The organism is Arthrobacter sp. Rue61a (assembly GCF_000294695.2).
GTDB classification, from domain to species: domain Bacteria; phylum Actinomycetota; class Actinomycetes; order Actinomycetales; family Micrococcaceae; genus Arthrobacter; species Arthrobacter aurescens_A.
In genome coordinates, this window is sequence record NC_018531.1 from 3,207,241 (window position 1) to 3,262,666 (window position 55,426).

The window sequence follows — 55,426 nt, forward strand, 5'->3', positions numbered from 1 at the left end:
ACAGGTTGCCTGCCCGCTGGATGGAGTGGTCCACACCCGCGGCATCAAGGGCAGAGGAGAGCGCGGCGGAGAGTTCCAGGGATCGGGCATCAACGTAGGCGTAGACCTCAGGAGTTGCGTTCGTCAGCGTTGCGACACCCGCTGCCATGGCCACGGGGTTTCCGGACAGCGTCCCGGCCTGGTAAACCGGGCCGACGGGAGCAAGGTAGTCCATGACGTCGGCACGGCCGCCGAGTGCCGCCGTCGGCATTCCGCCGCCGATGACCTTGCCGAACGTGAGCAGGTCCGGAGCCCAGCCTTCCTGGCGGCCGGTCAGTCCCCAGTAGCCGGCGTAGCCGGTGCGGAAGCCGGTGAGGACTTCGTCGAGGATGAGGAGCGCACCGTGTTCCTTGGTGATGCGGGACAGCCCCGCGTTGAAGCCCTCACCCGGGGTAACGACGCCCATGTTGGCCGGAGCTGCTTCGGTGATAACGGCAGCAATGTTCTTGCCGTGCGCAGCGAATGCAGCCTCGACGGCAGCGAGATCGTTATAGGGCAGGACCAGTGTCTCAGCGGCAGTGGCCTCGGTGACGCCGGCAGAGCCGGGCAGTGCCAACGTGGCGACGCCGGATCCTGCGGCTGCCAGCAATCCGTCAAGGTGCCCGTGGTAGCAGCCGGCGAACTTGATGATCAGGTTGCGGCCGGTGAAACCACGGGCCAGGCGGACGGCAGTCATGGTGGCTTCGGTTCCCGTGGACACCATCCGCAAGCGTTCGACGGCGGACACCCGGTCCTTGACGATCGCAGCCAGGTTGGCTTCATCCGGGGTGGAAGCTCCGAAGGACAAGCCACGGTCCACAGCTGCGTGAACGGCGTCGAGCACGGCGGGGTGGGCGTGGCCCAACAGCGCCGGCCCCCAGGAGCAGACGAGGTCTACGTATTCCTTACCGTCGGCGTCCGTCAGGTAGGCACCCTTGGCGGACACCATGAACTTCGGAGTACCGCCCACTGACCCGAAGGCCCGAACCGGCGAGTTGACGCCGCCGGGCATCAGGGACCGGGCGCGGTCGAACAGCTGGTCGGACACAGGGGTGTTTGACGTCATGGTTCCTATTCTTTCAGTGATTTAAGCTTGGCCGGGCGCAGTCTTATGAGGCGTCGGCCAGCAGCTCAGCAACCCGGGGGGCCACCTCGCTGCCGTAGAGCTCGATGCAGCGCATCATGGATTGATGCGGCAATGTTCCATTGCTGTATTTGAGGTCGAAGCGGTCCACACCAAGGTTCCGCTTGAGCAAGGCGATTTTCCGGGCAACGGTCTCCGGGGAGCCAACGTAGAGCGCACCTTCAGGGCCGCACATGGCATCAAACTCTCCGCGATTCCCTGGACCCCAGCCGCGCTCAGAACCTATCCGGTTGCGCTGCTCCAGCCAATGCGGGAAGAGTTCCTCGCGGGCGGCCTCGTCCGTGTCAGCAATGAACCCCGGTGAGTGCGTTGCGATCTGCCGCATCGGATGGCCGTACTTGGCCATCGCATCACGGTACAGCTTGACCAGCGGCGCGAAGCGGCGGGGTTCTCCCCCAATAATGGCGAAGATGATGGGGTAGCCATATTCGGCACAGCGCAGCACGGACTCGGGTGTACCGCCTACACCGATCCAAGCCGGCAGCAAGTGGTGCTGCAGTTTGGGGTATACCTGCAGCCCGTTGACGTTGGGACGCGTGCGGCCTTCCCAATGAATCGGTTTCTGCGAGCGAACTTTATCGAACAGTTCCAGTTTTTCCTCGAACAGGACTTCGTAGTCCGCCAGGTCCAAACCAAACAGAGGAAACGACTCCACGAACGAACCCCTGCCGAGCATTACCTCCGCCCTGCCGTTGGACAACGCATCCACGGTGGCGAAGCGCTGGAAAACCCGGATGGGGTCATCGGAGCTGAGCACGGTAACGGCCGAGCCAAGGCGAATCCGTGAGGTAACCGCGGCCGCCGCTGCAAGGAAGACTTCAGGTGCGGACACCGCGAAATCGCGCCGGTGATGCTCCCCCACCCCAAAGGCATGAAGTCCGACGGCGTCAGCCAGCTTCGCTTCCTGGAGCAGCTCGCGCAGCACGCGCGCATGTTCCTTCGGGTTTCCATCGGCGTCCACCCCGGCGTCGCCGAAAGTGTTCAGGCCGAGCAGGATCTCATGGGCCGCCACCGGCGCTGTGGGATCGGCAGGAACAGCGGTCATTAGGACTCCTTCAGCCAGCCTGCGAGTTTGGAGGCCCAGTAGGTCAGGACGGTGTCCGCTCCGGCACGCTTGATGCCGAGGACGGATTCGGTGATGGCACCCCGCCTGTCGATCCAGCCATTGGCGGCGGCCGCTTCGATCATGGCGTACTCGCCCGAGATTTGGTAGGCCGACACCGGCACCGGGCTCATGGCTGCGACGTCGGCCAGGATGTCCAAGTAGCTCATGGCAGGCTTGACCATGACCATGTCAGCGCCTTCTTCGAGGTCCAGTTCAACTTCCAGGATGGCTTCCCGACGGTTTGCCGCGTCCATCTGGTAAGTCCGGCGATCACCCTTGAGCTGGGAATCCACGGCCTCACGGAACGGGCCATAGAATGCTGACGCGTACTTGGCTGCATAGGCAAGAACTGCTGTGTTCTTGTGCCCGGACTCCTCCAGCGCTTGACGGATGACTGCGATCTGTCCGTCCATCATTCCCGAGGGCCCCAGCACGTGAGCTCCGGCGTCCGCTTGGGCAACAGCCATCCGGCCGTAGATCTCCAGCGTGGCGTCGTTGTCTACGTAGCCTTCGGAATCGAGGACGCCGCAATGGCCGTGGTCCGTGAACTCATCGAGGCAAACGTCGCCCATAATCACCAGGTCATCGCCGACCTCGGCTTTGACGTCGCGGATGGCCTTGTTCAGGACGCCATCCGGGTCCAATGAAGCGGTGCCTTGCGCGTCGCGCACGGCGGGCACACCGAACAGCATGATGCCGCCCACGCCCAACTCCACGGCTTCTGCGGCCGCCCGTTTCAGGGACTCGGTGGTGTGCTGGACCACTCCCGGCATGGAGCTGATGGGGCTGGGCTCTGTGAGGCCCTCCCTTATGAACGCCGGGAGGATCAGGTCCGCGGGCGCCAGGCGGTTTTCGGCGGTGAGCCTGCGCATTGCGGGAGTGGTGCGCAAGCGGCGGGGACGATGGTTCGGAAAGCTCATTGCGGGTTCCCTTCGTTGGCGAAAACAGATTCCAAGGCGGCCACGATGCCGTCCGGGGTTGGTTCTTTGGCGGTGGCTGCCACGGTGAGGCCGATCCGGGAGGCCTCTGCCGCCGTCGGACGCCCGATGGCGATGAAGCGGCAGGTGCCCAAAGCAGGAAATATGTGGGCGATGCGACGCGCAGCGCTGGGTGAAGCAGCCACCACGGCGTCCAGGCTCCCGACGTCCATTGCGGTCCGTGCCTCGTCCGGGCTGAGAGTCGGCGGCATGTCGCCCCGGGAAACTACGACGCCGGACGGAAGCTCCGCTGTTAGGCGGAGTTCCGGACGGGCTGGGTAATCGACTGTGTTGTAGGCGACAACGGAGGTCACGTCCGCGCCTCTGGCGGTCAAGCCTTCCCGCAGGCCGGGCGACGCGATATCTGCTTGTGGCAGGAAAACCCGTCCACCGGATGACTCCCACACAGCAAGCAGACCTTCGGCCGATTGGACATCGGTAGGCGACAAAGCAACGGTGAGACCAACGGATTCAAGGACCTGCCGGGACGAGGGTCCAATGGTGGCCACCTTTGTTCCCGATGGCACGAGGTCCGCAAGGTCGACGCCGCGCTGCGCAGCTTTGTCCAGGAGAACCCGGACAGTGGTGATGCTGCTGATCACCAGCCAATCGAAATTGCCAGCCACCAAACGGTCCAAGGCTGAATCAAGGGGAGCCTGGTCTCCGGCCCTCTCGAAATCAATGAGCGGCAACACCAGTGGCTCGGCCCCAAAGCTACTGAGGAGCGATGCCAAGGGGCGCGCGCGGTCGGCGCTCCTGGTGATCAGGACGCGCCGACCGGTCAGCCCGTTCGATTCATGCGGCTCAGGACGCGGCAAGGTCCGCGATCTCCGCGGCGCCGGCGGCGAGCAACAGCTCAGCCACTTCGATGCCGAGCAACGTGGCGCCAACCTCCGTGAGGCCGTCGGTGGCCTTCTTCTCGCGGACAGTCTTGGTGCCATCCACTGCGCAGACCACTGCCTCAAGGTGCAGCATGCTGCCCTTACGGAAGGCGTAGGCACCAACGGGGGCCGCGCAACCGGCTTCGAGCCTGGCCAGAACAGCGCGCTCGGCCGTTACGGCGAGGCGGGTGTCGTGGTCGTTCAGTGCAGCAAGGGCCTGTGCCAGCACCCCGTCGGCCCCTTCGGCGGAACCGGCCACGCTGGGGGCGTCTTCAGTGCGGCACTCGATGGCCAATGCTCCCTGCCCGGGGGCGGGAAGCATGACGTCGGATTCGAAGAACTCGCTGACGGTGTCCAACCGGTCCATTCGTTCCAAGCCCGCCGCGGCCAGCACCACGGCGTCAAGGTCGCAGGACTTGCCTTGAACAACCTCATCGGTGGTGTTACCCGGGAGGCCGGGGACGCGTCCAAGGCGTGTGTCCACGTTTCCGCGGATATCGAGTACTTCGATGTCCGGACGTGCAGCCCGAAGCTGCGCGGCACGCCGAGGCGAGCCTGTGCCTACTTTGGCGCCGCCCGGCAGCTGGGCGAGTGTCATACCGTCACGGGCACAGAGCACGTCACGGACATCCACCCGCTTGGGGGTTGCCGCGATGCTCAGGCCAAGTGCGGCACCCGTGGGCAGGTCCTTCAGCGAGTGAACGGCGACATCGCAGGCGTCAGCCAGCAGGGCATCCCGCAGTGCAGCGACGAACACTCCGGTGCCACCCATCTGGGACAGGGATCCGGTTTTCACATCGCCCTCGGTCTTGATGTGCACCAGCTCCACCGGGAAGCCGCCCACGGCAGCCAACTGGTCCGCAGTCTGTTGCGTTTGCGTCAGGGCAAGCTTGCTAGCCCTGGTTCCGATGCGGACTGTCACTTGGCAGCCTCCGAAGCGGGGTAGGCGTCATGGCCGGTCCCGATGCTGGTGCCAACTTCGGCGATGACGGGCTTTGCTCCGCGGAAGTTCTCGCAGCAGTTGGGACGGCAGACGTCGTACCACGGGCCAAGGTCCGTGACGTGGGGACGCTCGGCAATGTTGTTCTCCACCGTGCGTTCGCAGATCAGGTCCACCAGGCCGGACACGAAAGCCGCATGCGTGCCCGGCGTGGGAACGCGGGTGGCCTCGATGCTCAGGTTCTTGCACGTTTCCAAGGCCTCGGTGTCGAGGTCCCAGGCAACTTCCATGTGGTCGCTGACAAAGCCGAGGGGAACGATGACCACGCCGCGCACGCCTTCGGGGGCGATTTCCTCGAGGTGGTCGTTGATGTCAGGTTCAAGCCAAGGGATGTGCGGGGCACCGGAGCGTGACTGGTACACGAGGTCCCAGGCAACGTTCGGTGCCACAGCGTCCATGATGGCCTGGGCGTTGGCAAGGTGCTGGGCTGCGTAGGCGGACCCTTCAGCAAATTCGCGAGGCTCGTCCTGGGACCTGCCTGCGGCTTCAGCATCCCGGGTGGGGATGGAGTGGGTGGCGAACAGAACCCGAATCTTCGAATCCGGGTCAGCTTCGCCGGCAGCGGCCAGCTTGCCGCGAATCTCTTCCAATCCGGCGGCGGTTCCTTCCAGGAAGGGCTGGACTACGCCGGGGTGGTCGAAGTACTGGCGGATCTTGTCCACCTCAAGCTTGCCGTCCAAACCGGTTTCGGTCAGCGCAATGCCGATGTCTTCGCGGTATTGGCGGCAGCTGGAGTAACAGGAGTAGATGCTGGTGGTGAGCATCAGGATCCGGCGGTGTCCGGCGTCGTATGCGTCCTGCAGGACCGGCGCGATGTAGGGATCCCAGTTCCGGTTTCCCCAGAGGACCGGCAGTTCGATGCCACGCCGCGCCAGTTCAGCCTCGATCGCTGCCTTCAGCTCGCGGTTCTGCTGATTGATGGGGCTGATACCGCCGAAAGCGCGATAGTGGTGCGAGACCTCTTCGAGCCGCTCGTCCGGGATGCCGCGGCCACGGGTGACGTTGCGCAGGAAGGGAATGACGTCGTCCTGGCCTTCAGGACCGCCGAAGGATGCGAGCAGTACGGCGTCGTACTGTTTGGCTTCCTGGCGTCCACGCTCAGTGATGGCGTTCGCTTCAGTGGTGATAACAAGCTCGGTCATGCCAGGACCTCGGCAATCTCGGCAGCCGTGACGCGGCGGCCGGTGTAGAAGGGAATCTCTTCGCGGACGTGGTGGCGCGCTTCGGTGGACCGCAGGTGGCGCATCAGGTCCACGAGGTCCACCAGTTCAGGTGCTTCGAGGCCGAGGATCCATTCCCAGTCGCCCAGGGCAAACGAGGACACGGTGTTGGAGATGACCTGCGGGAATTCGCGTCCAAGCAGGCCGTGGTCGCGGAGCATCTTGCCGCGCTCATCCGTGGGAAGCAGATACCACTCGTAGGAGCGCACAAACGGATAGACGCAGAGCCAAGTGCTGGGCTCTACGCCCCGCGCGTAGGCGGGCACGTGGCTCTTGGAGAACTCGGCTTCACGGTGCACGCCCATGGCGGACCAAACGATTTCGGTTCCCGCAAAGAGCTTGCTGCGGCGGATGGAGCGGACAGCGGACTGCAGGTCCTCCGGCTTGGGCCCGTGGAGCCACACCATGATGTCTGCGTCCGAGCGCATGGCCGAGACGTCATAGCTGCCCCGAAGGATCACGCCGCCTTCCGCGAGCTTCTCGGCAAGGGCTTCGAATTCCTGTGCAGCATCGCCGCTGCGCAGGACGTCGGCCGAGCGCTTGAAGACCGTCCACAGTGTGTAGAACTGTTCTTCGGTTTCAGCAGTTTTAGTGACAGATTCGGCAGAAGTGTGGCTCATGGTTCAAGTTTGCCCCGTGTCAGCCGCTAAGTCGAAACGGATCAGTTCTACAAGACGTAGAAGTGATGCAAATCACTCAATGGATGGTCCGTTGGCGCTTACCGCGGCAAGTTGCGCCCGCGTATCAGCCACTACTGCGGCAAGGCCGTTTCCGGCCAACCAGCCGCCCACCATGGTCAGACCGTCCGCAGCGGCGCACACCTTGCGCACTTGCGCCACACGCTGTTTATGACCGACGGCGGCGAACGGCAATGCGCCCGCCCACCGCACCACATCCCAGTCCACGATGTCCGACCGGGATACCCGAACGGTCAACAGCGCGGAAGCGTCTTCCAGGGCGGCGGCCAGGAGAGACCCATCATCCAGTACGAGGTCCGCTCCACCACCCCCCTCTTCGCGCCGACCATAGGAAAGGCGCAGGACATGCGTTCCGGGACCAGCCTCGTCAGCCAACCAATCCCACTTTGCCGTTGCATGCGTCAAGGCTTTGGCCTTGATCCCAGGGGTCTCAGGAGCCACCAGGATCCCTGTCCCCCGCGGCCTGCCATCAAGCTGCGGCAAATCCACAACCATCGTCACCAGGCTCACCAGCGGTCCGGGGGCGGGACGCAGGCTGGACAACTCAGGTAACGACTTCTCCAGCAGCCCAACGGCGGCTGGGCCGTCAAGCGCAACCACCAGCCGGTCGGCGTCGTACGTGTCGTTTCCGGCGGTGACCCGCCAACCGTCTTCCGTCTTGACGACGTCCTCGGCACGCTTGCCGGTCAGCAATGACACCCCGCGCTCCCGCAAGTCCGATACCAGCGCGACCACCAGGGTATTCATCCCACCCTTCAAGCCCGCGACGGCGGAACCCGCCTTCGCCGGGCCGGACGCCGTAGATGCGGTAGCCGTTCTGCGTTGAGCCGCAACAGCGGCAGCGAGGGATCCATGGGCGCGGAGCCCCGCGCGCAGCCCCGGGGCGACCATGTCCACATCCAAGAGGGCAGGGTCGGCAGAGTGAACGCCACCCACCACCGGAGAAACAAGCCGTTCAAGAACCCTTTTGCCCATCCGGGTTCGGACCAAAGAGGAAACGCTGGTGACGTCCGAGGACGTTCCCACAGAGGCCGGGAGCCAACGGTCCAAGGATGCCCTCATTGCTCCCGCGAGCCCCAAGGATCGCCGAACTTCAGGGTCCCAGGGGTTCGCAGGAATCCCGAGCACCCCCGTTTTGGGGAGCTCCTGCGGGCCGTTGGGAAGCTGCACCCAGGCGCCACCCGGATGCGGGGCGACGATGCGGTCCGCCAGTCCAAGCTCACGCGCGAGGTCGGCTACAGCTGTGGACCGGGTGGCGAACGACTCCGCCCCGCTGTCCAGCTGCAGCCCGGCAACAACATGGCTTCCCACGCAGCCGCCCCAAGCGTTGCTTGCTTCGAGGACAGTGACCGCCCAACCGTCCGCTGCCAGTTCACGTGAGGCGATCAGGCCCGAGATGCCTCCGCCAACCACCACGGCTGTTGGCCGTGAATCATGTGCCTCGGGCTTTGTGTGCCCCCTGCGCATGAGTCCTACTCCGCGGGGATGGAGTGAATGAGCTCCACGACGCGGGTCAGGACTGTGGGGTCTGTTTCGGGGGGAACCCCGTGGCCGAGGTTCAGTACGTGGCCCGGGGCGTGGGAACCAGCGGCGATGACTTCGCGGACGTGGGCTTCAAGGACTTCCCACGGGGCAGACAGAAGAGCGGGGTCGATGTTGCCCTGGAGCGGAACAGTGCCACCGAGCCGACGGTTGGCCTCGTCCAAGGGCAGCCGGTAGTCCACGCCCACGACGTCCACTCCGACGTCGCGCATGGCAACCAGCAGTTCGGAGGTGCCGGTGCCGAAGTGGATCAACGGCGCCCCGAGTCCACGTACGTGGTCAAGCGCGCGGGTAGATGCCGGCGCCACGTATTTGGTGTAGTCAGCCAAGCCCAGCGATCCTGCCCACGAGTCAAAGAGCTGCGCGGCCGACGCGCCTGCCTCAAGCTGGGCCTGGAGGAACATTCCGGAGGTATCGGCAGCCCAGTTGGCCAGCGCGGCCCAGGTCTCGGGATCCGCGTGCATCATGGTCCGCGGGCCAAGGTGGTCACGCGAAGGCTTCCCTTCCACCATGTAAGCCGCAAGGGTGAACGGCGCGCCGGCAAAGCCGATCAGCGGCGTCTTACCCAGTTCGGCCACCGTCAGGCGGACAGCTTCCCGGATGGGCTCCAGGGCTTCCCACGTCAGCGTGGGAAGGGCGGCAACATCAGCTGCTGTCCGGACCGGCTTGTCCAAAACGGGTCCCACGCCGGGGACGATGTCCACGCCGACACCCGCGAGCTTCAAAGGAATGACGATGTCGGAGAAGAAGATGGCGGCGTCAACATCGTGGCGTCGAACGGGTTGAAGGGTAATCTCGGCAGCGAGCTCCGGGCGAAGGCAGGAGTCCAACATGGCAACGCCCTCGCGCACCTTCAGGTATTCAGGCAGGGAACGGCCGGCCTGGCGCATGAACCAGACGGGCCTGCGGGACGGCGTGCCACCGCGGTAGGCCGTGATCAGCGGCGAGTCCGAGGTGCGACCGTCCTTCAGCGGGTGGTTGTCGCCGAGGGTTCCCGCCGGGGCGTTGGAGGCCGTACTGTTGGATGCTGCCGCGCTAGAAGTCATGCCTTCGATTGTGCCGAAAATCCGGGGCAAAAGATAACGACAAGCTGTCACGTCGCGCCCCGCCCGGGCCGTTGTGGCCGGGATCACTCACTTGCGTGTGGATCACCACGGCGCCACATTGTTCTACCGGGCTACGAAAAAGCTATGATTGGGGTGCTGTGGTTCTTTTCTCATTGGTGGCTACACACGCCGACATCGACCTCGAAACTGTCGCTCAGTTGAGCAACGGTTCCTCTGAGCTTGCCTCGGCAGCCCTGACGGACTCCTCAGTAGTCTCCGGTGCAGTGGTCCTGGCCACCTGCAACCGCTACGAGGTTTACGGCGAAACTGCCAACGGGGCTGACCTTGAGGCGGCCCGTTCCGCCCTTGTTTCGCAGATCAGCGAACTCAGCGGCCTTAACGAGCAACTCGTCTCCCGCTCCTTTGCTACCCACACGGGCCCGGATGTCACCCGGCACCTCTTCGCAGTCAGCGCCGGGCTGGACTCGGCCGTGGTGGGTGAGCGTGAAATCGCCGGCCAGGTTCGTCGGGCCCTGATCACCGCCCAGCAGGAAGGCACCGCCAGCTCCGGCCTGGTGCGTCTCTTCCAGGCAGCGTCCAAGACCGCCAAGGATGTAGGCGCGCAGACCGCCCTCGGCTCGCGCGGGCTTTCCATTGTTTCCGTCGCACTGGACCTCGCCACCGATCTCGCCGAGAACGACGATTGGACCACCAAGAAAGTTGTGGTCTTCGGAACCGGGGCCTATGCCGGCGCTACCATGTCACTTCTCCGTGAGCGCGGCTGCACCGATATTTCCGTTTACTCTTCATCCGGACGCGCCGAAGGCTTCGTAGCCACCCGCGGCGGTACGGCGCTCGACGCCGACACTCTTCCCGCTGCTGTTGCCGCGGCTGACGTCATGATCGGCTGCAGCGGATCCGACAACCGGGTTGAGGCCGCAGACCTTGCCCGTGTCCGGGCGAATTCGGGCAAACCGTTGATCGCGATCGACCTCGCCCTCACCCATGACTTCGACCCCGCCGTGGGAGAACTCGACGGCGTTGAACTTCTGACGCTTGAATCCGTACGGCTCGCTGCTCCCCAGGAACAGGCAGAGTCACTCTCGCAGGCCAGCGCAATCGTCAACGGCGCTGCCACGTCATTCGAGTCCGAACGCGAAGCCCGTTCCGTGGACACCGCCATCGTGGCGCTCCGCCGTCACACCATGAACGTCCTGGACGCGGAAATGGAAAAAGTCCGCGCCCGCCACGGTTGTACCGCTGCTGCCGAAGAGGTGGAGTTCGCCCTGCGCCGGATGGTCAAGCAGCTCCTGCACATCCCGACGGTCCGGGCCCGCGAACTCGCAGCCAACGGCCAGCAGGATGACTACGTTGCAGCGCTCGAGGCCCTCTACGGCATCCAGGTGGAACAGCCCCAGGCTGCAGCCCCCGCCTCGGAGTGCCCGGTGGATCACGAGCAACTGCGCTCCGAAAGCGCCTAACTGTTTTTGAGGCCGCCCCTCCCTGGAAGGCTGGGCGGCCCGACCCCTACGTTTAGTAGACGGGCTTCTGCGGCTCCACGTCCCGCACCCAGGCGAGAATACCGCCGTCGAGATGCCTGACGCGCGTGTACCCCGCCTTCTGTGCCGCCTCAAGGACAGCAGCCGAGCGTGTCCCGGCCTTGCAGTGGAACACGATGTCCTTATCCTGCGGCAGCTCCACCCACGCCTCGCCGGAGAGAATGCGGCCCTGCGGAATGAGGACCGAGCCATCGATGCTCACGATGCTGTGCTCGCCGGATTCACGGACGTCCACGAGTTCGAAGTCCCGCTCCCCCGACTCCCGTTCGGCCAGCATTCCTGCGAGGTCTTTGGCGGACACAGTGTGCTCCTCGTCCGTGGCCGCGAGTGGCGTCACGCCGCAGAAAGCCTCGTAGTCGGTCAGTTCCGTGATGGGTTCGGCTTCAGGGTCCTTGGAGACCTTGATCTCGCGCCAGCTCCCGCCCAAAGCGTCAAAGAGCGCCACACGGCCCAGCAATGAACGCCCGACGCCGGTGATCAGCTTTACGGCCTCGGTCACCATGAGCGATCCAACCGCCGCGCACAGCATGCCGAACACGCCGCCCTCACCACAGGACGGCACGGAGCCGGCGGGAGGCGCCTCAGGGTAGAGATCCCTGTACGTGGGCCCGTGTTCGGCCCAGAAGACGCTTACTTGGCCGTCGAAGCGGAAGATGGAGCCCCAAACATAGGGCTTACCGAGAATGGCAGCGGCATCATTGACGAGATAACGGGTAGCGAAGTTGTCCGCACCGTCGAGGATGAGGTCATATTTCGCAAACAACTCCAGCGCGTTGGACGCGTCGAGCCGGATGTCATGCAGGACAACGTCCACCAAGGGGTTGAGCTCGGCGATCGCGCTTCGGGCCGATTCGATCTTGGGCGAACCCACGTCCCGTACGCCATGGATGACCTGGCGCTGCAGGTTGCTGAGGTCCACCACGTCGTCATCCACAATGCCGAGCGTTCCCACGCCGGCGGCGGCCAGGTACAACAAAGCAGGCGAACCAAGTCCTCCGGCACCTATGACGAGGACTTTGGCATTTTTAAGCCTGCGTTGGCCCAGGGCGCCGATTTCGGGAATGATGAGATGCCGGGAGTACCGCTCCACCTCGGCCGGCGTGAGTTCGGCGGCCGGTTCAACGAGGGGTGGAAGGACAGCGGGCGCAGCGGAGTGGGCAGCAACTATTGAGGCCATACCTCAATGTATGCCTGCAGATGCCGCCCGGTCATATTACCCACCGGTAGAGTAGTCATAACTGCAAAGGAAAGGCGGCAGACTGTGGCTGACGGCACACGGGCAAGCGATGGGGCACCAGCCAAGCAGGAACGGGCAGGTTCTACGCGTTCACCAAGGTTGCCGCGGGATGAGCGCCGCGCACAGTTGCTGAACGCGGCATTGGAAGTTTTCGTCTCCAACGGCTTCCATGGGGCAGCCATGGACGAAATCGCAGAAGCAGCGCACGTGAGCAAACCAGTGCTGTACCAGCACTTCCCGTCCAAGCGCGAGCTCTATATGGCCCTCTTGGACAGCCACCTGGCTACCCTGACGCAGCTGATGCTCAATGCCTTGAACTCCACCACGGACAACAAGGAACGCGTCAAGGCCGTCATGCGCGCCTATTACAGGTTCATCGCGGACGACGACCAAGCCCATCGCCTGGTCTTCGAGTCGGACCTGATTAATGATCCCGACGTCAGCTCGCGTTTGGAGACTTTCAACAAGACGTTTGCGGACGCCGTGGCCCACGTCATAGCCGAAGACACCAAACTGCCCCCTCTTGAAGCGCAGCTTCTCGGGCGTGGTTTGGCCGGAATGGCGCAGGTCAGCGCGCGGTATTGGCTTGAAACGGACGGAAACCTGGACCTCGATGTGGCCAGCGATCTGATCTATCGTTTAGCTTGGCGCGGAATCAGTCGATTCCCCAAAGAGTCCTAGGCTACAAATAGAGGACTGACTTAACACTTGATTGGCTTGGAGGCCTTGCTGTGGAAGTAAAGATCGGCATTCAGAACGTTGGCCGTGAGATCGTGCTCGAATCCGCCTTGGATGCTGACGCCGTTGCCAAAATTGTGGCCGAGGCCGTCACCAAGGGCTCCGAACTCCGTCTTACTGACGAAAAAGGCCGCCAGATCATCGTTCCCGGCAACGTCCTGGGCTATGTGGAGATCGGCGCCGAGGAAGTTCGCCGCGTAGGTTTCGGCGCCCTCTAAGGTTTCCCACGTCTCGTCCGTCCGCTAAGGAGTTTTCATGCTTTCTCTCGTCGTGGTGGTTCTGGCCACCATTGCCACCGGTTTCATTGTGTGGGCCAACGACAAGCGGCACGGCAAGTACGGGATCGCGTTGCCGGCCGGCGTCTCAGCAGCTGTGGGCACCCTGAGCTGGATCGCCTTCATCAGCGCAGGTTTGGGCTACCAGCCGGGCGCAACCTGGATTCCGTGGGTCCTGCCTATTGTGCTCGGCACTGCTGCGGCGGTTGCCGTGGTGCTCTTCCTCGGCCGGACCCGGACCCAACACGACACTGCGGCGCTCACCAAGGCGCTGCGGCTTTAGAGCCTTAAGCAGTAGTGACCGTCACCTACGGGGTGACGGTCACTACTGTTTTAAGCCACTGTCACTACTGATTTAACCCACTTTGCGACGCCGGATAGCGCTCAGGCTGTGCGGTGGCACCCAAGACCGCTGCTGCTTCGCTCACCGCGGCGGCCGCGGCAATGTCACGTTTGGTCACCTGCGCACCGGCATCGTGGGACACATAGCGAAGGAAGACCCTGTTGTAGCGCCATTCCAGATCCGGATGATGATGTTGTTCCTCGGCGAGCTGTCCGATAGCCGCAATGAGCGCAAGCGCGTCCGCCGCCGTCGAAGTTTTGTAGACGGTCACCAGGCCCTCCTGATACTTCCAGTCCGGAAGGTCTCCGAGGGCAGCATTGATGGCTGCCTCAGCCAGTTGCTCATCCTTGGCTGCCATGACTGCCCCTTCTATTTCGGAGAACCCAGGTCAGAGGAACTCTGCCCGGCCCTCCATCGCCGAGGATGCGAGCGCATGCTCCCGCCGAGGAATCCGCCCTGCCTGCTTGGCCAGCCTACCGGCGATCACAGCGTGTTTGAAGGCTTCCCCCATCTGTACCGGGTTCTGAGCCCGGGTTACAGCAGTGGCCAGCAGGACGGCGTCGCAGCCCAACTCCATGGCCAACGCGGCATCGGAGGCGGTTCCGATTCCCGCGTCGAGGACCACGGGTACGGAGGCCCGGGACACGATGAGTTCAATGTTGTGCGGGTTCAGGATGCCGAGGCCTGTTCCAATGGGTGATCCCAGGGGCATGACAGCGGTGGCACCCAGGTTTTCGAGCCTGAGCGCGAGCACGGGATCGTCATTTGTGTAGGCGAAAACCTTGAAGCCACGGTTCACCAGTTGTTCCGTTGCATCCACCAGTTCCACGGCGTCGGGCAGGAGCGTGTGTTCGTCGGCGATGACTTCCAGCTTCACCCAATCGGTCTCCAGGGCTTCCCGTGCCAGTTCAGCAGTCATCACGGCGTCCTTGGCAGTAAAGCAGCCCGCAGTGTTGGGAAGGACCCGGATGTTGTGGTTCACCAGGAGCTGGAACAGCGATCCCGTTTCGGCTGGGGAATAGCGGCGCATGGCCACGGTGGTGAGCTCGGTCCCCGACGCCAGGAGCGCTGATCCCAGGCCATCGAGGCTCGGCGCGCCTCCGGTACCCATGATGAGCCGGGAACCGAATTCGACACCGTCGATCACCAGCGCGTCAGTGGAATGAACGTCAGTGGTGCGAACGTCAATGTTTGCTGTTGTCATGGTTCAGCCTCCTTGGACTGCTGTTACGAGTTCGAGTTCGTCTCCGTCGGCCAGCGCCGTCACGGCCCATTGGCTGCGGGGCACCACCTCGGAGTTACGTGCGACCGCGACTCCCAGCTTGCCGCCGTCGGCCGCTTGTCCGCGAGGGTCCAAGGCGCGGCCGGTGATCGCTGTGACCAGGGTGCTGACGGATGCGTCATCGGAGACTGCGTGATCGGTTCCGTTGAGTTTGATGTTCATGCTGTTTCCTTGGTGGGAGCGTGTGCTGCTGGTGTAAGAACTTGGGGAACTGAAGCGTTGCCCGCGAAGCGATCAGGCAGGAACGGAGTCCATCGAGGGTCCGTTGTGCCGCTGATGAGTTCGCCCACGATTCTGGCGGCCACGGGAGTCAGGAGCACACCGTGGCGGAAGAAACCTGTGGCGATCACCAAGCCGTCAGTGTCACCGTGGGGACCGCTGACCCGTCCGAGCAGGGGGGCGTTGTCCGGGGTTCCAGGGCGGGCGCGGGCGGTTGCTTCAAGGAGTTCCAATTCCGCAACTGCGGGGACCAGGGCTTGGGCATCCCTCAGCAGCTGGTAGACGCCGCCGGCAGAGACCGCGTTGGAAGACGCTGACAATCCGTCTTCGCGTTGCGTCGCCCCAATCACCACGGTTCCGTCATCGCGGGGAACTATGTAGACGGGAACGCCTCGAACCATCCCCCGAACAGTGGACGTGACCAAGGGCCGGAGGTTGTCGGGGACGCGAAGCCGGAGGATGTCGCCATAGACCGGCCTCACCGGAAGGTTCAGTCCCTCAGGGAGCCCCGACAGTTGGGATGCCCCCAGCCCGTTGGCCACCACAGTCTCCGCGGCGCGGACCACGACTCCGGATTCGAGTTCCACTCCGGTGACCCGCCCGTCATCCCTCAGCACACCGCGTGCCGGGGAAGGAACGGCGAATCCGTCATCGGCCCCGGACACCCAGGAACCGTCGTCAGGTGAATGGTTTGCTAATCCAGCCAGGAGGCATGCGGCGAGCTTTCGCGGATCCACTTGGTGGTCGGCGGGAATATCGAAAGCGCAGGAAATCTGTGGGCTGAGGAGCGGCTCGCGTTGCCTCGCGTCCCGCAGGGCCAGAGGTTCAACTCCCAATCCAGCTGCGAGCTGTACGGACCTCAGGTCTGCGAGCGCCCTGCGGTCGGCTGCGTCGGCACCCACGGCGAGGGTCGGCGTCGTGCGGTATCCGCTGCCCTCTCCACCCACGTGCAGTCCGTCCACGAAGGAAGGCCACAGCCGCGAAGATTCGACCATCAATTCCAGGAGGTCTCCCTCCTGATAATGCAGTTCGCTGACGGGTGCAAGCATTCCGGCGGCGGCGAACGTTGCACCCGAGGCCGGGACGGGATCGATCAGCGCCACTGAACGGCCAAGTCGCCGGGCTTCATGAGCGATGCCAAGGCCTATGATGCCGCCGCCAATGACGGCCACGTCTGTCTGGATGGGGGTATGGCGGGGACCTGCCATTCGTTTCCTTCCCTACGCCGGTACTAGCCGGATCAGGTCAAGCGGTCGGCGCTGAAGCCCTCTCAGCCGGACAGTCATATGACGAATGTCGCGGCTCCCGCAGTACGTGCCCAGTTTAGAGGAACTACTCTGGTTTCCATGACCCAGCCTGACGCCCTCGCCTCCGCCCGCCTCTATCTGTGCACTGATGCCCGTCAACGGCAGGGCGATTTCGAAGACTTTGTGGACGCCGCATTCGCTGGAGGCGTTGACATCATCCAGCTCCGCGACAAGACTCTGGAAGCTGCCGAGGAGCTTGAATTGCTGGCCGTTTTGCGGAGCGTCGCACAACGGCACGGACGGCTTTGGGCTGTCAACGACCGGGCCGATGTTGCCAGTATTTCCGGGGCTCCTGTATTCCACATCGGTCAAAAGGACCTGCCCCTGACGGCAGCGCGAACCCTCTTGCCGAACGTGACCGGCATCGGTCTTTCCACCCACACACAGGAACAAATCGATGCGGCAGTCGCCACCTCCCAGGGCCCCCTGGGACTGGACTATTTCTGCGTGGGTCCGGTCTGGGCAACGCCTACCAAACCCGGCCGCTCGGCGGTGGGGCTGGACTTGGTCACATATGCCGCAGAAGCGGAAAAGCGTTCGGGCAATGCTGTGACACTTCCTTGGTTCGCCATTGGTGGCATCGACCTCAGCAACGTCGAACAGGTAGTGGAAGCGGGAGCCAGCCGGATCGTCGTGGTCCGTGCCATCACCGAGGCAACGGACCCGACGGCGGCAGCCAAGTCGCTGCTGCAAGCACTGGACACCGTGTAGTTTCCCGCCGAATTCAAGCGGTCTTAGCCGCTACGCGGTCAGGCCAAGGCCTGTCATCCGGCGCCCGTGTTTATCGGCGAGTTCCGTCGTTAAGCTCCTGACCGCTGCACGCGCATCCCCGCCGCCTTTCAGCAATGGTCCCAGCAGGGGGTGTTCCATGCCGACGCGCTGCGCCTGCGTCAAAGCCTCCCCCACCAAGCGGCGACCCCACAATGCAAGGCGCGAGGCCAGGCGCGGGTCGTCAGCCAAGGCCCGCCTGATCAGGACGCGAAGGACTTCCGTGGCCTGGTCAGGGGAAGCGACGCGTTCAACGAAATGCCGCGTTGTTGGGTCGAGGAACATCGATACGGCCCTGTAGAAGTCCGATGACACCGTATCGATGACGTACGCCTTCATGACAGATTCGAACCAGTCCCCCGGTTTGGTGCGCTCATGGAAATGATCGAAGGAGCGCTGGAACGGCAGCATGGCTTGTTCCGGATCGACGCCCATCTCCGACAACCGGTCATTGAGGAGCGCAAAGTTGCCGTAGGCGCCCACGGCGATCTTCGCGAACACAGACCTGTCATGGAGGGTGGGGGCATAGCGCGAATCCAGGGAGAGGCGCCCGAAAGCGGATAGCTCGCCATATGCCATGGCTCCAAGCAACTCCGCGGAGAGTTGCCCGGCAGAGGCTGCAGCGTCCGGGGAGATGCCCATGGATCAAGACTATCCCTGGTGGGCCATCCGGCTCCCGGGGATTCCGTTCCTGCTTCGAGCTCCATTCCTACTAGGCTGACTTGAAGTGAGTTGACTGCCCTCTTGCCCTGCATAGCGCATGTCCTCCTCCTCGCACCCACTTCACTGAAGGATTTTCAATGAGTCACCCCAGTTACCCACCCGCGCCTCAAAACGACGCCAAGTCAGGAGTTCCGCAGGTGCCTGCCGCACCCTACGCTTACGGCGGCCAGTTCCAGGGTGGGGCACAGCCGGGCTACCAGCCCGGACCGGATTCAGGCCCCTACGGAACCCCGGTGGGAGCTCCGGCGAAGTCCTTCATGACCACATGGATCCTGGCCCTGCTCCTGGGTAGCTTCGGTGTGGACCGCTTCTATCTGGGCAAGATCGGTACCGGAATCGCGAAGCTGCTCACAGCCGGAGGCTTCGGTATCTGGTCCATCGTTGACCTCATCATCACGCTGACGGGAAACGCCCGGGACAAGCAGGGCCGTCCGCTTGCGGGTTACCCGGAGAACAAGAAGAAGGCATGGATCATCACCATTGTCGTCTGGTTCGCGGGCCTGATTGTCGGAATCGTGTCCACGGTGTTGTCGTTGACCTTTGTTGCTGCTGCAGTCCAGGGTGCAGGCACCGATGCCCCGGTCCTGCCGTCGGCCTCCCAGGAGGCACCGGCACCGTCGTCGGGCACTGCCTCTGATGACGGTTCCTTAACCGTCACCATGTCCGAGGGCAACACCGTGAAGGTCAGCCTCCTGAACTCCGGTTACACCACCGAAATTCCCGGGATGTCCTACATGAAACCGACCAAGGGAGGCTTCCTCCTCTTGGAGGTTTCCTGGGAGGCCACAGCTGGAAGCAGTTACGCCTCACCCTCGAACTTCGAGGCCTTCGACGCGGACGGCGCCAAGGGCGAGGAGATCTACGTGGAGGAAGGTCTGGGAGGACTGCCTTCCGGGGATGTTGCCGCCGGAGAGATGCAGCGGGGAGTCATTGCCTTCGACATCAAGAACGGCCCCACCACAGTGGTCATCAGCGATGACTTCGGCGACAAGGCAGCTACTTTCACCCTGACGCCGGCAAACTAAACAGCCGGCCCGGTCCATACCGCCGCACGGAAAGCCCGTTGCCCCCTTGGGGTAGCGGGCTTTTTGGGTGGGACATCCAAGACTATCCGCCGGTTTCGGGCTACCCTGATTTTCGTGTCACATCATCGGATAGCGCCCAACGTCGACGACTCCTCGGACCAGCTCGCCGCGGCGCTTGCCGCTCTCAGGACAGAGCTGGAACTCCCTGGCGAATACCCGGCAGAAGCTGTGGAAGAAGCACGGCAAGCCGTCGCGGACCTTGAGTTGCCGGGTCAGGACCTGCGGCACGTACCATTCGTGACCATTGATCCGGCGACGTCCACGGACTTGGACCAGGCCCTGTTCATTGACCGTGCCGGCGACGGCTACAAGGTCCTCTACGCAATCGCCGATGTCCCGTCTTTCGTGGAACCGGGTGGGGCACTGGACCACGAAACCCGTCACCGCGGGCAGACCTTCTATGCTCCTGACGGGCGGATCCCGCTGCATCCGGAGGTCATCAGCGAGAACGCCGGCAGCCTCTTGGCCGATCAGGACTGCAGTGCGTTCGTGTGGGACTTCGACTTGGACGCGGAAGCTGAAGTGTTGGCTGTCACCGTTGCCCGCGCCGCCGTTCGCAGCAGGGCCAAACTCAGCTATAAGGGCGCTCAGCAGCAGATTGACGACGGTACGGCCCCGCCCGTACTTCAGCTCCTCAAAGAAGTGGGAATCAAGCGTGTTGAACTGGAACGGCGGCGCGGCGGCGCAAGCCTCAACATGCCGGAACAGGAAATCGTCCAAGCAACCGACGGCGGCGGATACAGGATCGCGGCTGCCCCCTCCCTCCCGGTTGAGGACTGGAACGCGCAGATCTCGCTCATGACCGGCATGGCCGCCGCGCAGATGATGCTCGACGGAAAAGTGGGCATCCTGCGCACCATGCCCGCTCCTGATGACCGGTCACTGCTCCATTTCAAGCGCCAGACCTCCGCTCTGGGCAAGCCCTGGGACGGCCAAGTCACCTACGGCGAGTACCTGAGGACCTTGGACGCATCCGATCCCCAACAGCTGGCCATCCTTCACTCTGCCGGTATGTTGTTCCGGGGCGCCGGTTACACCCCCTTTGACGGGGAGCTGCCGGCAATCGTGACCCAAGCAGCCATCGGGGCTCCGTATGCACACGCCACGGCACCCCTGCGCCGGCTCATCGATCGCTTTGTCCTGGTGATCTGCGAGGCGCTCAGCAACAACCACGACATCCCGCAGTGGGCTCGGGAGGCACTCCCTTCATTGCCGGAGATCATGGCGGCCTCCGACCAATTGGCCGGACGCCTCGAACGTGCGGCGCTGGACACTGTGGAAGCAGCCCTCGTAGCCAACCACGTGGGCCAGGAATTCGACGCTGTAGTCATTTCGGGGTCCAAGCCCTCCAATGGGGCCGGTTTCAAAGCTGCCAACGGCAATGGCAGTAACAACGGCGGCAGCAACGGCAACGGGCCCTTTGGCGTCATACAAATATCAGACCCTGCTGTAACGGCCCGGTGCGACGGCGAAATGGAATCCGGAACCGAGGTTCGTGTGCGGTTGCTGAAGGCCGATATCGCCAGCCGGGAGATCAGGTTCGAGCTGCTGCCCTGACGCCGTTCTGCCGACGATCCGGGCTTTCCGGCCCCCAGAGGATAGACTGGGCTTGTAGTAATGGATGCCCGGTCGTTGATTCAGTTAATTTTTGAACTCAACAAGCCCGCCCCTACGCGATCTTGAGATGTACCAACTGGTCACCAGTGCCAGTACTTAGATAGCCCGCGATCGGCTTCCACTGGACTTGCTTGCGCGCCCGTTCGTGCTCCGGTACGGCTCCGCCGCCGCCGTTGAGCATGCAGCGCCAATGCCCAAATGAATAAGGAAACTCCCTGTGAGTGAATTGCATACCCACGAAGTCCTGACGGACTCCACCGGAACCGAATCCATCGAACCCGAGGAAACGATCATCTCGGATGAGACGCCCCACGAGATCGAAGAGAAGTCGTTCGCTGACTTCAACGTCCGCGCCGACATCGTTGAGTCTTTGGCCGACGCCGGAATCACGCACCCGTTCCCCATCCAGGCAATGACCCTGCCGGTCGCCTTGAGCGGCCACGACATCATCGGCCAAGCCAAAACCGGTACCGGAAAAACGCTTGGCTTCGGCATCCCCGCCCTCCAGCGCGTCGCCGGAAGGGATGATGCAGGTTACGCCAAGCTCGCTGTCCCGGGCGCACCGCAGGCACTGGTCATCGTCCCCACGCGTGAGCTTGCCGTGCAGGTAGCCAACGACCTCCAGGCCGCGTCACGCAAGCGCAACGCCCGCATCGCCACCATCTACGGCGGCCGCGCCTACGAACCCCAGATTGATGCCCTGCAGAAGGGCGTCGAAATCGTAGTGGGCACCCCTGGCCGGCTGATCGATCTCTACAAGCAGAAGCACCTGAGCCTCAAGAACGTCAAGATGGTGATCCTTGACGAAGCCGACGAAATGCTGGACCTTGGCTTCCTCCCCGACGTCGAGACCCTGATCGCCGGCACCCCCGCGGTTCGGCAAACGCTCCTCTTCTCGGCAACCATGCCCGGCCCCGTCATCGCTATGGCTCGCCGCTACATGACGCAGCCCACCCACATCCGGGCAGCCGACCCGAATGATGAAGGCCTGACCAAGCGCGACATCCGCCAACTCATCTACCGTGCACACAGCATGGACAAGACCGAGGTTGTGGCCCGCATCCTGCAGGCCCGCGGACGTGGCCGCACCATCATCTTCACCAAGACCAAGCGCACCGCCGCGAAAGTTGCCGAGGAACTCGTTGACCGCGGCTTCGCGGCTGCAGCCATTCACGGCGACCTCGGCCAGGGCGCCCGTGAACAGGCCCTCCGCGCGTTCCGCAACAACAAGGTTGACGTCCTGGTAGCCACCGACGTCGCAGCCCGCGGCATCGACGTTGATGACGTTACCCATGTCATCAACTACCAGTGCGTGGAAGACGAAAAGATCTACCTGCACCGCGTTGGACGTACGGGCCGCGCAGGTAACAAGGGCACCGCCGTCACGTTTGTTGACTGGGACGACATGCCTCGCTGGGGCCTGATCAACAAAGCCCTGGGACTCAGCGTTCCCGAGCCCGTTGAAACCTACTCCTCGTCGCCGCACCTGTACACGGATCTGGACATTCCCGAGGGCACCAAGGGTCGTCTGCCGCGCAACAAGCGCGTCCTCGCCGGCGTTGACGCCGAAGTCCTTGAGGACCTCGGCGAAACCGGCAAGAAGAATGCACGCTCCGGCGGCTCAGGCCGGGATGGCGGACGTGACGGCAAGCGCGACGGCGGTCGTGACGGCGGTCGCGGACGCTCCGGCAGGTCCGGTGACGCCGAGTCCAGCGAATCCAAGGGCGAGGGCGGTCGCAACCGTACGCGCCGCCGTCGTACTTCTGATGGCGAGGCAGCCCCCGCTGCCGGTGCCTCGGAAACCCGCACTGCCACCGCAGACAACGCGGAGAAGCCGGCCCGCACGCGCCGGACCCGCACGCGCCGCCGCAACGGCGAAGTGGTCTCCGGTGAGACCGCAGCTGCCCAGTCCGGCAGCACCGAGGCCTAAAAACCTCAATGACTGAATCTGTTTGGGCGCCGGACGGCGGCAACTTGGTGGTGCACGCGGACAACGCGGAGTTCCTCCCTACGCTGCCGGACGGCGCCTTCACACTCATCTACGTGGACCCGCCCTTCAACACGGGCCGGGTCCAACGCCGCCAGGAAACCCGCATGGTCCGCAACGCGGACGGCGACGGCGACCGCGTCGGCTTCAAGGGCCGCTCTTACGACACCATCAAGGGCGCCCTGCACAGCTACGACGACGCCTTCAGCGACTACTGGTCCTTCCTGGAGCCCAAGCTCGTGGAGGCTTGGCGGCTGCTGGCCGACGACGGCACCCTGTACCTGCATTTGGATTACCGGGAAGTCCACTACGCCAAGGTGATGCTGGACTCCATCTTCGGCCGGGAATGCTTCCTCAACGAGATCATCTGGGCCTACGATTACGGCGCCCGCGCCAAGAACCGCTGGCCCACCAAGCACGACAACATTTTGGTGTACGTCAAGAACCCCACCAAGTATCACTTCGACAACGCCGAAGTGGACCGGGAACCGTACATGGCACCCGGACTGGTCACCCCCGCCAAACGCGAGCTCGGCAAGCTGCCCACGGATGTCTGGTGGCACACCATCGTTTCGCCTACCGGCCGCGAAAAGACCGGCTATCCTACCCAAAAACCGGAGGGCCTGGTACGCAGGATTGTCTCCGCATCAAGCCGAGAGGGCGACTGGTGCCTCGATTTCTTCGCTGGTTCAGGGACCCTCGGTGCTGTGGCAGCCAAACTGGGCCGCAACTTTGTGTGCGTCGACCAGAACGAACAAGCCATCGAAGTCATGCGAAAACGGCTGGGCACCAAGGCCGACTTCCGCCGGAGCGGCTCATTGCCGGACGCCAGCCTGGATCAGGCAGCGCCCTTCACGAAGGCCTGAACTGCGTCCGCGATCATTTGGACGGCAATGGCTGACAACAGCAGGCCGGCAATCCGGGTGACCAGCTCCACTCCGTTTTCCCCGAGCACCCGCTGCACGACGCCCGCGAAGCGCATCGCCAAGTACAGCGAGCCAAGCACCACAGCGATGCCGAGCCCCACCGCCAGATACTCCGCGAGCTGGCTGGACTGCTGCACGAAAACCATGACGGCAACGATCGCGCCCGGTCCGGCCATGAGCGGCGTTCCCAGTGGCACAAAAGCCACGTTCTTGTACTTGGCGGCATTCTCTTCACCACTGGTGGACCCCGTCAGCAGCTGCAGCGCGATCAGCACCAGGAGCAGGCCACCGGCACCCTGCAGGGCAGCCAGCGAGATGTGCATGTAGTTGAGGATCGACTGGCCAAAGATCGCGAACACCACGATCACACCTGTGGCCACCAACAGGGCCTGGAAAGCGGAGCGGTTACGATCCTTGGCCGACATCTGCGCCGTCAAGGACATGAAAATCGGCACGGTACCCGGTGGATCCATGATCACGAACAGCGTGACGATCACGGATGCGAGCAACTGCAGATCCATCAGCGGACCCCTTTCACCGAATGACCGTGCTGCCTGTTGCCAACTCCTCTATCCGTGACAAGACTGCGGGCGAGGTAGTGTTTTCGCCCAACAGGTTAGGCTTGCCCGCTCCGTGGTAGTCGGAGGACCCCGTCATGAGCAAACCGTGTTCGGCGGCCAAGCCGCGAAGGAATGTCCGGCCCTCCTCCGGGTTGTCCCGATGTTCAACCTCAAGTCCCAGAAGTCCGGCATCAATCATGTCCTGGTAGGTTTTCTCCCCCACAATGCGTCCCCGCGATGAGGCCACAGGGTGGGCAAAGACGGGGACGCCGCCAGCCGCGCGGACAAGCTCGACGGCGACCGCCGGGTTGGGTGCATAGTGCTGCACGAAGTACCGCGAATGTGAAGTGAGGATGGACGTGAAAGCCTCCGTGCGATCCGCCACCACACCGGCAGCCACCAAGGCATCGGCGATGTGCGGGCGGCCCACCGTGGCACCGGGAGCCACATGGTGAATCACGTCGTCCCACGTCAACGGATAATCCTCGGACAACAATGTGACCATGTGCTCGGCGCGGGTGAGCCGGGCGTCCTTGGACTTGGTGATTTCCTCCAGCAGGCCGGCATGGGCGGGATCGTGGAGGTAACTGAGCAAATGGACGCTGATTCCCTGCTCCGTCCGGCAGGAGATCTCCATTCCAGGAACGAACGCAATGCCATGTTCCCTGGCAGCAGCGGCAGCGGACTCCCAACCATCAGTGGAATCGTGATCGGTCAGCGCCACGGCATCCAGACCGGCCGAGACGGCAGAGATGATCACTCCGGCCGGTGTCTCGGTTCCGTCGGAAACATTTGAGTGCGCATGCAGGTCTATCCTCACTTTCCCAGCCTATGGGATGCGGGCGTGCTTGGAGTGTTGCGCCGTTGGCCTCTCCACGAAACTGGTGGGACGATGTAACGGTGAACGATGCCGAAAACACCCAGAACTCGTCCTCCCAGCCACTGCAAGAGCGCGTCAACAACCGCTCGCAAAGGCCCACATCCGATGCCTTCAAGGCATTCATGGCCAGCAACTGGGCGCCCGCCCCGCAGGTGACCCCTGCGCGTGACGCCGTTGCAGACCATGCCGCGCGCCGCCGTCGTACTATTTCCGAACTGTTCAAGGGCGAACGGCTCGTTGTCCCGGCCGGTCCACTGAAGGTCCGATCCAACGACTGCGACTACCGTTTCCGTCCCCACTCCGGTTTCGCCCACCTCACTGGCCTGGGCCTCGACCACGAGCCCGACGCCGTGTTGATCCTGGAGCCCGTAGCTGAAGGAAAGGGCGACGACGGCGGTCACCACACCGCGACGCTCTACTTCCGTCCGCTGGCCGGCCGGGACACAGAACAGTTCTACGCTGACTCCCGCGCAGGCGAGTTCTGGATCGGTGCACGCCCCACGCTCGCAGAATTCGAAGCCCGGCTCGGCCTGCCCACCGCGCACATCTCTGAGCTCGAAATGGCAATCACCAAGAACGTGGGCGCCCCGGAAATCGGCGGCATCTCCATTCGACTGGTCCGCAAGGTGGACGAGAACATCGACGCACTGGTTGATACCGCCCGCTACAACACGGCCAAGGACCCCGAGAACCTGGACCTCGGCGAACTCGACGCCCTGGACGAGAAGCTCAGCGAAGCACTGTCAGAGCTGCGCCTCCTCAAGGACGACTGGGAAATCGAGCAGATGAAGATTGCCGTGGCGGCAACGGTGGAAGGCTTCGCTGACGTAGTCCGCGCCCTTCCCCGCGCGCTGACCCACGCGCGCGGAGAGCGGGTAGTTGAAGGCGCCTTCTTCGCCCGCGCCCGCGAGGAAGGCAACGAACTCGGCTACGACACCATTGCCGCGTCCGGCAACAACGCCACGGTTCTGCACTGGAACCGCAACTCCGGAACCGTCAACGCCGGCGAGCTCCTTCTCCTCGATGCCGGCGTGGAAGCAGACTCCCTCTACACAGCTGACATCACCCGCACGCTGCCCGCCACCGGCACCTTCACCGACGTCCAGCGCAAGGTCTACCAGGCCGTGCTCGACGCCGCCGATGCCGGTTTCGCAGCCGCCCAGCCGGGCGTGAAGTTCCGCGACATCCACACCGCGGCAACCACGGTCCTGGCCGAACGCCTGGCTGAATGGGGCCTGCTGCCCGTATCCGTCGAGGAAGCCATCAGCCCGGAGGGCCAGCAACACCGCCGCTGGATGCCGCATGGCACCAGCCACCACCTGGGCCTCGACGTCCACGACTGTGCGCAGGCAAAACGGGAACTGTACCTCGATGGAATCCTCACCGAAGGCATGGTTTTCACGATCGAACCGGGTCTCTATTTCAAGAATGAAGACCTCGCCATCCCCGAGGAGTACCGCGGGATCGGCGTCCGCATCGAGGACGACATCCTCATGACCGCCGACGGACCCGTCAACCTCAGCGCCGCGCTGCCCCGCGAAGCAGACGACGTCGAGTCCTGGATGGCCGGCATCTACCAGGAAGCCCAGGGCTAAGCGCAGGCCGTTGCCACCACAACAGAAAGGGAAGGCCACCGGAGACAGATCCGGTGGCCTTCCCTTTCTTGTGCTTGACGGAAGCCTTTTGCTCCGGCGAAGCCCTACTGCTTGGTCGACCCCTCGGAGGTGGACTGATGTCCCTCTTCCTGCGGGGTGTTCTGCCCTTGGCTCTGGCCGTCGGTCACACGGACGCCATACTGCGGACGACCGTCCGGGAGGTCGGGGTAACGGACAGCTGCCGGTGCCGGGTTCTGCGCGGACTGGTCCACTGGGGCGTTCTGTCCCTCAGGAGTACTGGAACCGTTGGACTCGGGGCCACGCTGGCCGTAGGGATCGTTCCACGTGGAAGGCCGCTCAGGCGCCTGGCCGGGCTGCTGGAACGGCGCATTCTGCTGGTTGTAGTTGGCGGCCTGCGGTGCGGCTGCCTGCGACGGGTTCATCGGCAGCTGGTGGAGCAAACGGCGGGCCTCGTGGGCTGCCTCCACAGCGACGATGACATCGTAGTTGGTGGCAACCACTTGGCTGGTGGAGGTGAAGTCACGCTTCCCGCGCTGGGTGGCATAGGTGACGATGCCGAACAGCATGAAGAAAGCCGCACCCATGAGCACCGAAGTGATGATGGAGAACGGGCCGCCGGCGGGAGTGAAGAAGGACAACATGACGCCGACGAAGAGGCCGAACCACATGCCGCTCAGGGCGCCGGACAAAGCCACCCTCGGGTAGCTCAGGCGGCCGGTCACGCGCTCCACCATTTTGAGGTCATTGCCCACGATCGACACCAGCTGAACAGGGAACTGCTGGTCTGCGAGGTAGTCCACCGCCTTCTGGGCATCCAAATACGAGGTGTACGAGCCCACGGTGTCGCCTTGGGGGACACTGCGGGATTCCTCAACGGCTTTGGGAGCACCAAAAATGTTTGACATAGCCCCATTGTGTCTCATGGACATGTGTAGTGGCTGGAATTCAGCTAAAAGAGAGCAGACTCGGTAGCCTGTAAACATGAGCACACATCCCTCACGCGTCTTTGTCGCGCGCCTGCTCGGCTTGGACGTCTTCGACCCCCTGGGCGATCGTCTTGGCCGGTTGCGCGACGTCGTGGTGCTCTCCCGCGGCACCCGTGGTGCTCCCCATGTGGTGGGCATCGTGGTTGAAGTTCCTGGCAAGAAGCGCGTCTTTGTTCCCATGACCCGCATTACGTCCATCGACCAGACGCAAATCATTTGCACTGGCCTGGTCAACCTGCGGCGCTTCGAGCAGCGCGGTGCCGAAACACTGGTGGTCGCTGAAATGTTCGACCGCCGCGTGACGCTGGCGGACGGCAGTGGAGACGCGACGATCGAGGACATTGCCATGGACCAGCACCGGTCCAAGGACTGGTTCGTCAGCAAGCTGTTCGTCCGCCGCGGCCACTCCCTGTCCCCCTTTGGCAGGCTCCGCCGCAACGAGACCCTGATCATCGACTGGGCCGATGCCCAGACCGGCGCCCACAACGAGCCCCAGGCCGCTACGCAGTTCGTTGCCACGCACGAAGACCTGAAACCTGCCGACTTTGCTGAAGCCCTTCAGGAAATGAGCGACAAACGGCGTTTTGAAGTGGCCAGTGAGCTCCAGGATGAGCGCCTTGCCGATGTTCTCCAGGAACTCCCGGAAGATGACCAAGTGGAGATTCTCTCCGCACTTGATGTGGAACGCGCCGCTGACGTCCTCGAAGAGATGGATCCTGACGACGCCGCCGACCTCCTGGCCGAGCTTCCTTCAGCGCAGGCCGAAGAACTTCTCCAACTCATGGAACCCCAGGAGGCCGAGGACGTCCGCCGCCTCCTGGAGTACGACGAAGACACCGCCGGTGGCCTCATGACACCGGTCCCGGTCATCCTGCCGCCGGAAGCCACAGTGGCCGAGGCCCTGGCGCATGTCCGGCGTGAGGAGCTCTCACCCGCGCTGGCCTCATCCATCTTTATCGCCCGCCCTCCCTTGGAGACCCCCACCGGACGCTTCCTGGGCGTGGTTCATATCCAACAGCTTCTGCGTTTCCCTCCGCCGGAACCGCTGGGCAACCTCGTGGACAAGAATCTTGAGCCCCTTTCGGACCAGGCCCACATCTCCGAAGTTGCCCGGACCCTGGCCACGTACAACTTGAATTCACTTCCAGTCGTGGACGACGACGGCCGCCTTGTGGGGGCGGTGACTGTTGATGACGTGCTGGATCACCTGTTGCCGGATGACTGGCGCGCCCATGAGGACGACGCCCCTATAAGGAAACTTGGAGGCCGCATTGGCTGATAACAACGCCACCCGATCCCCCAAGTCCTCAGGACGCTCGAGCAGCAGCCTTGACACGCCCTTGAGTGGTCGCCAACGCATCCTGCCCAAGTTCTCACCGAACCCGGATGCTTTCGGAAACGCCACGGAGGGCTTCGCCCGGTTCATGGGCACGCCTACGTTCCTCGTCTACATGACCGTGTTCTGCGTGTTCTGGCTTGCGTGGAACTCGTTCGCACCCACGGACTGGCAATTCGACCGCATGGAGCTGGGCTTCACCCTGCTGACGCTCATGCTGTCCCTTCAAGCCTCCTACGCGGCGCCGCTCCTCCTGCTGGCCCAAAACCGGCAGGATGACCGCGACCGTGTCTCGCTCCAGCAGGACCGCCAGCGTGCCGAACGCAACCTCTCCGACACCGAGTACCTGACGAGGGAGTTGGCCTCGCTCCGCATTGCTTTGCGTGAGGTAGCAACCCGTGACTATGTCCGGACTGAGCTCCGAAGCCTGCTGGAAGACATCATCGATGCTCAGGAAGAGCTCCGCGAGAACGAAGCCTCCGCTGATGGCACGGAATCGCCGGGTGAGAAGGTCAAGGAGAAACTGAAGGAGAAGCGCGACAAATCGCGCGGGCCCCGCACACAGCAGATTCCGAAGGTCCGCCCGCCAAGGGCCGCAGGTCCACAACATTCCACCGGCAAACCATCGCCGGGAAACCCCGAAAGCCGAGCCTGACCATATGACCACCGCATCGGCCGAGGCGCTGCACGCTGCCTTGGCAACCGTCATCGATCCCGAGCTCCGGCGCCCCATCACGGAACTCGGGATGGTGGAGTCGGTGTCTGCCGATGATGACGGAGCCGTGCACGTTGCCGTTCTGCTGACCATCGCCGGGTGCCCCCTGCGCGAGACCATTACAAAGGACGCCACCGACGCCCTCACCCGCGTAGAAGGCGTCACAGGCGTGGACGTGGAACTGAAGGTCATGACCCCAGAGCAGCGCGAAGCCCTCAAGGAACAGCTCCGCGGCCCCGGTGGACAGCGTGGCATACCCTTCACCAAGCCTGGGTCCCTGACCAAGGTGTACGCCGTAGCCAGCGGAAAAGGCGGCGTGGGCAAGTCATCCGTCACCGTCAACCTGGCCTGTGCACTGGCCGCCCAGGGCCTCCGCGTGGGCATTGTGGACGCCGATGTGCACGGCTTCTCCGTCCCCGCGCTGATGGGCATCACGCAAAAGCCCACCCAAGTGGACGACATGATCCTTCCGCCTGTGGCTTACGGCGTGAAGGTCATCTCCATCGGCATGTTCGTTGCGGGCAACCAGCCGGTGGCGTGGCGCGGTCCGATGCTGCACAGGGCCCTTGAGCAATTCCTCACCGATGTTTACTTCGGCGATCTCGATGCCCTCTTCCTGGACCTTCCCCCTGGCACAGGGGACATCGCGATTTCCGTGGCGCAGCTCTTGCCCAACGCGGAAATCCTGGTGGTCACCACGCCGCAGGCAGCTGCTGCGGACGTCGCCGAACGTGCCGGAACCATCGCCACCCAGACAGGGCAGAAGGTGGCCGGTGTCATCGAGAACATGTCCTACTTGGAAATGCCCGACGGCGGGCGCATGGAATTGTTCGGAAGTGGCGGGGGTGCCATCCTGGCTGAACGGTTGAGCGCTGCTGTGGGCACCGAGGTTCCGCTCCTCGGCCAGATTCCACTGGACATCCGCTTGCGGGAGGGCGGCGACGCCGGGAAACCCGTAGTTCTGGCCGCACCCGAAACGGCCGCCGCCAAAGCGATGGAGGGTGTTGCTGCAGCCTTGGCAACCCGGCCACGCGGGCTGTCCGGCATGCCTTTGGGAATCCAGCCGCGCTGAACCGGCGGCCCTTCCCTGGTCTGGCAGATGCCTCGGCTCAGGTTGCTTCGGTATCGAACGGGGCGGCTTCGCCCTCGGCAAGCCGCTCGATGATACGCGCAGGGGCCTTGGGTTTGGCACCTGCTGCTGCAGCAGCAGCTACGGGGGCGCCGGCACTGACCGGCTTGGTGTCGTCGTCCAGGAGCGCATCCTTGATGATGCGACGGGGATCGTACTGACGGGGATCGTATTTCTTCCAGTCGACCTCATCGATGTCGATGCCGACTTCTTCTTTGATCTGCTCGCGGGCGCCGGAAGCCATCCGGCGCACTTCCTTAACCAGGTTGGCGAGCTTTTGAGTGTATTCGGGCAAACGGCTGGGACCGATGACGAGTACGCCGATAATCAGAAGGAGTATGAACTCCGGGCCGTTGATTCCAAGCACGATACGAAGATTACCTTGTCTGTGGTGCCGCTCCTAAACCAGCAGGACGCAGCAAGGTTTGGAGGCCTCGCAGCACCCTTTTGTACCATGCCTCAGGATCTTCGTCGGCGGAAATCAACGCCATGGACTCCCCCGCCCGGACGATTTCCGGGACGGCGTCGTCTGCACTGTCCGCCGGGAGGTCGGAAGCATAGCTGATGACGGCCGCCGGCATGGTGTACACAGCCTTCCACGGGATTCCTTGCGTGACAGAAAGCTGCGCCGACCTGGAGCGCCCGGGTCCGGATCCATTAGCCGGCAGGTGTTCCTCCACAATGGTGGCGTAGTGACCGTTGCTTTCGAGCCTGATCTCCACAGCAGGGTTGCCGTTGAGCATGGTGGCTTGGGCGGACACGACGTGGAAGCCCATTCCGGACAGCTCAGGACAGGCCCATCCTTCGTCCCGCAGTGACTCCAACTGCGCAGGGCTCAAGCTGACCGTGCTGCCGGCCCGAAAAGCGGGGCCAACCATCGATTCTGCAGGGCTACCTGTCCAAGCACCGGCAACCGCGCCAAGGTCAGATGGTCCCGCGAGGACGCGCGAATCCTCATCACCGGCGATTACGTAGGCCGAGACCGCCAAGGCCCCTGCACTGACCGCCAAGGTACCCGCGGCAATGCCCGCAATGCGAAGGCCCCGGAAGCGACCGAACGGATGTTGCGGCGTGGAGGTTGAGTACGTTGGGGCCGGCTCGTTGGCCAGGCGTTCGGTGTGCTGGATCAATCGCGCGGCAAGATCCTGGCTTGCTTCGGGGACAGCCGCTCCACGAAGGCGTTCAAGGTACTGCCGCTCCCGGCGGATCGCAATTCGGCACTCCGCGCAGTCCTGGAGGTGTTCCGGCGTGCGCGGATGGCGCAGCGCAGCCAATCTGCGTCGGGAAAGGGCTCCCGGACGAAGTGAACGTCGAGGCATCGACACCCTAAAGAATGCTGGCGATGCGGGGCATCTTCAACCGCGGCTTGCGGGCCTCTGCCGGACGGGGGTCGCGGTGGGCAAGTTTCTCGCGCAGCATGGTGCGCCCCCGGTGGATGCGGGATCGGACGGTCCCCAGCTTCACACCGAGCGCCTCGGCGACTTCGTCGTACGAAAGGCCCTCAAGGTCACACAGCACGACGGCGGCGCGGAAGTCCGGTGGGAGTTCTTCCAGGGCCCGCTGGACATCAAGGTCAAGGTTGTTGTGCTCGAAGCTCTGTTCCGGGCCGGGCTCGCGACCGGGCAAACGGGATTCGGCATCCTCGGCGAGCGCATCGAAGCGGATTCGGCTCTTGCGGCGCGCCTGATCCAGAAACAGGTTGGTGGTGATGCGGTGCAACCAGCCATCCAGGGTTCCCGGCTTGAAATTCTCAAGTGAACGAAACACCCTGACGAAGACCTCCTGGGTGAGATCCTCGGCGTCGAACTTGTTGCCGGTCAGGCGATAGGCGAGGCGATACACCTTGGCGGAGTGGTTCGAAACCACTTCCTCCCAGCTGGGCATGACCCAATCAGTAACGGCCTCAAGGCTTTCCGTTGTTTGGACTGGCGCAGCATGCGATGCCGGCATCGTCCACTCCCCTCAAACTCTGGTACACCGAATCTTCGGTGCCGCCCACCTCATGGATGACCGGAGCATTATCATCCCAAGTTTGTCTGGGAATTTCCTGACTGGCGGGCCATTTCTCCGCAAGGCTGAACTCGGTGACGGACACAGGCTCGGAGGAGCTCCCCTGCAGCGGGTTTACCGGTGCGGACCCAGTAGTCTTGGTACAAACACCCCTACCCGCGGAAAGCGAACCCCTTCATGAGTGCCGACAAGTCAAGCAGCTGGTCCTACGCAGAAGATCTGCCGGCTGAGGATGACGTGTTGTTGCGCGCCCGGGAGCGGTCCTTTGAACTCGGTGTTACCCCTATCAGCCCCGGTGTGGGTGCAGTGCTGACAGTGCTCGCTGCCGCTTCAAAGGCCCAGACCGTGGTGGAAGTCGGTTCGGGTGCCGGAGTGTCCGGGGTTTGCTTGCTGCGTGGACTAAGCCCCCATGCTGTGCTGACCACCATCGACGTGGACGTCGAACACCTCAAAGCCGCCAGGGAAGCGTTCCTGGAGTCGGGCAGTCCGGCCAACCGTACCCGCACCATCTCAGGCCGCGCAGCTGATGTGTTGCCTCGCCTGACCGACTCCGCGTACGACCTCGTCTTCATCGATGCCGACAAGCCAAACTTCCCCAAGTACGTGGAACAGGCAATCCGTCTCTTGAAGTCCGGAGGCACCTTGGTCATCAACGATGCTTTGGACAAGGACCGTGTCTCCAATCCGGCGGCGCGGGACGCCACCACCGTGGTCCTGCGTCAGATCGTAAAGGCAATTCGCGACGACGAGCGGCTGGCATCCGCGATGCTGCCGACGGGCGACGGGCTTCTGGTGGCTGTCAAGAAATAGATCGCCCTTCAGTGGCACGAGAACAGCTTAAACAACAGCAGGGCCTCGGCTTGCCGGGCCCTGCTGTGTAACTCTATTCAAAACGCCTATTCAGTAACGCCTACGAGGCATTCCTTGAGGTTGGCCGCTTCCGCAGCGTTGAGCTCGACAACGAGTCGTCCTCCGCCTTCGAGCGGCACACGCATGATCAAGCTGCGTCCCTCTTTGGTAACTTCCATAGGGCCGTCGCCGGTACGTGGTTTCATAGCCGCCATTAGGAAAATCCCCTCCATTTGTCCCAAGTCACGCCAACCCGGCCGGGCTGGTTCCGCGTCGCAATTGCAGCCGGCGGCACCGCTTGGAGGCCGCCTTGGCCGGGCACTTTTCGGTGCTTTGTCCTTGCTCTTAGTCCATTATCCCGTAATTACCCGTCCGTAGCGAATCAAACACCTATTTGTCCGGGCTTTGTACATACTCCCTTCACGCAGCAAAGGTCCACGTCAGGGCGGATAGTCCCCGCCCCCGGGGAGCGGAGCCCACGCCCACAGCCACACCACCCAGACGATCTGGAGGAGGACGAACATCACCACCACGGTTGCCCGGTACGCCTTGGACTTGGACAGCAATGCCACGCCCAGTGCCAGCGGGAAAAGGGGCAACAGCATTCTGAACGTACTGGTCTGAGGATGCAGGAAGACCAGCAGGTATCCCATGTAGCAGGCACACCACAGCCGCAGCTCTGCTCCGAGGGCTCTGACGGGCTTCGACATCATGACCAGCACGAAAAGAGCGGCGAAGACGAAGGGGGCCAGCACGCCCAGCACAGGACCAAACAGCATCCGACCCGTGTCGAACCATGGTTTGAAGGGCACAAGATCGTGCCCCCGCCATGCTGTTTCAGTCCGTGTGTAGGCAGTAAATTCACCGGTAGTAGCCCAAGCGATGGCCGGCCATGCGAGAGCTCCGATGCCCGCTGCAAGCACCAGTGCGCCCAGTGAAAGCAAGCCGCGCACCGACGTCGTCTCGTCGTCATCACGGACCGAAGCTTGGGCCGATAGCGTCCTGGACCGCCCGAAGCGCTGCCATACACGCCAAATCAGCAGCAAGCCCATCATGGCTGCGAAGGGTACCCCCGTCGGCCTGGACAAGCACATCAGGAGCACAACCGGAATTGCGGCCAGATATCGGCGGCGGACCACCAGCAACAAGGAGCCGGACAACAGCAGCAGATTCGAGGACTCGGCATACGGGACCTGGAGGATCGGCGACACGGGAAAAGTAGAGACGAAGACGACGCCCCAGAGTGCGGCGCGCTTGCCTGCGAACTCGCGGAAGAGCTTGTAAATCACCAAAGCTGCGCCCACACCCGCCAGCATGGCGATGATGGTGAGCGCCGGGAAGGTTCCTATCCCCGTGGCTGCCGAGAGACCCCGGGCCAGGAAGGGAAAGAGCGCATAGAACGCCCATGCGTTCTGCTGTACCACACCATTCGCGTCTACGGGCAGGATCGAGGGGTAACCGTTATCGGCAGCTTCCTGGTACCAGCGTCCATCCCAGATAGTGATGAAGTTCCAGTAATCCGGGGCCGGCGGGAACCAAGGATTTGTTCCCTGGTGAATGGCAGCCGCCATGAAGATACATGCACTGACCATTCTGGCCACCACAAAAATCAAGGAAACCTGCAGCCACCAAGGCCATCCAGCCATTCTTACTGCCGCGGTCGAGAGCCCGTGGGAAAGCCGATCCGTGGGGGTTCGTGAGCTCACGGCTGGGTCCGACCGGTTTCGCCGCCCTCACGACGCGGCTGCTGTACCAAGACGCCAAGTCGTTCGATCTCGCGGTCCTTGGCCTGCAGCTGGTCTCTGAGCTCCTCCAGGACCTGGTCAACCTGATCCATGCGGTACCCGCGAAGCCCCAGGGCAAAGCTCAAGGAGTCGATGTCTGCGGGCTTGGCATTCTCCGGCAGCAGGACAGCGGGCAGGTTGGGGACCGGTTGATCAAGTCCCGATCCGATCGAACGCCCCCGTACGATCCCGGCACCGAGATACAGCGCCGCACCGACGAGGACTATCGCGAGAAACACCAGGAAAAAGCTCACAGGGTCCATCGTGCCAGAAACGGCCGCCTACTCCGGGCGCTGCTGGTTTCCGTTGGTGGTAGGCGGAAGTGGTGCGCCGTGCAGGACACGGTGCACGGCATCGGCGGGGTCGTCCACCAACTGGATCAGGTCGAGGTCCTTCTCGGACACCATGCCTTCTGCCACCAGGGTGTCCCTGATCCACTCAAGCATGGGTCCCCAGAACCGAACACCGAGCAGCACGATGGGGAACGAGGTCACCTTGCGGGTTTGGACAAGCACCATTGCCTCGAACAACTCATCCAAGGTGCCAAGCCCTCCGGGGAGCACTACGAAGCCCTGCGCGTACTTGACGAACATGGTCTTGCGGGCGAAGAAGTACCGGAAGTTGATGCCCAGGTCCACCCACTGGTTGAGTCCCTGCTCAAATGGCAGTTCAATGCCCAGGCCCACTGAGACTCCGTTGCCTTCCACGGCACCCTTGTTGGCAGCTTCCATGGATCCGGGGCCGCCACCGGTGATCACCGCGACCCCGGCTTCAGCGAGTTTGCGCCCCACGTCCACGGCCATCTCGTAGTACTCGGTTCCCGGCTTGGTCCGCGCCGAACCGAACACACTGACGGCAGGTCCCAGGTCAGCCAGGGCTCCAAAGCCCTCCACGAACTCACTCTGGATCCTCAGGACACGCCACGGATCGGTGTGGATGAATTGCCCGGCACCACTGGTATCCAGCAAATGCTGGTCCGACATTCCCGTGTCCGCTTGTTTGCGTCGGAGCTCAAGGGAGCCTTTGTGCTTGGCGGGTGCGATCTCCGAGGGGAGCGGCACGTGGGTGCCCGTGACGCGACCGTTGGCATCCGGGTGGGGAATGGGGTGCTGGCTGATGCTCATTGCCCAAGGCTAGCGCGGATGACGGCATGCTCCGTCGCTGCGACCCGCTTCTTGCATTGCAGTCTGGTATCTCGCTGGGGAGCAGGTTTCTGTTCAGTCACGATCTTCAGGAAGTTGCCGTGACCGTGGTCATATTTGCTTCTTTGTTCGCTAGATTCGTCGTATGACTACTCAAGCGTCCGGCGATGCCCTCGTCTCCCTGAACGGCGTCAACAAGCACTACGGTCAATTGCACGTCCTCAAGGACATCAACCTCCAGGTTCAAAAGGGTGAAGTCGTGGTGGTTATCGGACCTTCAGGTTCCGGTAAATCCACTCTCTGCCGTGCGATCAACCGTTTGGAAACCATCGACGACGGCGACATCGCCATCGACGGGAAGAAGCTCCCCGAAGAAGGCAAGGACCTAGCGCACTTGCGTGCCGACGTCGGAATGGTGTTCCAGTCCTTCAACCTGTTCGCCCACAAGACGATTCTTGAGAACGTCACGCTGGGCCCCATCAAGGTTAAGAAGGTGGCCAAGGGCACGGCTGACAAGGAGGCCATGGCCCTCCTTGAGCGCGTAGGCGTCGGGCACCAAGCACCGAAGCTTCCCGCCCAGCTCTCCGGCGGCCAGCAGCAGCGTGTGGCCATTGCCCGTGCTCTTGCCATGAAGCCGAAGGTGATGCTGTTCGACGAGCCCACCTCCGCGTTGGACCCCGAAATGATCAACGAAGTACTGGACGTCATGATCCAGCTGGCCAAGGAAGGCATGACCATGATCGTGGTCACGCACGAAATGGGCTTCGCCCGCAAGGCCGCTGACCGCGTGGTGTTCATGGCCGACGGTCAGATCGTGGAAGACGCAACTCCCGAGGAATTCTTCACCAACCCGAAGAGCACTCGCGCCAAGGACTTCTTGTCCAAGCTCTTGACCCACTAGCTCCTTACCGCCCGCACCCCGGCCGTAAGGCGGCCATCCAATGAAAGGAACATCATGAAGTCTCTTATTACCCGGAGGAAGTCACTCCTGGTGGCCGCATCGGCTGCGCTTGCACTCTCGCTGAGCGCTTGCGGCGGCGGCAGCACAACCACTCCCCCGGTTGCCTCGGCAAGCTTTGAAGCCGGCACCACCATGGAGAAGCTGAACAAGGCCCAGACGATCAAAATCGGGACCAAGTTCGACCAGCCGTTGTTCGGCCAGAAGGGCCTGGATGGCAAGCCTGTCGGTTTCGACGTCGAAATGGGCAAGGCAATCGCCGCAAAGCTTGGTATTCCGGCTGACAAAATCGAGTGGGTAGAGACGGTCTCCCAGAACCGTGAGTCGTTCATCGAGCAGGGTCGCGTCGATCTTGTGATCGCCACGTACACCATCAACGATGCCCGCAAGGAAAAGGTCGCCTTTGCCGGCCCTTACTACGAAGCAGGCCAGGCGTTGCTGGTGAACAAGGACGATACCTCCATCACCAAGCCTGAAGATGTCTCGGGCAAGAAGGTCTGCTCCGTCACGGGTTCCACCCCGGCCAAGACCATCGCCGAAAAGTACGGCGCAGAGGTTGTCCCTGCGGCCACCTACACCGCCTGCCTGGAGCCCCTGCGTAACAAGCAGGTTGTCGCCGTTACCACCGACAACGTCATCCTCGCCGGCTACGTCGACAAGGAGCCGGACGCCTTCAAGCTCGCCTCGGATGAAACCTTCACCAAGGAGCCTTACGGCATCGGCCTGAAGAAGGATGACACCGTGTTCCGCAACTGGATCAACGACCAGCTTGAGGGATTCGCCAAGGACGATACGTACAAGAAGGCTTGGGAAGCCACTGCAGGCAAGGTCATCAAGACTGCCCCTGAACTTCCTGCCATCAACCGCTACTAGCTAGTCGGGACCCGTCAACTGCCGCCGCCCATCGGGACGGCGGCAGTTGACGAATCCAGGACCCTGTTCCCTGATTAGCTGCAGCCAAAGGAAGCCATGGACGCCGTCATAGCAAGCCTCCCCGAATATTGGGACGGATTTCTCCGAACCCTTTATCTCTCCGTAATTTCAGGAATCATTGCCCTCATTGTCGGCACACTCCTGGCGGCCATGAGGGTTTCCCCCGTGGCAGCACTTCGCGGTTTCAGCATGTTCTATGTTGAAGTGGCACGTAATACCCCATTGACCATCATTTTCTTTTTCGCCGCCATCGTTTTGCCCCGGTTGGGCGTTAAGTTCGAACAGTTCGAAGTCGCGGCCATCATCGCGTTGAGCAGTTACACGGCAGCCTTCATCGCCGAAGCCGTCCGTTCCGGCGTCAACAGCGTGCCTGTTGGCCAGGCGGAAGCTGCCCGCAGCGTAGGCATGACCTTCACACAGGTTTTGGGCTTCATCGTCCTCCCCCAAGCCGTACGCACCGTCATTCCTCCGTTGATCAACATCCTGATTGCACTGGTCAAGAACTCCTCGGTGGCCGGCGCGTTCTTTGTCCTGGAGCTTTTCGGTTACGGCCGCCAGCTCTCCAATGACTACGGCAACCAAGTCCTCTGGATCCTCCTTGGGGTGGCTTTCTTCTACCTCTTGATCACGGTTCCTTTGGGACTTCTGGCGCACTTTGTTGAACGAAAGGTGGCGATTGCCCGATGACATCGGTCCTGTACGACGTCCCCGGGCCCAAGGCCCGCCTGTATTCGCTCCTGGGCTCCGCCGCCGGAATTCTGATCATCCTCGGCATCCTCGCCATCGCCGTCACAACGCTGGCGCAGCAAGGCATCTTCGACGCAGACCGTTGGGAGATCTTCTACGGCCCCATGGCACCCGATGTCTGGAGCCTGATCGGCCAAGGCATCCTCGCCACGCTGGCCGCAGCCGCTGTGGCAGCCGTGATCGCATTCCCCTTGGGCATTGCGCTCTGCCTGCTGCGTATTTCCTTGATTCCCTGGATCCGGATACCCACGCAGGTAGTGCTTGAGTTCCTCCGCGGCATGCCCGTGGTCCTTATGATGTTGTTCGTCCTGCTGGTTTTCGCCACAGGTCAGTTCCAGGCCGTGGTTGTTGGCTTGGTTCTCTACAACGCCGCCATCTTCGCTGAGATCCTGCGCGCAGGCATCCAGTCTCTCCCCAAGGGACAACGCGAGGCTGGTCTGGCCATCGGCCTCCGCAGTTTCCAGTCACGGATGTCCATCGAGTTCCCTCAGGCTGTGCGCCGGATGCTTCCGTCTTTGGTTGCCCAGTTGGTGGTTCTGCTTAAGGACACCTCGCTCGGCTACATCGTGGGCTACGAGGAACTGCTGCGGAAAATCCAGATCATGGCCGACTTCCTCGGCCCTGACTTCCTGTTCCCCGCCTTCTTTGTGGGCGCTGCGATCTACATCCTGATCAACCTGACGGTGTCACGGATTGCGATCATGATTGAACGCCGCGGTTCCAAGAAGGCCGCCGGCGGCATGGCTCCGATGACAATTCGGACCGGCCTTGAAGGTACTGGCAACGACCCCGTTGCACAGAACGTCGTGCCTGGCGCGGAAAACCCGGAGAAGAAGTAACCCTCCACAATCGAAGAAGGTCCGCAGCTACCAAGCTGCGGACCTTCTTCTTTGCTGGGGGAATTTCGGGACTACGGTGTCAGCCAGGTCCTCAGTGCACGGAGGCACTCACGGATGGCTTCGGCGTCCACGTGCTCGTTGTCCTTGTGAGCCAGCAGCGGATCGCCGGGTCCGAAGTTCACTGCCGGGATGCCCAGCTCACTGAAACGCGCGACGTCGGTCCATCCGTATTTGGGCTTGGGCTCGGCACCGACTGCGGCAACGAAGGAGGCTGCGGCCGGGTGGTTGAGTCCGGGACGCGCGCCGGCAGCGGCGTCCGTACGGACGACGTCGAATCCTTCCAAGAGGTCCCGGACGTGGGCCTCGGCCTGGTCCGGTGTTTTGTCCGGAGCGAAACGGTAGTTGATTTCCACCACGCAGCGGTCCGGGATCACGTTGCCGGCAGTTCCGCCGTTGATCTTCACCGCGTTGAGGCTCTCACGGTAATCGAGGCCGTCCACGTTGATGGTCTGCGGTTCGTAGTCGGCGAGCCGCGCCAGGATGGGGGCTGCGGCGTGGATCGCGTTGACGCCCATCCATGCGCGTGCAGAGTGGGCTGTTTCGCCGATGGTTGTGGCTTCGAAGCGGCTGGTGCCGTTGCAGCCGCCTTCCACCGTGCCGTGGGTTGGCTCCAGCAGGATCGCGAAGTCGCCCTGCAACAGGTCACCGTGGTTGCGGACCAACCTTCCGAGGCCGCTCTTGACCGCTTCCACTTCCTCATGGTCGTAGAAGACGAAGGTGACGTCCTTATCCGGCTGCCGCCCGTCGTCGAACAGTGTTGCCGCGAGGGCGAGCTGCACCGCCACGCCACCCTTCATGTCTGTGGTCCCGCGCCCGTACAGGATGCCTTCACCGGGAACCCCGGACTCCCACGTGGCCGGAACGGTGCCCAGTGAGCCCTCCACGGTGGGAAGGGGCACGGTGTCCAGATGTCCGGCCAGGATGACGCGCTCGGAACGGCCAAGTTCGGTGCGCGCAATGATGGCGTCGCCGTCACGGGTCACGGTATAGGCCGGGATGGCACGAAGGGCGGACTCGACGGCGTCGGCGAGTTCGGTCTCGTTGCCGGACACGCTGTTGAAGTCAATGAGCGCGGCTGTCAGCACGGCAACGTCCTGGCGCAGGTCAAGGAGGGCGGGAGCAGGGTTCAGGGTCACCCGTCCAGCCTAATGCCCGCAATTGCGACTTCTATGGCATGAGACGGGTTTTAACCGACCTCTGCCTGCTGGATAGACTTGGCGCATGACTGAAACTGCTTCCTCTGCTGTGCCCGCAACCGCGCCCACCAACCCCCGATCGGCTTATGGCTTCGGCCTCGCCACCATCGCCACCTCGGCTTCCGGGGAAGCAACCGTGCTGGACGTCTGGTACCCGGCACCCGCGCTTGGTGTCGCCGCCGAAACCCTGCGCGACGTGGACAATGCCGATCCTGCGCTCACCGCACTTGCCGAGGAAGGCAAGGACGCCGACCGCGGAACCGAGCAGAAGGTTGTCTTTGCACAGATCGACCTCGACGCCGCCCCCGCAGACACTGCCGATGCTTACCTGCGTTTGCACCTCCTCTCCCACCGCCTGGTCAAGCCGAACAGCATCAACCTGGACGGCGTCTTCGGCAAGCTGCCCAACGTTGTGTGGACCAACTTCGGTCCCGCAGCTGTGGACGGCTTCGAACTGACCCGTGCCCGCCTGCGCAAGCGCGGCAACGTTGTGGTCTTCGGCGTGGACAAGTTCCCGCGGATGGTCGATTACGTGGTCCCCTCCGGTGTTCGCATTGCCGACGCCGACCGCGTCCGTTTGGGTGCCCACCTCGCCGAAGGCACCACGGTCATGCACGAAGGCTTCGTGAACTTCAACGCAGGAACCCTTGGCACTTCCATGGTGGAAGGCCGCATCTCGGCAGGCGTCGTGGCCGGTGACGGTACGGACGTCGGCGGCGGAGCGTCCATCATGGGCACGCTCTCCGGTGGCGGCAAGGAAAAGGTCGCACTGGGCGAGCGTGTTCTGCTCGGCGCCAACTCCGGCGTAGGCATCAGCATTGGCGACGACTCCGTGGTGGAGGCGGGCCTGTACGTCACCGCCGGTACCCGTGTGCGCGTTCCGGGCCCCAAGGACGAGAACGGCGAGGACACCAGCAAGATCATCAAGGCCGTGGAACTCTCCGGCGTTCCCAACCTGCTCTTCCGCCGCAACTCCACCACCGGCGGCGTGGAAGTACTTCCCCGCAAGGGCCAGACCGTGGAGCTGAATGAGGCTCTCCACGCCAACTAGCAGGGGAGAATCAATGCGCCGGTTCCGCCGCGCCATGGTTGCGGTGCTGGCTTTGGCCCTCGTAGCAGGTGCCATTTACGCAATAGTCGCAGTGCTGCAGCGCTCCGAGACCCTGGTCACGGAGCGCTGCTTTGCCATTGTCGGCTCTGAAAGCCATGAGCTTGCCACGGACCAGGCTGCGAACGCTTCGCTCATCTCCGCGATTTCGGTCCAGCGCGGACTTCCACCCAGGGCAGCGAGCATTGCCCTGGCCACGGCCATGCAGGAATCAAGGCTGCGCAACATCAATTACGGCGACGACGCCGGGCCGGACTCCCGCGGATTGTTCCAGCAGCGGCCCTCGCAAGGCTGGGGAACCGAAGAACAAGTCATGGACCCCGTCTATGCAAGCAACGCGTTCTTTGACGGACTGGTCAAGGTGGCCGGCTACGAATCCATGGAAATCACCCAAGCAGCACAAGCGGTCCAACGTTCCGCTTTCCCCCGCGCTTACGCCCAGCATGAGGGCATGGGCCGGGCCTTCGCTTCCGCTCTCACCGGACACTCCACCGCTTCTTTGAACTGCGAGTTGCGCATGCCGGAGGCGGCCGGTGACCCTGCCGTCGTCGTCGATGAATTCACGACGGCGTTCGGCACCCAAGCGGCCACCATTCAGGGTCGCTCGGTTCAGCTGGAGATCGGTGGAACGCAGGCCTGGGCTGTGGCTCACTGGGCGGTGGCAAACGCCAAGACCCTGTCCATCACGCAGGTGGACCTTGCAGGCCAGACGTGGAACAGGCAAAAACGCGACGGCTGGCAACCCTCTGCCGCGGCCTCCGAGGGCGTCACGATCACCGTATCGGCACCTACCACCTAAGCCCTGCTGGAATTCCTTCAGGCGAGCAGCTCAACCACAGGCTGGACGTAACTGCGGAACACGTCAGGCTCGGACAGCAGGCGGTGGCTCATGATCATGGTGCTCGGTTCCAGATACCAGGCACGGGGTTCACTGAGTGGCAGCTCAATAATGGTGAGCTCGAAGTCGCGGGAACTGCGGCCGACTTCAAGGAGCCTGTCTTCCACCATTTCGTTCAGGACGTGCGTCACGCCGTTGGCTTCACGGGCTGCCTCAAGATGGGCGTACTCGTCAATCCTGTCCGTGGCCCATCCGAGCGCTGAACCAAAATGTGCCTGCAGGACGCGCTGCAGTGCCGGCGAGTTGCCGAAGGCCTTGAAGCTTGGCGGTGCCAGCTCAGGAGCCGGGTTGGGATAGGACTTCACCAGGCTCTCCCACCAGGCCTCCCACTCGGTCTTGAGCGCCGGGAAGCCCCCCACGTCAGAGGTGAGATGCTTGTGGTCGGCATGCCGGACTTTCGGAGCAGCGTGGGAGAGCATCGGTTTGCCGGCGCCATCCAGTCCCGCTACATCGCGCAAGTACAGGGCGATGAGCATCGGCCCGGACGTATCCATAGTGATGCGCCATCCCGGGCCGCCTGACTCGTGCATGCGAATTCCTCCCTTGGCAGGTCCCCGACATGTCCCAGTCTATTCCCGATGGCTGCGGACGGTAATGGCGCTGCAGGATGGTTTAGCGGTGGACTGGCACGGCTCCCAGGGATCGCAGGTGGGCTGTGAGGACGTCGCTGCACATCTCCGCGGTCATCCACTCGGGCTGCAGCAGCGCGTGCATGCAGAGCCCGTCCATGGTGGCCAAGAGCCTTTCAGCTTCAGTCACCAGGGTTTGCTGCGCGTCAGCCCCGCCCGGGCTCAGGATCATGATCAGGCGACCGACGATGGCGGCCACAGCGCGGTGGCTGCGCTCGGCTTCGTCGGCCAGGACGGGCTTGATCCTGGCGGCGTGCCGGAACGCCATCCAGACGCACGCGTCTACCGCCAGCTCCTCGTCCAAGGGCAGGAACTGTCCCAGGAGATTCAGCACGGCGTTGTGCTGCTCAGGGCTTTCCGGTGATGCTTCCTCGACGGACGTGAGCGCCGCCTCAAGACGCCCGGCGATGCGATCAATGACTGCCCCGAAGGAGAAAACCAGAAGTTCATCACTGCTGGCGAAGTAGTGCCGCACCGAGCCAACAGCCAGCCCCGCTTCGTCAGCTACTTCCCTGAGGGATGCCCGTTCCAAGCCGTCGCTGGCAATGATCCGGAAGACAGCTTGGACAACTTCAAGGCGCCGGGCTTCGGCATCAACAATTTTGGGCACCAGTATTTTTTAGCACGAACGTGCTTCAACACCGCTCAACAGAGAGCGGCGTGGCTCCGATTTCCGCTAGCGTAGGAACCATGAAAATTCTTGTCACGGGTGGCACCGGCTACATCGGTTCCCACACCGTTTTGTCCCTTCAGGAAGCCGGCCACGACGTCGTTGTGCTCGACAACCTCGTGAACTCCAGCGAGGAATCCCTCCGCCGGGTGTCGGAGCTCACCGGCAAGACCGCCGCCTTCCACCAAGTGGACCTGGTGGACGAGCCCGCAGTTGAGGCCGTGTTCGACCAGCACCAGATCGACGCCGTGATCCACTTCGCGGGACTGAAGGCCGTGGGAGAGTCCGTCCAGGAACCCCTCGCCTACTACTACAACAACATCGTGGGCACCCTGAACCTGCTCCGCGCCATGGACAAGCACAACGTGCGCTCCATCGTGTTCAGCTCCTCAGCCACCGTGTACGGCGAGCACAACCCGATCCCCTACATCGAGAAGATGGAAATCGGCGCCAATAACCCGTACGGCCGCACCAAGGAACAGATCGAGGACATCCTCTCGGACCTGGGCAACGCCGATGACCGCTGGCATATCGCACTGCTGCGCTATTTCAATCCCGTGGGCGCACACCCGTCCGGCCGCATCGGCGAGGACCCCCAAGGCATCCCGAACAACCTTGTCCCCTTCATCGCACAGGTAGCCGTGGGACGCCGCGAGAAGCTCATGGTCTTTGGTGGCGACTACGACACCCCCGATGGCACCGCCCAGCGTGACTACATCCACGTAGTGGACTTGGCAGACGGCCACGTAGCAGCCCTGAACTACATCGCCGAGCGCGCCGGCGTCCGCCGCTGGAACCTTGGCTCCGGCCGCGGTTCGTCCGTTCTGGAAGTACTGCGCTCCTTCGAGAAGGCCGTGGGCCAGCCCATTCCGTACGAGATCACCGGACGCCGCGCCGGCGATCTCCCCGCCTTCTGGGCCGACGCTTCGTCCGCCCTCGCTGACCTTGGATGGTCCACCACCAAGACCGTGGACCAGATGTGCGAGGACCACTGGCGCTGGCAGAAGAACAACCCTTACGGCTACAACGCTGCCGAGCCTGCCGCGGCGAGCAACGCCTAATCCGCCGCAAACACGGCAAGCAACGACGGCGGCCGCCCACCTCGCGAGGTGGGCGGCCGCCGTCGTTATTGACGCTGTTGCCGTATCAGTTGGCCGGGTAGTTGCGCTCCGGCTCCCCTGTGTAGAGCTGCCGCGGGCGGCCGATCTTCGTCTGGGGGTCGTTGATCATTTCGCGCCACTGGGCAATCCAGCCCGGGAGGCGTCCAATGGCGAAGAGGACGGTGAACATCTTCTCCGGGAAGCCCATGGCCTTGTAGATGAGGCCGGTGTAGAAGTCGACGTTCGGGTACAGCTTGCGCTGGATGAAGTAGTCATCGGCCAGTGCCTTCTCTTCAAGGCGCATGGCGATGTCCAGCAGTTCGTCGTTGCCGCCAAGCTTGCCCAGAACTTCGTGTGCCGTTGCCTTGATGATCTTGGCGCGGGGATCGTAGTTCTTGTAGACGCGGTGTCCGAAGCCCATGAGGCGGACGCCGTCTTCCTTGTTCTTGACCTTCTCCATGTAGTCCTCGGGCTTGATGCCGTCGGCCTGGATCTGGCGGAGCATCTTCAGTACGGCCTCGTTGGCACCACCGTGCGCCGGGCCGAAGAGGGCGTTGATGCCGGCGGACACCGACGCGAAGAGGTTCGCGTTGGACGAGCCCACCAGTCGCACGGTGGACGTGGAACAGTTCTGCTCGTGATCGGCGTGAAGGATGAGCAGGAGGTCGAGGGCCTTGACGACCACCGGGTCCATTTCGTACTGCTCGGCGGGAAGGCCGAAGCTAAGGCGCAGGAAGTTCTCCACAAGGTTCATGGAGTTGTCCGGGTAGAGCATCGGCTGGCCGATGGACTTCTTGTGCGCATAGGCAGCGATAACCGGCAGCTTGGCCATGAGGCGGATGGTGGAAACTTCCACGTGCTCCGCGTTGAAGGGATCCAGCGAGTCCTGGTAGAACGTGGACAGCGCCGAAACAGCCGAGGAGAGAACCGGCATGGGGTGGGCGTCGCGCGGGAACCCGCCGAAGAAGCCCTTGAGCTCTTCGTGCAGGAGCGTGTGGCGACGGATGCGCTGATCGAACTCCTCCAGCTCCGTGGGGGTGGGGAGGTTGCCGTAGATCAGCAGGTAGGAAACCTCGAGGAAGCTCGAGTGCTGCGCGAGCTGCTCGATGGGGTAACCGCGGTAGCGCAGGACACCTGCGTCGCCGTCGATGTAGGTGATGGCCGAGGTGGTGGCCGCTGTGTTCATGAAGCCGGGGTCATAGGCAACGGCGCCCGTCTGCTTCAGCAGCTTGGAAACGTCATAACCTTCGTTTCCTTCTACAACCTTGATGCGCGGCAGTTCGAGTTCGCCGCCGGCATGGCGCAGTGTCGCGCTGGTGGTCTCAGTCATGGAGTCCCCTTCATGAGGCCTTTGGGCCTCTATCGAACGCTTGTCCAACCAACTTCTGGTGCCGCCGCCTTCGACCCTACTGTTGCAGGGCTCCAACGACCGAAGTGCTTTCTTAGTGAAGGCCACCATTGATAGTCAGTTAAAAAGTTACCGCCAGTAACCCTACGGAACTAATCCGTGCCGTCCGGTTACTGGCGGAATGACGCTATTAGTGGTGCAAGTCACAGCATTGTTATGAGGCTGTGGTGAGCCGTTCAACGGCGGCATCAATTCGCTCGTCGCTTCCGGTGAGGGCCACCCGGATGAATCCGTTGCCGGCATCGCCGTAGAAAACGCCCGGGCCCACCACGATGCCAAGTTCAGCGAACCGCGCCACCGTATCCCAGGTGGCTTCGCCGGCCGTGGACCAGAGGTAGAGTCCCGCTTTGGATTCGTGGATTGTCAGCCCGAACTTTTCAAGCGCCGGCACGATCCTCTCGCGTCGCCCCCGGTACAGGTCCTTCTGGGCCAGGACATGGCCGACATCTCCCAGCGCAACACGCATGGCTTCTTGCACAGGGTAGGGAACGATCATGCCCGCATGTTTGCGGCTGTTGACCAGATTCGCCATGATCGCCGAATCTCCGGCCACGAACGCGGCACGGTACCCGGCAAGGTTCGACTGCTTGCTGAGCGAGTAGACACACAGCAGGCCATCCGTGGAACCACCGGAAACCCGGGGATCCAGGATGCTGGGGACGGCTTCCCCGCCGCGCTGGGCATCCCATTCGCCCCAGCCCAGCTCCGCGTAGCACTCGTCAGAGGCCACGACCGCTCCGAGCTCACGGGCCTGAGCTACGATCCTTTGGAGTGACTCAACGTCCCGGACGCTGCCCGTGGGATTGCCCGGTGAGTTAATCCAGATCAAGCGCACTTTAGCGCGGGTGGCTGGATCGAGTTCATCCAAGTCGTCAGCTGCAACGGCAGTGGCACCTGCCAGTGAGGCTCCGATGTCGTAGGTCGGGTACGCGACGGTGGGACGCACAACGACGTCCCCGGCGCTCAAACCCAACAGGAACGGCAACCAAGCCACCAGCTCCTTTGAACCCACCGTCGGCATGACGTCCTTGGGATCCAGCCCCGGGACGCCGCGACGACCGGCGAACCAGTCCACAACGGCCTGCCGCAAGGCTTCCGTACCGTGAACCGTGGGATAGCCGTGGGCGTCGGCAGCGTTGGCCAGAGCCTCACGGATCAGCCCGGGGGTGGGGTCCACCGGCGTTCCGATAGAGAGATTCACTGCACCGCCGGGATGCTTGGCGGCCGTGGCAACATACGGCGCCATGGCCTCCCAGGGGTAGTCAGGCAGGTTCAGGCCGAAAGCCGGCGCCGCGGAAATCAAAGAAACTACCGCCTAGTGGTCTTGGTTCTGCGGGGGCAGCGCGGCGATGTACGGGTGATCCTTGCCCGTGTTGCCGATCTTGGCGGCACCGCCCGGGGAACCGAGATCGTCAAAGAACTCCACGTTGGCCTTGTAGTAGTCGGCCCACTCCTCCGGGGTGTCATCCTCGTAGTAGATGGCCTCAACCGGGCACACGGGTTCGCAGGCACCACAGTCGACACATTCATCGGGGTGGATGTAGAGGGAACGCTCACCTTCGTAAATGCAGTCGACAGGGCATTCTTCAATACATGCCTTGTCCTTGACATCTACACACGGCTGCGCGATTACGTACGTCACGTCCCAGACCTCTCCACGGTTTGTCCCGGCGATAGCCGGGGTAATACGGCCGGCATCATGCCGGGCACTCAACTTCCGAGCCTATTATCCAACAGTGCGCTGACGCCAACCTAGCCCGCGTCTTAGTATGAAACGGTGACTCCCCCGAATTTGCCGCCCCGACAATTCCTTCTCGACGCAGAACCAGGCATCCGGGTGGTGGTCCGCTACCGGATCGAGGACGGGTTGACGGACGCCTTGGGCTATCTGGTGGGAACCACGGAAGGTTCCTGTACCGTACGGACCCGTACTGCCGACGTCGAAATTCCGTTGGCAATGGTTATCGCGGCGAAAGAGGTTCCCCCGCCACCGCCGCGGCGTCAGTCCGTCCGCGTCGCATCCGACTAACAACCAGCAGCTTAACAGCCATAAGCATGATTAACGTCACTACGCCGATGCCGAAGACCCACACGTTGCCCACCGCGTCACCAAGTATCAACTGCTTGGCCGCACCGGCTGAGGACAGGAAGCCGACGGCGGCATAGCTCACCACGCCTGCCACCGCCGTCGGTACTACCGAGCGGGACCACGAAGCGAGCCACAACTGCACAGAGGCAAGCAGCAGCAGCGCAGCGGCCACGCCCCATGAGATCTCCACCCCGGACCAAAGCAAGGTCTGCCGGTGCAAAACCGTACCGGCCAAGGCGACGAAAAGAGCCGCCGGCACGGCCGTGGCAATGCCACGGACCGAACCGGCGACTCTTCTCTTCATTCAGCTGTTCCTGACTGGTTCAGACCAGTACAGGCTAGGACTTGGCGCGGGCGCGGTTGGCCTTGGCGCGCTCGTTGGAGTCCAGGATGACCTTGCGGATACGGATATCTTCCGGCGTAACCTCAACGCATTCGTCCTCACGGGCGAATTCGAGGGACTCTTCGAGGGTGAGATCGCGCGGCGGCGTCAGGTTCTCGAAGGAGTCAGAGGAAGCTGCACGCATGTTGGTGAGCTTCTTTTCCTTGGTGATGTTCACATCCATGTCATCCGCGCGGGAGTTCTCGCCTACGATCATGCCTTCGTAAACCTCGGAGGTGGGCTTCACGAAGAAGGAACCACGTTCCTGCAGGTTGATCATGGCGAACGGCGTAACAACACCGGCGCGGTCGGCGATCATGGAACCGTTGGTGCGGTATTCGATGGGGCCGGCCCACGGCTCGTAGCCTTCGGAGATGGAAGCTGCGATACCGGCGCCGCGGGTGTCCGTGAGGAACTTGGTGCGGAAGCCGATCAGGCCACGTGCAGGCACGATGAATTCCATGCGGCACCAGCCCGTACCGTGGTTGGCCATGTTGGTCATGCGGCCCTTACGGGCAGCCATGAGCTGGGTGACGGAGCCGAGGTACTCTTCCGGCACGTCGATGGTCATGTGCTCCATCGGCTCGTGGATCTTGCCGTCGATGGTCTTGGTGACAACCTGAGGCTTGCCCACGGTCAGCTCGAAGCCTTCGCGACGCATCTGCTCAACCAGGATGGCCAGCGCGAGCTCACCACGTCCCTGGACTTCCCAAGCGTCGGGACGCTCGGTGGGGAGGACCTTGATGGAGACGTTACCGATCAGTTCCTTGTCCAGGCGATCCTTCACCTGGCGGGCGGTGACCTTGGCGCCCTTGACCTTGCCGGCCAGCGGCGAAGTGTTGATACCGATGGTCATGGAGATCGCGGGATCGTCCACAGTGATCAGCGGCAGCGGCTGCGGGTTCTCGGCGTCCGTGAGGGTTTCACCGATGGTGATGTCCTCGATGCCGGCGACGGCAACGATTTCACCCGGGCCGGCGGACTCGGCAGGTACACGGGTCAGAGCCTTGGTGGCCAGCAGTTCGGTGATCTTGACGTTCTTGAGCTCACCGTTGGCGCGCGCCCAGGCCACGGTCTGGCCCTTGCGGAGGGTGCCGTTGTAGATGCGGAGCAGGGCGAGGCGGCCAAGGAACGGCGATGCGTCCAAGTTGGTCACGTGTGCCTGCAGCACGCCGTCCGGGTTGTACGTCGGAGCGGGGATGTGCTCGATGATGGTCTTGAAGAGGGGCTCGAGGTCCTCATTCTCCGGAGCCGAGCCGTTGTCCGGCTGGTCCAGGGACGCACGGCCAACCTTTGCAGCGGCGTAGACGACGGGAACTTCGAGGACCTTGTCCAGGTCCAGGTCCGGAACTTCGTCGGCGAGGTCCGAAGCGAGGCCCAGGAGCAGGTCCATGGACTCGTGGACAACTTCGTCGATGCGGGCGTCGGGACGGTCGGTCTTGTTGACCAGGAGGATGACCGGGAGGTGCGCGGCAAGGGCCTTGCGGAGCACGAAGCGGGTCTGGGGCAGGGGGCCCTCGGAGGAGTCGACCAGAAGGACGACGCCGTCAACCATGGAGAGACCGCGCTCTACCTCGCCACCGAAGTCGGCGTGGCCAGGAGTGTCGATGACGTTAATGGTGATGGTCTCGCCGTTGGACGACGGGCCGTTGTAGGCAACCGTGGTGTTCTTCGCGAGGATGGTGATGCCCTTTTCGCGCTCCAGGTCACCGGAGTCCATGACACGGTCCTCAACCTCACCATGGGAAGCGAAGGAGTTGGTCTGCTTGAGCATGGCGTCGACCAGGGTGGTCTTGCCGTGGTCAACGTGTGCGACGATCGCGACGTTGCGCAGATCGCTCCGCGACGCAGTGTTGGTGATGGTTTCAGACATGCGTTAATGACTCGTTTCAGTGGTGAAGTCAGCTGTTTGTATCCGCGCGCATACCTGATCGACTTGATCGGAACACACAGCGAAAAGACCCCGGGACACAGGGCACCTGCATCCAGTCTAAACGCAGTTGCATTTCTCAGCCTAAAAAGCAAGCGATTCAGTGCTTCAATGTGGCGCTGCTCACACTTTCGAGTTGTTACGTAAACGCAAGTCCAGATGCTGGATTTTCCATGCCCCGTGCACCATGATGGGCTGCAGAACCAGTGCCATGTGGAGAACAACGATGCGAAACGCTCCGGCCGTGTTCCGCCTGCTCGCACCATTGATCGCCATCGGCGTTCTTTCGGTGGGCTGCGGACCAAGCCCAGCACCAATCAGCGCCCCCTCTGGCTCAACCGCGCCCGGGCCCGCGCAGACATCGGCCGCGGATAAACCGCTCAGGATCGCCCCGGCCCCCAGCTCGCTGAACCTACCCGTGGGCTCGCTGTACAAAAACCCCGCGAACAACCGCAGCGAAGTGGTTCTCGCAGACGTGCGCCACACGGCGGTACTCATCGGCGACTCCCAGTCAATGCCGAAGGACTCCTGGCCGCAGCAGGGCATCGCAGCCATGGGCTACAAACTGCACGTCGTAGGCATGGGCGGCACCGGGTACGTGGCCAGCAATGGCAAGACAGGAAACTACATCGATGCGTTGCAACGCGGCGACTGGGTGCTGCCCTTCGGCGACCCGCCGCTGATCGTGATCCAAGGTGGCGGCAACGACGCCACACAACGTGCCACCGACGCCCAGATCACCAGCAACGCCGAGCGGCTTCTCGCCGCCCTGAAGAAGCGCTACCCCGGCACCACGCTGGCCATGATTGGAACCCTTGCCAGGGGCGTGAGCAACGGAGGCGGACGCCGCACGGAAATAGATGCCCTCCTGGGCCGCATCGCCGCCAAGCACGCCATACCGTTCGTCAGCGCGGGCGATTGGCTCACCCGCTACAACGCGATTGTGGATCTCCAGGATGGCGTGCACTTGAAGCCGGCCGGGCATGCAAAGCTGGGCGCCGCCCTGGCTCACGAATTCACTGCGCTTGGCCTCACGGCACGCCCGGACAGCGCCGCCTCCGCACCGGAATCTGCACCTGAATCTGCACCTGCGCAGTAGAGCGCGCGTTGCGGGGCCCGCTCTGCACGCTTCGTGAGCCCTTTTGCGCGCAGAGCAGGCCTCACAATACGTAGTTGCGCGTTGCGCGGCCCGCTCTGCACGCTTCGCGAGCTTTATGACGTGCGCAGCAGGCCTCACAACACGTAGTTAACGGCAAGAGCCGGTGGTTCCCTTCCGGGGAACCACCGGCTCTGAGGCTGACCGGCTGATGAAACTTACGACGCCGGTCAGGCCACCTCTGGGGGCAACAGCAGTGAACCACCCGGGATGGCGTCCAGAAGCGCCTGCGTGTAGGCCTCCCTCGGGTTGTCGAACACGTCATCCGTACTGCCAGTCTCCACAAGCTTGCCCTTCTGCATGACGCAGACGTGATCCGCAATCTGCCGCACCACCGCAAGGTCGTGGGTGATGAACAGGTACGTCAGGCCGAGGTTGTCCTGCAGGTCAGCCAAGAGGTTCAGCACCTGGGCCTGAACGAGGACGTCCAGTGCGGAGACCGCTTCATCACAAATGATGACTTCCGGATCCAAGGCCAAGGCACGCGCAATGGCAATGCGCTGGCGCTGGCCACCGGAGAGTTCGTTGGGGTAACGGCGCATGGTGGACTGCGGCAGCGCCACCTGGTCCAGAAGCTCGCGTACTTTCTTCTCACGACTGGCCTTGTTGCCAATTTTGTGGGTCCTCAACGGCTCTTCAATGGTGCGGAAGATGTTGTACATCGGGTCGAGGGAACCATACGGGTCCTGGAAGATCGGCTGAACCCGGCGACGGAACTTGAACAGATCCTTACTGCCGAGCGTGGACGTGTCCACGCCGTCAAAGATGATCTTTCCAGACGTCGGTTCCAGCAAGTTGAGGACCATTTGTGCCACTGTGGACTTGCCGGATCCCGACTCGCCAACAATCGCCGTGGTGGTTCCACGCTTGACAGCAAAAGACACGGAATCCACGGCGGTGAAGTCTGTGGACTTGCCAATTCCTCCACGAAGCTTGAAGACCTTGGTCAGGTCCTGGACCTTCAGAACCTCCTCCGGCAGAGCCGTCTCGACGACGACGGGCTCAACAGGAGCCAGCAGCTCCTCCGACTCGATACCCTGCTCCTTGGCAACCTGGATACGACGTGACGCCAGGGACGGCGCCGAAGCAACCAGCCGCTTAGTGTAGGGGTGCCGGGGGTTACGGAGAAGTTCCAGAGACGGGCCGGACTCCACAACCTGGCCCTTGTACATGACAACTACCTTGTCCGCGCGCTCAGCTGCGAGGCCGAGATCGTGGGTAATGAGCAACACAGCCGTTCCCAGCTCGGAGGTCATCTTGTCCAAGTGATCCAGAATTTGCCGCTGGACCGTAACATCAAGGGCAGAAGTCGGCTCATCCGCGATCAGGAGGCGCGGCTGGCACGAAAGCCCAATCGCAATGAGCGCGCGCTGGCGCATACCTCCGGAGAACTCGTGGGGGTACTGTTTGGCGCGGCGGGTGGCGTCGGGCAGACCGGCTTCGGAAAGCACCTTGGCCACGTCCTCGGGTCCGGAAGGAAGCCCGTTCGCTTTCAACGTCTCCTTGACCTGGAATCCGATCTTCCAGACGGGGTTCAGGTTGGACATGGGATCCTGCGGAACCATCCCAATGGAATTGCCGCGAAGCTCGATCATCCGCTTCTCGCTGGCATGGGCAATGTCTTCGCCGTCAAACAGAATTTCGCCGCCGGCAACTCGGCCATTCCCGGGAAGCAGCCCGATGGCCGCCAGGGCTGACGTCGATTTCCCTGAGCCTGACTCCCCCACAATCGCCACAGTTTCCCCAGGCATGACCGTGAGGTGGGCGTTCCTCACAGCATTGACCTCACCATTACTGGTGGTGAAGTTGATCGCGAGATTCTTGATCTCCAGCAGCGGACGCTCCGAGCCAGCGACTTCTTCCTGGATGTGAACTGAAGAGTTCATGGCTTCGCCTTTCATCGTTTACGCGCCTTGGGGTCCAGGGCATCCCTGAGGGCATCGCCCAGCATGATGAAGCTCAAGACTGTTATGGAGAGAGCAATGGCCGGGTAGAGCAAGGGCATCGGGTTGGATCGCAATGATGCCTGGGCGGCCTGGATGTCATTGCCCCAGGACATGACACTCGGCGGCAGCCCAATACCAAGGAAGGAGAGGGTTGATTCTGCGACGATGAAGGTGCCCAGGGAGATCGTGGCCACGACGATGATCGGCGCGAGCGAGTTCGGCAGGACGTGGCGCAGCAGTGAGCGGAAACGTGAAACGCCCAAGGACCTGGCCGCCATGACAAAGTCAGCATTCCTGACCTCAATCACAGCGCCTCTGGTGATTCGCGCGATTTGGGGCCAGCCAAAGACAATCAGGATCAACACCAAGGTCCACACCGTGCGGTTGGCGCGGAACACGGGAAGCTGCATCATGACGATCGCGCCCAGGATCAGGGGCAATGCGAAGAAGATGTCCGTCAGGCGGGCCAGCAGGGCATCAGCCCAGCCACCGTAGTAGCCGGCAAGGGCACCCACAACGCCGCCGAACAGAACCACGCCGATGGTAGTGAAGAGACCCACCGTCACTGACGAGCGGGTACCAAAAATAACGCGGGCGTAAACGTCGCAACCTTGCTGGGTAAAACCAAGCGGGTGTCCGCTCGTTGGTCCACCATCCGAGTTGGCCAACTGGC

58 protein-coding genes and 1 riboswitch (2 of these 59 running past the window's edge) are annotated in these 55,426 nt (G+C 62.8%); of the genes, 23 read left to right on the top strand and 35 right to left on the bottom strand.

The features are described 5' to 3' along the window. From hemL to hemE, 9 genes are all read right to left on the bottom strand, one after another. Positions 1–1,084, bottom strand: the 5' portion of a protein-coding gene (hemL, locus tag ARUE_RS14515) for a glutamate-1-semialdehyde 2,1-aminomutase (RefSeq protein WP_011775401.1). 236 nt of this gene lie to the left of the window's left edge; the window shows 1,084 of its 1,320 coding nt (coding positions 1–1,084); its start codon is at positions 1,082–1,084; its stop codon lies off the left edge, out of view. A gap of 43 nt (positions 1,085–1,127) precedes the next feature. Continuing rightward, positions 1,128–2,207: an LLM class flavin-dependent oxidoreductase gene (locus ARUE_RS14520; RefSeq protein ID WP_014922277.1), complete on the bottom strand. Its 1,080-nt coding sequence runs from the start codon at positions 2,205–2,207 to the stop codon at positions 1,128–1,130. Beyond that, positions 2,207–3,187 carry a porphobilinogen synthase gene (gene hemB / locus ARUE_RS14525; protein ID WP_043470464.1) on the bottom strand — a complete coding sequence of 327 codons (981 nt, stop codon included), beginning with the start codon at positions 3,185–3,187 and terminating at the stop codon, positions 2,207–2,209. The genes ARUE_RS14520 and hemB overlap by 1 nt, the downstream gene beginning before the upstream one ends. Beyond that, complete coding sequence (locus tag ARUE_RS14530) at positions 3,184–4,062, bottom strand: uroporphyrinogen-III synthase (protein WP_043470467.1); 879 nt, start codon at positions 4,060–4,062, stop codon at positions 3,184–3,186. The genes hemB and ARUE_RS14530 overlap by 4 nt, the downstream gene beginning before the upstream one ends. Continuing rightward, positions 4,049–5,047, bottom strand: coding sequence for a hydroxymethylbilane synthase (gene hemC / locus ARUE_RS14535; protein ID WP_011775404.1), 999 nt, complete (start codon positions 5,045–5,047; stop codon positions 4,049–4,051). Before hemC ends, ARUE_RS14530 begins: the two co-directional genes overlap by 14 nt. Further along, positions 5,044–6,267 carry a ferrochelatase gene (locus tag ARUE_RS14540; RefSeq protein WP_014922280.1) on the bottom strand — a complete coding sequence of 408 codons (1,224 nt, stop codon included), beginning with the start codon at positions 6,265–6,267 and terminating at the stop codon, positions 5,044–5,046. The genes hemC and ARUE_RS14540 overlap by 4 nt, the downstream gene beginning before the upstream one ends. Continuing rightward, complete coding sequence (gene hemQ, locus ARUE_RS14545) at positions 6,264–6,965, bottom strand: hydrogen peroxide-dependent heme synthase (protein ID WP_011775406.1); 702 nt, start codon at positions 6,963–6,965, stop codon at positions 6,264–6,266. The genes ARUE_RS14540 and hemQ overlap by 4 nt, the downstream gene beginning before the upstream one ends. A 72-nt stretch (positions 6,966–7,037) precedes the next feature. Next, complete coding sequence (gene hemG, locus ARUE_RS14550) at positions 7,038–8,510, bottom strand: protoporphyrinogen oxidase (RefSeq protein WP_051024990.1); 1,473 nt, start codon at positions 8,508–8,510, stop codon at positions 7,038–7,040. A gap of 5 nt (positions 8,511–8,515) precedes the next feature. Further along, positions 8,516–9,631 carry a uroporphyrinogen decarboxylase gene (gene hemE, locus ARUE_RS14555; RefSeq protein WP_011775408.1) on the bottom strand — a complete coding sequence of 372 codons (1,116 nt, stop codon included), beginning with the start codon at positions 9,629–9,631 and terminating at the stop codon, positions 8,516–8,518. Positions 9,632–9,789: 158 nt separating this feature from the next. On the opposite strand from hemE, the gene ARUE_RS14560 reads away from it, so the two are divergent. Then, positions 9,790–11,112, top strand: a complete 1,323-nt coding sequence (locus ARUE_RS14560) for a glutamyl-tRNA reductase (RefSeq protein WP_014922283.1) — start codon at positions 9,790–9,792, stop codon at positions 11,110–11,112. A gap of 52 nt (positions 11,113–11,164) precedes the next feature. Here ARUE_RS14560 and moeB read toward each other — a convergent pair whose 3' ends face one another. Next, complete coding sequence (moeB, locus tag ARUE_RS14565; RefSeq protein WP_014922284.1) at positions 11,165–12,367, bottom strand: molybdopterin-synthase adenylyltransferase MoeB; 1,203 nt, start codon at positions 12,365–12,367, stop codon at positions 11,165–11,167. A gap of 6 nt (positions 12,368–12,373) precedes the next feature. Here moeB and ARUE_RS14570 point away from each other — a divergent pair, with 6 nt between their 5' ends. Genes ARUE_RS14570 through ARUE_RS14580 form a run of 3 tightly spaced genes read left to right on the top strand, consistent with a single transcriptional unit; the run spans position 12,374 to position 13,723 of the window. Continuing rightward, positions 12,374–13,108 carry a TetR/AcrR family transcriptional regulator gene (locus ARUE_RS14570; protein WP_011775411.1) on the top strand — a complete coding sequence of 245 codons (735 nt, stop codon included), beginning with the start codon at positions 12,374–12,376 and terminating at the stop codon, positions 13,106–13,108. Positions 13,109–13,158: 50 nt separating this feature from the next. Continuing rightward, positions 13,159–13,383 carry a DUF3107 domain-containing protein gene (locus ARUE_RS14575; RefSeq protein WP_011775412.1) on the top strand — a complete coding sequence of 75 codons (225 nt, stop codon included), beginning with the start codon at positions 13,159–13,161 and terminating at the stop codon, positions 13,381–13,383. Positions 13,384–13,420: 37 nt separating this feature from the next. Beyond that, positions 13,421–13,723, top strand: a complete 303-nt coding sequence (locus ARUE_RS14580) for a hypothetical protein (RefSeq protein WP_011775413.1) — start codon at positions 13,421–13,423, stop codon at positions 13,721–13,723. 64 nt (positions 13,724–13,787) lie between these two features. On the opposite strand, the gene ARUE_RS14585 is transcribed toward ARUE_RS14580, so the two are convergent. The 4 genes from ARUE_RS14585 to thiO form a co-directional block, all read right to left on the bottom strand. Further along, on the bottom strand, positions 13,788–14,141 hold the full coding sequence (locus ARUE_RS14585) for a 4a-hydroxytetrahydrobiopterin dehydratase (protein WP_014922285.1): 354 nt from the start codon (positions 14,139–14,141) through the stop codon (positions 13,788–13,790). A gap of 30 nt (positions 14,142–14,171) precedes the next feature. Further along, positions 14,172–14,987 carry a thiazole synthase gene (locus tag ARUE_RS14590; protein WP_011775415.1) on the bottom strand — a complete coding sequence of 272 codons (816 nt, stop codon included), beginning with the start codon at positions 14,985–14,987 and terminating at the stop codon, positions 14,172–14,174. 3 nt (positions 14,988–14,990) lie between these two features. Further along, a complete protein-coding gene (thiS, locus tag ARUE_RS14595) occupies positions 14,991–15,227 on the bottom strand; it encodes a sulfur carrier protein ThiS (RefSeq protein ID WP_011775416.1) in 237 nt (78 codons plus the stop codon). Continuing rightward, positions 15,224–16,492, bottom strand: a complete 1,269-nt coding sequence (gene thiO / locus ARUE_RS14600; protein ID WP_014922286.1) for a glycine oxidase ThiO — start codon at positions 16,490–16,492, stop codon at positions 15,224–15,226. The genes thiS and thiO overlap by 4 nt, the downstream gene beginning before the upstream one ends. Next, a riboswitch (TPP riboswitch) is annotated at positions 16,485–16,603 on the bottom strand. Its footprint overlaps the gene before it by 8 nt. Positions 16,604–16,630: 27 nt before the next feature. Between thiO and thiE the strand changes: the two genes are divergently transcribed. After that, complete coding sequence (thiE, locus tag ARUE_RS14605; RefSeq protein ID WP_014922287.1) at positions 16,631–17,302, top strand: thiamine phosphate synthase; 672 nt, start codon at positions 16,631–16,633, stop codon at positions 17,300–17,302. 30 nt (positions 17,303–17,332) lie between these two features. Here the strand turns inward: thiE and ARUE_RS14610 are convergent, their stop codons facing one another. Beyond that, a complete protein-coding gene (locus ARUE_RS14610) occupies positions 17,333–18,001 on the bottom strand; it encodes a ferritin-like fold-containing protein (protein ID WP_011775419.1) in 669 nt (222 codons plus the stop codon). Positions 18,002–18,159: 158 nt separating this feature from the next. Here ARUE_RS14610 and ARUE_RS14615 point away from each other — a divergent pair, with 158 nt between their 5' ends. The 4 genes from ARUE_RS14615 to ARUE_RS14630 all read left to right on the top strand — a co-directional run bounded on the left by ARUE_RS14615 (position 18,160) and on the right by ARUE_RS14630 (position 23,637). Continuing rightward, positions 18,160–19,107 carry a TM2 domain-containing protein gene (locus ARUE_RS14615; RefSeq protein ID WP_014922288.1) on the top strand — a complete coding sequence of 316 codons (948 nt, stop codon included), beginning with the start codon at positions 18,160–18,162 and terminating at the stop codon, positions 19,105–19,107. A 114-nt stretch (positions 19,108–19,221) separates the two neighbouring features. Further along, the gene (locus ARUE_RS14620; protein WP_014922289.1) at positions 19,222–20,724 is read left to right on the top strand and encodes an RNB domain-containing ribonuclease; all 1,503 of its coding nucleotides are present in this window, start codon (positions 19,222–19,224) and stop codon (positions 20,722–20,724) included. 277 nt (positions 20,725–21,001) lie between these two features. Further along, complete coding sequence (locus tag ARUE_RS14625) at positions 21,002–22,714, top strand: DEAD/DEAH box helicase (RefSeq protein WP_014922290.1); 1,713 nt, start codon at positions 21,002–21,004, stop codon at positions 22,712–22,714. A gap of 8 nt (positions 22,715–22,722) precedes the next feature. After that, positions 22,723–23,637: a DNA-methyltransferase gene (locus ARUE_RS14630; RefSeq protein WP_011775423.1), complete on the top strand. Its 915-nt coding sequence runs from the start codon at positions 22,723–22,725 to the stop codon at positions 23,635–23,637. Here the strand turns inward: ARUE_RS14630 and ARUE_RS14635 are convergent. After that, positions 23,610–24,218 (bottom strand): MarC family protein, encoded by a 609-nt coding sequence (locus ARUE_RS14635; protein ID WP_011775424.1) that lies wholly within the window; start codon positions 24,216–24,218, stop codon positions 23,610–23,612. The genes ARUE_RS14630 and ARUE_RS14635 overlap by 28 nt on opposite strands. A gap of 13 nt (positions 24,219–24,231) precedes the next feature. Next, on the bottom strand, positions 24,232–25,077 hold the full coding sequence (locus ARUE_RS14640; RefSeq protein WP_011775425.1) for a PHP domain-containing protein: 846 nt from the start codon (positions 25,075–25,077) through the stop codon (positions 24,232–24,234). 80 nt (positions 25,078–25,157) lie between these two features. Here ARUE_RS14640 and ARUE_RS14645 point away from each other — a divergent pair, with 80 nt between their 5' ends. Then, complete coding sequence (locus tag ARUE_RS14645; protein WP_043470471.1) at positions 25,158–26,732, top strand: aminopeptidase P family protein; 1,575 nt, start codon at positions 25,158–25,160, stop codon at positions 26,730–26,732. Positions 26,733–26,836: 104 nt separating this feature from the next. Here the strand turns inward: ARUE_RS14645 and ARUE_RS14650 are convergent, their stop codons facing one another. Beyond that, on the bottom strand, positions 26,837–27,658 hold the full coding sequence (locus ARUE_RS14650; RefSeq protein ID WP_187329891.1) for a YflT domain-containing protein: 822 nt from the start codon (positions 27,656–27,658) through the stop codon (positions 26,837–26,839). 76 nt (positions 27,659–27,734) lie between these two features. On the opposite strand from ARUE_RS14650, the gene ARUE_RS14655 reads away from it, so the two are divergent. The 3 genes from ARUE_RS14655 to ARUE_RS14665 are packed head-to-tail and all read left to right on the top strand — an operon-like array spanning position 27,735 to position 30,862. After that, the gene (locus ARUE_RS14655) at positions 27,735–29,018 is read left to right on the top strand and encodes a magnesium transporter MgtE N-terminal domain-containing protein (protein ID WP_011775428.1); all 1,284 of its coding nucleotides are present in this window, start codon (positions 27,735–27,737) and stop codon (positions 29,016–29,018) included. Then, entirely contained in the window at positions 28,999–29,730 is a 732-nt protein-coding gene (locus tag ARUE_RS14660) for a DUF1003 domain-containing protein (RefSeq protein WP_011775429.1), read from the top strand. The genes ARUE_RS14655 and ARUE_RS14660 overlap by 20 nt, the downstream gene beginning before the upstream one ends. Positions 29,731–29,734: 4 nt before the next feature. After that, positions 29,735–30,862, top strand: coding sequence for an Mrp/NBP35 family ATP-binding protein (locus tag ARUE_RS14665; protein WP_011775430.1), 1,128 nt, complete (start codon positions 29,735–29,737; stop codon positions 30,860–30,862). Between the two features lie 37 nt (positions 30,863–30,899). Here the strand turns inward: ARUE_RS14665 and ARUE_RS14670 are convergent, their stop codons facing one another. The 3 genes from ARUE_RS14670 to sigE are packed head-to-tail and all read right to left on the bottom strand — an operon-like array spanning position 30,900 to position 32,869. Beyond that, positions 30,900–31,286, bottom strand: a complete 387-nt coding sequence (locus ARUE_RS14670; protein WP_011775431.1) for a twin-arginine translocase TatA/TatE family subunit — start codon at positions 31,284–31,286, stop codon at positions 30,900–30,902. A 10-nt stretch (positions 31,287–31,296) separates the two neighbouring features. After that, positions 31,297–32,238 (bottom strand): hypothetical protein, encoded by a 942-nt coding sequence (locus ARUE_RS14675; RefSeq protein WP_286139760.1) that lies wholly within the window; start codon positions 32,236–32,238, stop codon positions 31,297–31,299. A 7-nt stretch (positions 32,239–32,245) separates the two neighbouring features. Then, a complete protein-coding gene (gene sigE, locus ARUE_RS14680) occupies positions 32,246–32,869 on the bottom strand; it encodes an RNA polymerase sigma factor SigE (protein WP_011775433.1) in 624 nt (207 codons plus the stop codon). Positions 32,870–33,106: 237 nt separating this feature from the next. On the opposite strand from sigE, the gene ARUE_RS14685 reads away from it, so the two are divergent. Beyond that, entirely contained in the window at positions 33,107–33,739 is a 633-nt protein-coding gene (locus ARUE_RS14685) for an O-methyltransferase (protein ID WP_011775434.1), read from the top strand. An 86-nt stretch (positions 33,740–33,825) separates the two neighbouring features. On the opposite strand, the gene ARUE_RS23590 is transcribed toward ARUE_RS14685, so the two are convergent. The 4 genes from ARUE_RS23590 to ARUE_RS14700 all read right to left on the bottom strand — a co-directional run bounded on the left by ARUE_RS23590 (position 33,826) and on the right by ARUE_RS14700 (position 36,686). Next, entirely contained in the window at positions 33,826–33,993 is a 168-nt protein-coding gene (locus ARUE_RS23590) for a DUF3117 domain-containing protein (protein WP_009357720.1), read from the bottom strand. 225 nt (positions 33,994–34,218) lie between these two features. Further along, the gene (locus ARUE_RS14690; protein WP_014922295.1) at positions 34,219–35,424 is read right to left on the bottom strand and encodes a putative hexosyltransferase; all 1,206 of its coding nucleotides are present in this window, start codon (positions 35,422–35,424) and stop codon (positions 34,219–34,221) included. 56 nt (positions 35,425–35,480) lie between these two features. Then, on the bottom strand, positions 35,481–35,825 hold the full coding sequence (locus ARUE_RS14695) for a DivIVA domain-containing protein (RefSeq protein ID WP_011775436.1): 345 nt from the start codon (positions 35,823–35,825) through the stop codon (positions 35,481–35,483). An 18-nt stretch (positions 35,826–35,843) separates the two neighbouring features. Then, a complete protein-coding gene (locus ARUE_RS14700; RefSeq protein WP_011775437.1) occupies positions 35,844–36,686 on the bottom strand; it encodes an LOG family protein in 843 nt (280 codons plus the stop codon). A 163-nt stretch (positions 36,687–36,849) separates the two neighbouring features. On the opposite strand from ARUE_RS14700, the gene ARUE_RS14705 reads away from it, so the two are divergent. The 4 genes from ARUE_RS14705 (at position 36,850) to ARUE_RS14720 (ending at position 40,181) form a co-directional block, all read left to right on the top strand. Next, positions 36,850–37,605 (top strand): amino acid ABC transporter ATP-binding protein, encoded by a 756-nt coding sequence (locus ARUE_RS14705; RefSeq protein ID WP_011775438.1) that lies wholly within the window; start codon positions 36,850–36,852, stop codon positions 37,603–37,605. Positions 37,606–37,659: 54 nt separating this feature from the next. After that, positions 37,660–38,535, top strand: coding sequence for a glutamate ABC transporter substrate-binding protein (locus tag ARUE_RS14710; protein ID WP_011775439.1), 876 nt, complete (start codon positions 37,660–37,662; stop codon positions 38,533–38,535). A gap of 96 nt (positions 38,536–38,631) precedes the next feature. Then, the gene (locus ARUE_RS14715; RefSeq protein ID WP_011775440.1) at positions 38,632–39,282 is read left to right on the top strand and encodes an amino acid ABC transporter permease; all 651 of its coding nucleotides are present in this window, start codon (positions 38,632–38,634) and stop codon (positions 39,280–39,282) included. Continuing rightward, positions 39,279–40,181 carry an amino acid ABC transporter permease gene (locus ARUE_RS14720; RefSeq protein ID WP_014922296.1) on the top strand — a complete coding sequence of 301 codons (903 nt, stop codon included), beginning with the start codon at positions 39,279–39,281 and terminating at the stop codon, positions 40,179–40,181. The genes ARUE_RS14715 and ARUE_RS14720 overlap by 4 nt, the downstream gene beginning before the upstream one ends. 71 nt (positions 40,182–40,252) lie before the next feature. Here the strand turns inward: ARUE_RS14720 and dapE are convergent, their stop codons facing one another. Continuing rightward, positions 40,253–41,377: a succinyl-diaminopimelate desuccinylase gene (dapE, locus tag ARUE_RS14725; protein ID WP_014922297.1), complete on the bottom strand. Its 1,125-nt coding sequence runs from the start codon at positions 41,375–41,377 to the stop codon at positions 40,253–40,255. Between the two features lie 85 nt (positions 41,378–41,462). Here dapE and dapD point away from each other — a divergent pair, with 85 nt between their 5' ends. Further along, a complete protein-coding gene (dapD, locus tag ARUE_RS14730; RefSeq protein ID WP_014922298.1) occupies positions 41,463–42,488 on the top strand; it encodes a 2,3,4,5-tetrahydropyridine-2,6-dicarboxylate N-succinyltransferase in 1,026 nt (341 codons plus the stop codon). Between the two features lie 13 nt (positions 42,489–42,501). Beyond that, on the top strand, positions 42,502–43,344 hold the full coding sequence (locus ARUE_RS14735; protein WP_014922299.1) for a hypothetical protein: 843 nt from the start codon (positions 42,502–42,504) through the stop codon (positions 43,342–43,344). 17 nt (positions 43,345–43,361) lie between these two features. On the opposite strand, the gene ARUE_RS14740 is transcribed toward ARUE_RS14735, so the two are convergent. Together ARUE_RS14740 and ARUE_RS14745 are read right to left on the bottom strand one after the other, a co-directional pair. Then, positions 43,362–43,973: a hypothetical protein gene (locus ARUE_RS14740; protein WP_011775445.1), complete on the bottom strand. Its 612-nt coding sequence runs from the start codon at positions 43,971–43,973 to the stop codon at positions 43,362–43,364. Between the two features lie 82 nt (positions 43,974–44,055). After that, the gene (locus ARUE_RS14745; RefSeq protein ID WP_014922300.1) at positions 44,056–44,682 is read right to left on the bottom strand and encodes a TetR/AcrR family transcriptional regulator; all 627 of its coding nucleotides are present in this window, start codon (positions 44,680–44,682) and stop codon (positions 44,056–44,058) included. Between the two features lie 80 nt (positions 44,683–44,762). Between ARUE_RS14745 and galE the strand changes: the two genes are divergently transcribed. After that, positions 44,763–45,803 (top strand): UDP-glucose 4-epimerase GalE, encoded by a 1,041-nt coding sequence (gene galE, locus ARUE_RS14750; protein WP_043470474.1) that lies wholly within the window; start codon positions 44,763–44,765, stop codon positions 45,801–45,803. Between the two features lie 85 nt (positions 45,804–45,888). Here the strand turns inward: galE and ARUE_RS14755 are convergent, their stop codons facing one another. The 3 genes from ARUE_RS14755 to fdxA all read right to left on the bottom strand — a co-directional run bounded on the left by ARUE_RS14755 (position 45,889) and on the right by fdxA (position 48,892). Beyond that, positions 45,889–47,172: a citrate synthase gene (locus tag ARUE_RS14755; protein ID WP_026005754.1), complete on the bottom strand. Its 1,284-nt coding sequence runs from the start codon at positions 47,170–47,172 to the stop codon at positions 45,889–45,891. A gap of 232 nt (positions 47,173–47,404) precedes the next feature. Next, the gene (gene dapC / locus ARUE_RS14760) at positions 47,405–48,553 is read right to left on the bottom strand and encodes a succinyldiaminopimelate transaminase (protein ID WP_014922301.1); all 1,149 of its coding nucleotides are present in this window, start codon (positions 48,551–48,553) and stop codon (positions 47,405–47,407) included. A 12-nt stretch (positions 48,554–48,565) separates the two neighbouring features. Further along, positions 48,566–48,892, bottom strand: coding sequence for a ferredoxin (gene fdxA / locus ARUE_RS14765; RefSeq protein WP_017200392.1), 327 nt, complete (start codon positions 48,890–48,892; stop codon positions 48,566–48,568). Positions 48,893–49,090: 198 nt separating this feature from the next. On the opposite strand from fdxA, the gene ARUE_RS25100 reads away from it, so the two are divergent. Further along, entirely contained in the window at positions 49,091–49,279 is a 189-nt protein-coding gene (locus ARUE_RS25100; protein WP_502691473.1) for a putative acetyltransferase, read from the top strand. Here the strand turns inward: ARUE_RS25100 and ARUE_RS14770 are convergent. Further along, on the bottom strand, positions 49,212–49,643 hold the full coding sequence (locus tag ARUE_RS14770; protein ID WP_011775450.1) for a hypothetical protein: 432 nt from the start codon (positions 49,641–49,643) through the stop codon (positions 49,212–49,214). The genes ARUE_RS25100 and ARUE_RS14770 overlap by 68 nt on opposite strands. A 34-nt stretch (positions 49,644–49,677) precedes the next feature. Further along, complete coding sequence (typA, locus tag ARUE_RS14775) at positions 49,678–51,594, bottom strand: translational GTPase TypA (RefSeq protein ID WP_011775451.1); 1,917 nt, start codon at positions 51,592–51,594, stop codon at positions 49,678–49,680. Positions 51,595–51,754: 160 nt separating this feature from the next. On the opposite strand from typA, the gene ARUE_RS14780 reads away from it, so the two are divergent. Next, positions 51,755–52,750: an SGNH/GDSL hydrolase family protein gene (locus ARUE_RS14780; RefSeq protein ID WP_014922303.1), complete on the top strand. Its 996-nt coding sequence runs from the start codon at positions 51,755–51,757 to the stop codon at positions 52,748–52,750. 227 nt (positions 52,751–52,977) lie between these two features. Here the strand turns inward: ARUE_RS14780 and ARUE_RS14785 are convergent, their stop codons facing one another. Both ARUE_RS14785 and ARUE_RS14790 read right to left on the bottom strand, forming a co-directional pair. Next, positions 52,978–54,693, bottom strand: coding sequence for a dipeptide ABC transporter ATP-binding protein (locus tag ARUE_RS14785; RefSeq protein WP_238324338.1), 1,716 nt, complete (start codon positions 54,691–54,693; stop codon positions 52,978–52,980). An 11-nt stretch (positions 54,694–54,704) separates the two neighbouring features. Beyond that, a protein-coding gene (locus ARUE_RS14790) for an ABC transporter permease (protein WP_014922304.1) crosses the window boundary here: on the bottom strand, positions 54,705–55,426 show its 3' portion. The gene runs 262 nt beyond the window's last position; only the last 722 of its 984 coding nucleotides appear in the window; the start codon falls outside the window, past its right edge; it ends in the stop codon at positions 54,705–54,707.

What these genes read in the sequence shown, in the direction of transcription:
- ARUE_RS14700 (WP_011775437.1), bottom strand. Translation starts at nt 36,686, where the DNA reads ATGAGCATCAGCCAGCACCCCATTCCCCACCCGGATGCCAACGGTCGC.
- hemG (WP_051024990.1), bottom strand. Translation starts at nt 8,510, where the DNA reads ATGCGCAGGGGGCACACAAAGCCCGAGGCACATGATTCACGGCCAACA.
- dapD (WP_014922298.1), top strand. Translation starts at nt 41,463, where the DNA reads ATGACTGAAACTGCTTCCTCTGCTGTGCCCGCAACCGCGCCCACCAAC.
- typA (WP_011775451.1), bottom strand. Translation starts at nt 51,594, where the DNA reads ATGTCTGAAACCATCACCAACACTGCGTCGCGGAGCGATCTGCGCAAC.
- ARUE_RS14755 (WP_026005754.1), bottom strand. Translation starts at nt 47,172, where the DNA reads ATGACTGAGACCACCAGCGCGACACTGCGCCATGCCGGCGGCGAACTC.
- ARUE_RS14785 (WP_238324338.1), bottom strand. Translation starts at nt 54,693, where the DNA reads ATGAACTCTTCAGTTCACATCCAGGAAGAAGTCGCTGGCTCGGAGCGT.
- ARUE_RS14580 (WP_011775413.1), top strand. Translation starts at nt 13,421, where the DNA reads ATGCTTTCTCTCGTCGTGGTGGTTCTGGCCACCATTGCCACCGGTTTC.
- ARUE_RS14710 (WP_011775439.1), top strand. Translation starts at nt 37,660, where the DNA reads ATGAAGTCTCTTATTACCCGGAGGAAGTCACTCCTGGTGGCCGCATCG.
- ARUE_RS14685 (WP_011775434.1), top strand. Translation starts at nt 33,107, where the DNA reads ATGAGTGCCGACAAGTCAAGCAGCTGGTCCTACGCAGAAGATCTGCCG.
- hemQ (WP_011775406.1), bottom strand. Translation starts at nt 6,965, where the DNA reads ATGAGCCACACTTCTGCCGAATCTGTCACTAAAACTGCTGAAACCGAA.
- ARUE_RS14770 (WP_011775450.1), bottom strand. Translation starts at nt 49,643, where the DNA reads ATGAAGAGAAGAGTCGCCGGTTCGGTCCGTGGCATTGCCACGGCCGTG.
- ARUE_RS14540 (WP_014922280.1), bottom strand. Translation starts at nt 6,267, where the DNA reads ATGACCGAGCTTGTTATCACCACTGAAGCGAACGCCATCACTGAGCGT.
- ARUE_RS23590 (WP_009357720.1), bottom strand. Translation starts at nt 33,993, where the DNA reads ATGGCGGCTATGAAACCACGTACCGGCGACGGCCCTATGGAAGTTACC.
- ARUE_RS14650 (WP_187329891.1), bottom strand. Translation starts at nt 27,658, where the DNA reads ATGTCAAACATTTTTGGTGCTCCCAAAGCCGTTGAGGAATCCCGCAGT.
- moeB (WP_014922284.1), bottom strand. Translation starts at nt 12,367, where the DNA reads ATGGCCTCAATAGTTGCTGCCCACTCCGCTGCGCCCGCTGTCCTTCCA.
- ARUE_RS14740 (WP_011775445.1), bottom strand. Translation starts at nt 43,973, where the DNA reads ATGCACGAGTCAGGCGGCCCGGGATGGCGCATCACTATGGATACGTCC.
- ARUE_RS14615 (WP_014922288.1), top strand. Translation starts at nt 18,160, where the DNA reads ATGAGTCACCCCAGTTACCCACCCGCGCCTCAAAACGACGCCAAGTCA.
- sigE (WP_011775433.1), bottom strand. Translation starts at nt 32,869, where the DNA reads ATGCCGGCATCGCATGCTGCGCCAGTCCAAACAACGGAAAGCCTTGAG.
- ARUE_RS14610 (WP_011775419.1), bottom strand. Translation starts at nt 18,001, where the DNA reads ATGGGCATCTCCCCGGACGCTGCAGCCTCTGCCGGGCAACTCTCCGCG.
- ARUE_RS14655 (WP_011775428.1), top strand. Translation starts at nt 27,735, where the DNA reads ATGAGCACACATCCCTCACGCGTCTTTGTCGCGCGCCTGCTCGGCTTG.
- ARUE_RS14705 (WP_011775438.1), top strand. Translation starts at nt 36,850, where the DNA reads ATGACTACTCAAGCGTCCGGCGATGCCCTCGTCTCCCTGAACGGCGTC.
- thiE (WP_014922287.1), top strand. Translation starts at nt 16,631, where the DNA reads ATGACCCAGCCTGACGCCCTCGCCTCCGCCCGCCTCTATCTGTGCACT.
- ARUE_RS14715 (WP_011775440.1), top strand. Translation starts at nt 38,632, where the DNA reads ATGGACGCCGTCATAGCAAGCCTCCCCGAATATTGGGACGGATTTCTC.
- ARUE_RS14635 (WP_011775424.1), bottom strand. Translation starts at nt 24,218, where the DNA reads ATGGATCTGCAGTTGCTCGCATCCGTGATCGTCACGCTGTTCGTGATC.
- galE (WP_043470474.1), top strand. Translation starts at nt 44,763, where the DNA reads ATGAAAATTCTTGTCACGGGTGGCACCGGCTACATCGGTTCCCACACC.
- ARUE_RS14690 (WP_014922295.1), bottom strand. Translation starts at nt 35,424, where the DNA reads ATGGCTGGATGGCCTTGGTGGCTGCAGGTTTCCTTGATTTTTGTGGTG.
- ARUE_RS14695 (WP_011775436.1), bottom strand. Translation starts at nt 35,825, where the DNA reads ATGGACCCTGTGAGCTTTTTCCTGGTGTTTCTCGCGATAGTCCTCGTC.
- ARUE_RS14590 (WP_011775415.1), bottom strand. Translation starts at nt 14,987, where the DNA reads ATGACAACAGCAAACATTGACGTTCGCACCACTGACGTTCATTCCACT.
- hemB (WP_043470464.1), bottom strand. Translation starts at nt 3,187, where the DNA reads ATGAGCTTTCCGAACCATCGTCCCCGCCGCTTGCGCACCACTCCCGCA.
- ARUE_RS14665 (WP_011775430.1), top strand. Translation starts at nt 29,735, where the DNA reads ATGACCACCGCATCGGCCGAGGCGCTGCACGCTGCCTTGGCAACCGTC.
- ARUE_RS14720 (WP_014922296.1), top strand. Translation starts at nt 39,279, where the DNA reads ATGACATCGGTCCTGTACGACGTCCCCGGGCCCAAGGCCCGCCTGTAT.
- ARUE_RS14520 (WP_014922277.1), bottom strand. Translation starts at nt 2,207, where the DNA reads ATGACCGCTGTTCCTGCCGATCCCACAGCGCCGGTGGCGGCCCATGAG.
- ARUE_RS14630 (WP_011775423.1), top strand. Translation starts at nt 22,723, where the DNA reads ATGACTGAATCTGTTTGGGCGCCGGACGGCGGCAACTTGGTGGTGCAC.
- thiS (WP_011775416.1), bottom strand. Translation starts at nt 15,227, where the DNA reads ATGAACATCAAACTCAACGGAACCGATCACGCAGTCTCCGATGACGCA.
- ARUE_RS14585 (WP_014922285.1), bottom strand. Translation starts at nt 14,141, where the DNA reads ATGGCAGCCAAGGATGAGCAACTGGCTGAGGCAGCCATCAATGCTGCC.
- thiO (WP_014922286.1), bottom strand. Translation starts at nt 16,492, where the DNA reads ATGGCAGGTCCCCGCCATACCCCCATCCAGACAGACGTGGCCGTCATT.
- ARUE_RS14735 (WP_014922299.1), top strand. Translation starts at nt 42,502, where the DNA reads ATGCGCCGGTTCCGCCGCGCCATGGTTGCGGTGCTGGCTTTGGCCCTC.
- hemE (WP_011775408.1), bottom strand. Translation starts at nt 9,631, where the DNA reads ATGACTTCTAGCGCGGCAGCATCCAACAGTACGGCCTCCAACGCCCCG.
- ARUE_RS14570 (WP_011775411.1), top strand. Translation starts at nt 12,374, where the DNA reads ATGTATGCCTGCAGATGCCGCCCGGTCATATTACCCACCGGTAGAGTA.
- ARUE_RS14675 (WP_286139760.1), bottom strand. Translation starts at nt 32,238, where the DNA reads ATGCCTCGACGTTCACTTCGTCCGGGAGCCCTTTCCCGACGCAGATTG.